The organism is Streptococcus sp. TATVAM-FAB8 (assembly GCF_046592795.1).
GTDB classification, from domain to species: Bacteria; Bacillota; Bacilli; order Lactobacillales; family Streptococcaceae; genus Streptococcus; species Streptococcus ruminicola.
Map to the genome: position 1 here is coordinate 1 of NZ_JAWVPQ010000012.1, position 50,923 is coordinate 50,923.

The 50,923-nt window shown below is 38.2% G+C and carries 47 protein-coding genes and 2 tRNA genes; 44 read left to right on the forward strand and 5 right to left on the reverse strand.

The window, feature by feature from the left end:
• Positions 1-153 precede the first annotated feature (153 nt).
• The 14 genes from SFC32_RS06885 (at position 154) to SFC32_RS06950 (ending at position 12,680) form a co-directional block, all read left to right on the forward strand.
• Positions 154-420: an ACT domain-containing protein gene (locus tag SFC32_RS06885; RefSeq protein ID WP_039696002.1), complete on the forward strand. Its 267-nt coding sequence runs from the start codon at positions 154-156 to the stop codon at positions 418-420.
• Between the two features lie 11 nt (positions 421-431).
• A complete protein-coding gene (locus SFC32_RS06890) occupies positions 432-1,769 on the forward strand; it encodes a PFL family protein (protein WP_411049901.1) in 1,338 nt (445 codons plus the stop codon).
• 229 nt (positions 1,770-1,998) lie between these two features.
• A complete protein-coding gene (locus SFC32_RS06895) occupies positions 1,999-2,703 on the forward strand; it encodes a histidine phosphatase family protein (RefSeq protein ID WP_074561382.1) in 705 nt (234 codons plus the stop codon).
• On the forward strand, positions 2,687-3,463 hold the full coding sequence (locus tag SFC32_RS06900; protein WP_411049900.1) for a M15 family metallopeptidase: 777 nt from the start codon (positions 2,687-2,689) through the stop codon (positions 3,461-3,463). The genes SFC32_RS06895 and SFC32_RS06900 overlap by 17 nt, the downstream gene beginning before the upstream one ends.
• Entirely contained in the window at positions 3,460-4,050 is a 591-nt protein-coding gene (locus tag SFC32_RS06905; protein ID WP_411049899.1) for a glycoside hydrolase family 73 protein, read from the forward strand. The genes SFC32_RS06900 and SFC32_RS06905 overlap by 4 nt, the downstream gene beginning before the upstream one ends.
• Before the next feature lie 134 nt (positions 4,051-4,184).
• Positions 4,185-5,219, forward strand: coding sequence for a heat-inducible transcriptional repressor HrcA (gene hrcA, locus SFC32_RS06910; protein WP_039696007.1), 1,035 nt, complete (start codon positions 4,185-4,187; stop codon positions 5,217-5,219).
• 45 nt (positions 5,220-5,264) lie between these two features.
• On the forward strand, positions 5,265-5,804 hold the full coding sequence (gene grpE, locus SFC32_RS06915; RefSeq protein WP_039696008.1) for a nucleotide exchange factor GrpE: 540 nt from the start codon (positions 5,265-5,267) through the stop codon (positions 5,802-5,804).
• Between the two features lie 84 nt (positions 5,805-5,888).
• The gene (gene dnaK, locus SFC32_RS06920; RefSeq protein ID WP_157628714.1) at positions 5,889-7,721 is read left to right on the forward strand and encodes a molecular chaperone DnaK; all 1,833 of its coding nucleotides are present in this window, start codon (positions 5,889-5,891) and stop codon (positions 7,719-7,721) included.
• A 316-nt stretch (positions 7,722-8,037) separates the two neighbouring features.
• Positions 8,038-9,177 (forward strand): molecular chaperone DnaJ, encoded by a 1,140-nt coding sequence (gene dnaJ / locus SFC32_RS06925; protein WP_411049898.1) that lies wholly within the window; start codon positions 8,038-8,040, stop codon positions 9,175-9,177.
• Positions 9,178-9,240: 63 nt separating this feature from the next.
• Positions 9,241-10,011, forward strand: a complete 771-nt coding sequence (locus SFC32_RS06930) for an alpha/beta fold hydrolase (protein WP_411049897.1) — start codon at positions 9,241-9,243, stop codon at positions 10,009-10,011.
• Positions 10,012-10,128: 117 nt separating this feature from the next.
• The gene (gene truA / locus SFC32_RS06935) at positions 10,129-10,878 is read left to right on the forward strand and encodes a tRNA pseudouridine(38-40) synthase TruA (RefSeq protein WP_039696011.1); all 750 of its coding nucleotides are present in this window, start codon (positions 10,129-10,131) and stop codon (positions 10,876-10,878) included.
• Positions 10,868-11,635, forward strand: coding sequence for a bifunctional hydroxymethylpyrimidine kinase/phosphomethylpyrimidine kinase (locus SFC32_RS06940; RefSeq protein ID WP_411049896.1), 768 nt, complete (start codon positions 10,868-10,870; stop codon positions 11,633-11,635). Before truA ends, SFC32_RS06940 begins: the two co-directional genes overlap by 11 nt.
• Positions 11,622-12,092: an ECF transporter S component gene (locus SFC32_RS06945; protein ID WP_411049895.1), complete on the forward strand. Its 471-nt coding sequence runs from the start codon at positions 11,622-11,624 to the stop codon at positions 12,090-12,092. The genes SFC32_RS06940 and SFC32_RS06945 overlap by 14 nt, the downstream gene beginning before the upstream one ends.
• Positions 12,093-12,116: 24 nt before the next feature.
• Positions 12,117-12,680, forward strand: a complete 564-nt coding sequence (locus SFC32_RS06950) for a TIGR01440 family protein (protein ID WP_074565210.1) — start codon at positions 12,117-12,119, stop codon at positions 12,678-12,680.
• Between the two features lie 45 nt (positions 12,681-12,725).
• On the opposite strand, the gene SFC32_RS06955 is transcribed toward SFC32_RS06950, so the two are convergent.
• On the reverse strand, positions 12,726-13,568 hold the full coding sequence (locus SFC32_RS06955) for a mechanosensitive ion channel family protein (RefSeq protein ID WP_074565230.1): 843 nt from the start codon (positions 13,566-13,568) through the stop codon (positions 12,726-12,728).
• 203 nt (positions 13,569-13,771) lie between these two features.
• On the opposite strand from SFC32_RS06955, the gene tig reads away from it, so the two are divergent.
• The 16 genes from tig to SFC32_RS07035 all read left to right on the forward strand — a co-directional run bounded on the left by tig (position 13,772) and on the right by SFC32_RS07035 (position 30,495).
• Positions 13,772-15,055, forward strand: a complete 1,284-nt coding sequence (gene tig, locus SFC32_RS06960) for a trigger factor (protein ID WP_006530997.1) — start codon at positions 13,772-13,774, stop codon at positions 15,053-15,055.
• A gap of 194 nt (positions 15,056-15,249) precedes the next feature.
• The gene (gene rpoE / locus SFC32_RS06965; protein ID WP_039696016.1) at positions 15,250-15,822 is read left to right on the forward strand and encodes a DNA-directed RNA polymerase subunit delta; all 573 of its coding nucleotides are present in this window, start codon (positions 15,250-15,252) and stop codon (positions 15,820-15,822) included.
• 277 nt (positions 15,823-16,099) lie between these two features.
• Positions 16,100-17,710 carry a CTP synthase gene (locus tag SFC32_RS06970; protein WP_039696017.1) on the forward strand — a complete coding sequence of 537 codons (1,611 nt, stop codon included), beginning with the start codon at positions 16,100-16,102 and terminating at the stop codon, positions 17,708-17,710.
• Between the two features lie 127 nt (positions 17,711-17,837).
• Complete coding sequence (locus SFC32_RS06975) at positions 17,838-18,767, forward strand: alpha/beta hydrolase (protein ID WP_411049894.1); 930 nt, start codon at positions 17,838-17,840, stop codon at positions 18,765-18,767.
• Positions 18,768-18,826: 59 nt separating this feature from the next.
• A tRNA-Leu gene (locus SFC32_RS06980) sits at positions 18,827-18,912 on the forward strand.
• 224 nt (positions 18,913-19,136) lie between these two features.
• Entirely contained in the window at positions 19,137-20,018 is an 882-nt protein-coding gene (locus tag SFC32_RS06985; protein ID WP_024344752.1) for a class II fructose-bisphosphate aldolase, read from the forward strand.
• A gap of 124 nt (positions 20,019-20,142) precedes the next feature.
• Positions 20,143-20,215, forward strand: a tRNA-Thr gene (locus SFC32_RS06990).
• Between the two features lie 205 nt (positions 20,216-20,420).
• The gene (gene rpmB, locus SFC32_RS06995) at positions 20,421-20,609 is read left to right on the forward strand and encodes a 50S ribosomal protein L28 (protein ID WP_021141651.1); all 189 of its coding nucleotides are present in this window, start codon (positions 20,421-20,423) and stop codon (positions 20,607-20,609) included.
• A gap of 115 nt (positions 20,610-20,724) precedes the next feature.
• Positions 20,725-21,090: an Asp23/Gls24 family envelope stress response protein gene (locus SFC32_RS07000; protein ID WP_003063261.1), complete on the forward strand. Its 366-nt coding sequence runs from the start codon at positions 20,725-20,727 to the stop codon at positions 21,088-21,090.
• Positions 21,090-22,760, forward strand: a complete 1,671-nt coding sequence (locus SFC32_RS07005; protein ID WP_411049893.1) for a DAK2 domain-containing protein — start codon at positions 21,090-21,092, stop codon at positions 22,758-22,760. The genes SFC32_RS07000 and SFC32_RS07005 overlap by 1 nt, the downstream gene beginning before the upstream one ends.
• Before the next feature lie 206 nt (positions 22,761-22,966).
• A complete protein-coding gene (gene ilvD, locus SFC32_RS07010) occupies positions 22,967-24,688 on the forward strand; it encodes a dihydroxy-acid dehydratase (RefSeq protein WP_039696019.1) in 1,722 nt (573 codons plus the stop codon).
• A gap of 135 nt (positions 24,689-24,823) precedes the next feature.
• Entirely contained in the window at positions 24,824-26,527 is a 1,704-nt protein-coding gene (locus SFC32_RS07015; protein WP_074603787.1) for an acetolactate synthase large subunit, read from the forward strand.
• Positions 26,520-27,005 carry an acetolactate synthase small subunit gene (gene ilvN / locus SFC32_RS07020; RefSeq protein ID WP_074565204.1) on the forward strand — a complete coding sequence of 162 codons (486 nt, stop codon included), beginning with the start codon at positions 26,520-26,522 and terminating at the stop codon, positions 27,003-27,005. The genes SFC32_RS07015 and ilvN overlap by 8 nt, the downstream gene beginning before the upstream one ends.
• Positions 27,006-27,072: 67 nt before the next feature.
• Positions 27,073-28,095: a ketol-acid reductoisomerase gene (gene ilvC, locus SFC32_RS07025; protein WP_006530986.1), complete on the forward strand. Its 1,023-nt coding sequence runs from the start codon at positions 27,073-27,075 to the stop codon at positions 28,093-28,095.
• 106 nt (positions 28,096-28,201) lie between these two features.
• Positions 28,202-29,452: a threonine ammonia-lyase IlvA gene (ilvA, locus tag SFC32_RS07030; RefSeq protein WP_411049892.1), complete on the forward strand. Its 1,251-nt coding sequence runs from the start codon at positions 28,202-28,204 to the stop codon at positions 29,450-29,452.
• A gap of 158 nt (positions 29,453-29,610) precedes the next feature.
• The gene (locus SFC32_RS07035) at positions 29,611-30,495 is read left to right on the forward strand and encodes an SPFH domain-containing protein (RefSeq protein ID WP_074965545.1); all 885 of its coding nucleotides are present in this window, start codon (positions 29,611-29,613) and stop codon (positions 30,493-30,495) included.
• An 88-nt stretch (positions 30,496-30,583) separates the two neighbouring features.
• Here the strand turns inward: SFC32_RS07035 and SFC32_RS07040 are convergent, their stop codons facing one another.
• The 3 genes from SFC32_RS07040 to SFC32_RS07050 all read right to left on the reverse strand — a co-directional run bounded on the left by SFC32_RS07040 (position 30,584) and on the right by SFC32_RS07050 (position 33,168).
• Positions 30,584-30,703 carry a putative metal homeostasis protein gene (locus tag SFC32_RS07040; RefSeq protein ID WP_093816040.1) on the reverse strand — a complete coding sequence of 40 codons (120 nt, stop codon included), beginning with the start codon at positions 30,701-30,703 and terminating at the stop codon, positions 30,584-30,586.
• A 153-nt stretch (positions 30,704-30,856) separates the two neighbouring features.
• A complete protein-coding gene (locus tag SFC32_RS07045; protein WP_039696023.1) occupies positions 30,857-31,597 on the reverse strand; it encodes an amino acid ABC transporter ATP-binding protein in 741 nt (246 codons plus the stop codon).
• Positions 31,597-33,168: an ABC transporter permease subunit gene (locus SFC32_RS07050; RefSeq protein WP_039696024.1), complete on the reverse strand. Its 1,572-nt coding sequence runs from the start codon at positions 33,166-33,168 to the stop codon at positions 31,597-31,599. Before SFC32_RS07050 ends, SFC32_RS07045 begins: the two co-directional genes overlap by 1 nt.
• 136 nt (positions 33,169-33,304) lie before the next feature.
• Between SFC32_RS07050 and SFC32_RS07055 the strand changes: the two genes are divergently transcribed.
• The 9 genes from SFC32_RS07055 (at position 33,305) to sufB (ending at position 43,429) form a co-directional block, all read left to right on the forward strand.
• Positions 33,305-35,197, forward strand: a complete 1,893-nt coding sequence (locus SFC32_RS07055; protein WP_411050082.1) for a DUF2207 family protein — start codon at positions 33,305-33,307, stop codon at positions 35,195-35,197.
• Between the two features lie 51 nt (positions 35,198-35,248).
• Positions 35,249-36,088 carry an undecaprenyl-diphosphate phosphatase gene (locus SFC32_RS07060; RefSeq protein ID WP_039696026.1) on the forward strand — a complete coding sequence of 280 codons (840 nt, stop codon included), beginning with the start codon at positions 35,249-35,251 and terminating at the stop codon, positions 36,086-36,088.
• A gap of 103 nt (positions 36,089-36,191) precedes the next feature.
• Entirely contained in the window at positions 36,192-36,953 is a 762-nt protein-coding gene (mecA, locus tag SFC32_RS07065; protein ID WP_074603782.1) for an adaptor protein MecA, read from the forward strand.
• A gap of 1 nt (position 36,954) precedes the next feature.
• Entirely contained in the window at positions 36,955-38,118 is a 1,164-nt protein-coding gene (locus tag SFC32_RS07070; RefSeq protein WP_074561363.1) for a glycosyltransferase family 4 protein, read from the forward strand.
• A gap of 113 nt (positions 38,119-38,231) precedes the next feature.
• Positions 38,232-39,002 carry a Fe-S cluster assembly ATPase SufC gene (gene sufC, locus SFC32_RS07075; RefSeq protein WP_074565193.1) on the forward strand — a complete coding sequence of 257 codons (771 nt, stop codon included), beginning with the start codon at positions 38,232-38,234 and terminating at the stop codon, positions 39,000-39,002.
• Between the two features lie 74 nt (positions 39,003-39,076).
• Positions 39,077-40,339 carry a Fe-S cluster assembly protein SufD gene (gene sufD / locus SFC32_RS07080; RefSeq protein WP_411050081.1) on the forward strand — a complete coding sequence of 421 codons (1,263 nt, stop codon included), beginning with the start codon at positions 39,077-39,079 and terminating at the stop codon, positions 40,337-40,339.
• Between the two features lies 1 nt (position 40,340).
• Positions 40,341-41,573, forward strand: coding sequence for a cysteine desulfurase (locus tag SFC32_RS07085; protein ID WP_411050080.1), 1,233 nt, complete (start codon positions 40,341-40,343; stop codon positions 41,571-41,573).
• Positions 41,560-42,006, forward strand: coding sequence for a Fe-S cluster assembly sulfur transfer protein SufU (gene sufU, locus SFC32_RS07090; protein ID WP_039696032.1), 447 nt, complete (start codon positions 41,560-41,562; stop codon positions 42,004-42,006). Before SFC32_RS07085 ends, sufU begins: the two co-directional genes overlap by 14 nt.
• Before the next feature lie 4 nt (positions 42,007-42,010).
• The gene (gene sufB / locus SFC32_RS07095; RefSeq protein ID WP_074482843.1) at positions 42,011-43,429 is read left to right on the forward strand and encodes a Fe-S cluster assembly protein SufB; all 1,419 of its coding nucleotides are present in this window, start codon (positions 42,011-42,013) and stop codon (positions 43,427-43,429) included.
• A 77-nt stretch (positions 43,430-43,506) separates the two neighbouring features.
• Here sufB and pbp3 read toward each other — a convergent pair whose 3' ends face one another.
• The gene (pbp3, locus tag SFC32_RS07100; protein ID WP_411050079.1) at positions 43,507-44,739 is read right to left on the reverse strand and encodes a D-alanyl-D-alanine carboxypeptidase PBP3; all 1,233 of its coding nucleotides are present in this window, start codon (positions 44,737-44,739) and stop codon (positions 43,507-43,509) included.
• Positions 44,740-44,938: 199 nt separating this feature from the next.
• Between pbp3 and SFC32_RS07105 the strand changes: the two genes are divergently transcribed.
• From SFC32_RS07105 to SFC32_RS07125, 5 genes are all read left to right on the forward strand, one after another.
• On the forward strand, positions 44,939-46,594 hold the full coding sequence (locus SFC32_RS07105; protein ID WP_411050078.1) for a peptide ABC transporter substrate-binding protein: 1,656 nt from the start codon (positions 44,939-44,941) through the stop codon (positions 46,592-46,594).
• Positions 46,595-46,705: 111 nt separating this feature from the next.
• Positions 46,706-47,620, forward strand: coding sequence for an ABC transporter permease (locus SFC32_RS07110; RefSeq protein WP_411050077.1), 915 nt, complete (start codon positions 46,706-46,708; stop codon positions 47,618-47,620).
• 11 nt (positions 47,621-47,631) lie between these two features.
• Positions 47,632-48,663 (forward strand): ABC transporter permease, encoded by a 1,032-nt coding sequence (locus SFC32_RS07115; protein ID WP_074565183.1) that lies wholly within the window; start codon positions 47,632-47,634, stop codon positions 48,661-48,663.
• 11 nt (positions 48,664-48,674) lie between these two features.
• Positions 48,675-49,721: an ABC transporter ATP-binding protein gene (locus SFC32_RS07120; protein ID WP_205396394.1), complete on the forward strand. Its 1,047-nt coding sequence runs from the start codon at positions 48,675-48,677 to the stop codon at positions 49,719-49,721.
• Complete coding sequence (locus SFC32_RS07125; RefSeq protein WP_074565179.1) at positions 49,721-50,653, forward strand: ABC transporter ATP-binding protein; 933 nt, start codon at positions 49,721-49,723, stop codon at positions 50,651-50,653. Before SFC32_RS07120 ends, SFC32_RS07125 begins: the two co-directional genes overlap by 1 nt.
• Positions 50,654-50,923: the final 270 nt, after the last annotated feature.

Below are 50,923 nucleotides of genomic sequence, written 5' to 3' on the forward strand. Positions count from 1 at the left end.
CCGGAAGAAAAATCCAATTTTAGACATAAAACATGAATATTTGTTTTAAATATTCTAAAATAATTCGTTATTAGCGAATTATTTTGCTAATTAAATGGAATTTTTCAGAAAATTGTGGTAAAATTGAACAAATATTAGTTTTGGAGGCTTCTCATGAAAGCAATTATTACTGTTGTCGGAAAAGATAAAGCAGGTATTGTAGCAGGTGTTTCAGCAAAAATTGCTGAGTTTGGTTTGAATATTGATGATATTTCTCAAACTGTTTTGGATGATTTTTTCACAATGATGGCTGTTGTTTCATCTGATGAAAAACAAGATTTCACAAAATTACGCTCTGAATTTGAAGCTTATGGGGACACACTTAACGTCAAAATTAACATTCAAAGCGCAGCGATTTTTGACGCTATGTACAATATTTAAGGAGGCTAGCTGTGGATATTAGACAAGTTACTGAAACAATTGCAATGATTGAAGAGCAAAATTTCGATGTTCGTACTATTACTATGGGGATTTCTCTTCTTGATTGTATCGATCCTGATATTAACAAAGCTGCTGATAAAATTTATAAAAAAGTAGTCGAAAAAGCTGGTTCTCTTGTTGAAGTTGGAGATGAAATTGCTGCTGAGCTTGGTATTCCGATTGTCAATAAACGTGTGTCTGTGACACCAATTTCAATCATCGGTGCTGCAACTGATGCGACAGATTATCTTCCACTTGCACATGCTTTAGATAAAGCTGCACATAAAATTGGTATTGATTTCATCGGTGGTTTTTCTGCATTGGTTCAAAAAGGTTACCAAAAAGGCGATGAAATTTTGATTAATTCAATTCCTCGTGCACTTTCTGAGACTGAAAAAGTATGTTCATCAGTAAATATTGGTTCAACAAAATCTGGTATCAATATGACTGCCGTTGCTGACATGGGACGTGTGATTAAAGAAACTGCTCAATTGTCTGATTTAGGCGCCGCGAAATTAGTTGTGTTTGCCAATGCGGTTGAGGATAATCCTTTCATGGCTGGTGCTTTCCATGGTGTTGGTGAAGCGGATGTTGTCATTAATGTCGGTGTTTCTGGTCCTGGTGTTGTCAAACGTGCTCTTGAAAAAGTTCGCGGTGAAAGTTTCGATGTTGTTGCAGAAACTGTTAAGAAAACAGCCTTCAAAATTACTCGTATCGGTCAATTAGTTGGTCAAATGGCTAGTGAACGTTTAGGGGTTAAATTTGGTATTGTTGACCTTTCACTTGCTCCTACACCAGCTGTTGGGGATTCTGTCGCTCGTGTTCTTGAAGAAATGGGACTTGAAGCAGTTGGTACTCACGGTACAACTGCAGCACTTGCGCTTTTGAATGACCAAGTTAAAAAAGGTGGAATCATGGCTTGTAACCAAGTCGGTGGTCTATCAGGTGCTTTTATTCCAGTTTCTGAAGATGAAGGAATGATTGCTGCTGTTCAAAATGGTTCTCTTAATTTAGAAAAACTTGAAGCTATGACAGCTATCTGTTCAGTTGGTTTGGATATGATTGCTATTCCTGAGGATACTCCGCACGAAACAATTGCTGCTATGATTGCTGATGAAGCTGCTATTGGTGTTATTAATCAAAAAACAACAGCTGTTCGTATCATTCCTAAAGGTAAAGAAGGCGATATGATTGAATTTGGTGGACTTCTTGGTGCTGCACCAGTGATGCGTGTTAACCATAATTCGTCTGCTGATTTCATTCACCGTGGAGGTCAAATTCCTGCGCCTGTCCATAGCTTTAAAAACTAATCTGTTAATCATTTTTAGTCATAAAATATCTAGGGTGAAAGTAATTTTTGCCCTAGATTTTTGTTTGAAATCCTTCTTTAAAAACTTGTCTTTTTCCTAATTAAGATTGTGTTTTGGACGAAGGAGCAAAGCGAAAAATATGTTATAATAAAGTGGCATTAAAGTCTTAAATTACTATTTATTTTGTTATCACTATTTCTGTTTGTTTCTAGTTTATAGGAGGAAGCCAATGGTAAAAACAAGGTTGTATATTGCTCGTCATGGTAAGACAATGTTTAACACAATCGGTCGTGCACAGGGTTGGAGTGATACTCCGTTGACTGCTGAGGGTGAACGTGGTATTCAGGAACTTGGTGTTGGCTTAAAGGCTGCGGGTTTGACATTTAAGGAAGCTTTTTCAAGTGATAGTGGGCGGACTTTGCAAACAATGGAAATTATATTGCGAGAATGTCAGCAAGAGGATATTCCTTACACGCGTGATAAACGTATTCGTGAGTGGTGCTTTGGTAGTCTAGATGGAGGATATGACGGTGAGCTCTTCAACGGTGTTCTTCCTCGAGTTTTTGATAAGGATATGACAAAGCTGTCTTACGAAGAATTAGCCAAGGGCATTTACAAAGTTGATACCGCTGGTTGGGCTGAGACTTGGGAAGAGCTAAGTAGCCGGATTTTAGAAGGATTTACTGCTATTGCTAAAAAGATTGAAGCATCAGGTGGTGGCAATGCCATTGTTGTGAGTCATGGTATGACTATTGGTACGTTTTTGTGGTTAATTGACCCTACGACCCCAAGAGGTCTTGGACTAGATAATGGTAGTGTAACAGTTGTTAGTTTTGAGAATGGCAAATTTATTATTGAATCGATTGGAGATGTTAGTTATCGTCTCAAAGGTCGACAATTATTAGAAGAAAGAAAAGATGAGAAAAAAGCGTAGTTTACCAACCTTAATATTAGGGTTATTAGTTATTATCATTTTTATTGTTGGAATTTTTGTTTTCGTTCAAGGAAATCGATTGACTTTAAAGGGAAATGCAAGAAATGCTTCTACTTCGGTGAGTCAAAATTCATCAGCTAAGTCCCCTTCAGTAGCTGCTAAGAAAAAAGTAGCGAATTTACCTGATGTTTCAACCAAAGATTGGCAATTGGTCTTGGTAAATCGTGACCACATCACGCCAGAAATGAATCCGGATTTGACGCAAATTGATAATATTACGGTTGATTCACGTATTGCTGATGATGCTCGTAATTTCTTGGCTGCAGCGCAAGCTATTGACGCTAGTGAACACTTGATTTCTGGTTACCGAAGCGTTGCGTACCAGGAAGAATTGTTTAATTCATATGTATCGCAGGAAATGGCTGCTGACCCAAGTTTGACACAGTCTGCGGCAGAAGATTTGGTTAAGACGTATTCACAACCGGCTGGGGCTAGTGAACACCAAACTGGTTTAGCCATGGATATGAGTACTGTTAATTACCTCAATCAAAGTGATGTTGATGTTGTGGAAAAAGTAAAAGCTATTGCACCTGAATATGGATTTGTTCTTCGTTTTCCAAAAGGAAAAAGTGAGTCAACAGGAGTTGATTATGAAGATTGGCACTTCCGTTATGTTGGTAAAGAATCAGCAAAATACATGACTGATAATAATCTTAGCCTTGAAGAATACATTGCTTTGTTGAAGGAGAATAAACGATGAAATCTCGATTCTCTTTTGTTCAATTTCTTGTATTTTTGGCTGTTTTGGTTCTAGGTATTTTTTCACCGCTGTATGCTCACCGAGCAACACCTAGTGCAAATAAAACAGAAAAAGTTTCCTATAATAAGTCGGAATTTTTTGCTGACATTGCACCAACGGTTCAAGAAGTGGCAGAAGCTTATGGCGTGCGTCCGTCATTGGTGATGGCACAAGCAGCGTTAGAATCTGATTATGGTCAAAATTTGCTAGCTGTGAAATATCATAATCTCTTTGCTGTTTCTGCGCAGCCAGGAAATAAACCTGTGACTTTGAAATACAAACGTTATTTTGTCAATGAGTGGCAAACTGAAATTGGCCAATTTGCTGTTTATAAATCTTGGGATGATGCTATTTACGATTATTTTGATTTGCTGAAATCAGGTAAAATTCGTAATAGCGAAGGTGCTTATGACGTTATGGTTTCTAACAAAGGGTACAAGAAACCAGCACAAGCACTGCAAGATATGGGCTTTAGTTCAGACCCCAATTATGCGAGTAAATTGATTGCTATTATTGAAGAAAATGACTTAACAACATATGATAAATAAGGAATTAGCACTCTAGTAAAAAGAGTGCTAATTTTTTATGCTTTTTCCTTGACACTGCTTTTTAGAGGAGTATAATAGAACTATAAATTAGCAGTCGAGGTAAATGAGTGCTAAAAGTTGAAAGGGGCGAGGTTATGATTACACAACGTCAAAGTGAAATTCTGAATTTAATCGTTGAATTGTTTACACAGACGCATGAACCTATTGGCTCTAAAACTTTGCAAGCAACTATCGATTCAAGTAGTGCTACCATTCGTAATGACATGGCTAAACTTGAAAAGCTAGGGTTGCTTGAGAAAGCTCACACGTCTAGTGGACGGATGCCAAGTGCTGCTGGATTTAAGTACTTTGTTGAGCATTCATTGAGTCTTGATAGTATCGATGAACGTGATATTTACCAAGTGGTTAAGGCTTTTGATTTTGAAGCTTTTAAGCTTGATGATATTTTACAAAAGGCAAGTCAAGTCTTGGCTGATATGACTGGTTATACATCAGTGATTTTGGATGTTGAACCAGCCCGCCAGAAATTAACTGCCTTTGATATTGTTCAACTATCAAGTCATGACGCTTTAGCTGTTTTAACTTTGGATGAATCTAAGCCAGCAACTATTCAATTTGCCATTCCGAAAAACTTTATGTTGAAAGATTTGGTGACTTTGAAAGAAATCGTTGATGAACGTTTGCTTGGTCGCACGGTGATGGATATCCATTATAAGTTACGAACAGAAATTCCACAGGTTTTGCAAAAGTATTTCACAGTGACAGATAATGTTTTGGATTTGTTTGATTATATTTTTGCAGAATTGTTCAGAGAATTGGTTTTCGTAGCTGGTAAAGTTAATTCGCTTGATTATGCTGATTTGGAAACTTACCGTTTCTTGGATAATGACCAACGAGTGGCGGTTGCGCTTCGCTCTTCAATGAAAGAAGATGAAATTGCCAATGTTCAGGTTGCAGATAGTCAAGAGCCAGCTTTAGCAAATGTGACTGTTTTAACACATAAGTTTCTGATTCCTTATCGTGGATTTGGGCTCCTTAGCTTGATTGGTCCCATTGATATGGATTATCGCCGAAGCGTTAGCTTGGTTAATGTTATCGGGCGAGTTTTAGCGATGAAACTTGGTGATTACTACCGATACCTTAATAGTAATCACTACGAGGTCAACTAAGTTTAGTAATTGAATTAAATTGATAAAAAGATAGGGAGGGACACAGTGTCAGAAGAAATTAAAAACGAAGAACTTCAAGAAGAAGTTGAAGCCACTGATGTTGTGACTGAAGAAAAAGTAGAAGAGCAGCCTCAAGAAGATGCTCAAAACGAAGAATTGCAAAAAGCACTTGAGCGTGCTGAAGATTTTGAAAACAAATACCTTCGTGCTCATGCTGAAATGCAAAATATTCAACGTCGTGCTAACGAAGAACGTCAACAATTGCAAAAATACCGTTCACAAGATTTAGCAAAAGCTATTTTACCAAGTTTGGATAACTTGGAACGAGCTCTTGCTGTTGAAGGTTTGACTGACGATGTAAAAAAAGGTCTTGAAATGACACGCGATAGCCTAGTTCGTGCACTTAATGAAGAAGGTGTTGAAGAAGTGGTTGTTGAAAACTTTGACCACAACTTGCACATGGCAGTTCAAACACTTCCAGCGGATGATGAACATCCAGTGGATAGCATTGCACAAGTTCTTCAAAAAGGTTATAAACTTCATGAACGCTTGTTGCGTCCTGCAATGGTTGTTGTTTACAACTAAATGCAAATGACCTGACCGCAATGTCATTAAACTATAACAGAAAGTATAAAAAAGATAAATTCATATAAAAAAGAGGGGTAGAACATGTCTAAAATTATTGGTATTGACTTAGGTACAACAAACTCAGCTGTTGCAGTTCTTGAAGGAACTGAATCAAAAATTATCGCAAATCCAGAAGGTAACCGTACAACTCCATCAGTTGTTTCATTCAAAAATGGTGAAATCATTGTTGGTGATGCTGCAAAACGTCAAGCAGTAACTAACCCAGATACAGTAATCTCTATCAAATCTAAAATGGGTACTTCTGAAAAAGTATCTGCAAACGGTAAAGAATACACTCCACAAGAAATCTCAGCAATGATTCTTCAATACCTTAAAGGTTACGCTGAAGATTACCTTGGTGAAAAAGTAACAAAAGCTGTTATCACAGTTCCTGCATACTTCAACGATGCTCAACGTCAAGCAACTAAAGACGCTGGTAAAATCGCTGGTCTTGAAGTAGAACGTATCGTTAACGAACCAACTGCAGCTGCACTTGCTTATGGTCTTGATAAAACTGATAAAGATGAAAAAATCTTGGTATTTGACCTTGGTGGTGGTACATTCGACGTATCTATCCTTGAACTTGGTGATGGTGTCTTTGACGTACTTGCTACAGCAGGTGATAACAAACTTGGTGGTGACGACTTCGACCAAAAAATTATTGATTGGTTAGTTGCTGACTTCAAGAACGAAAACGGAATTGACCTTAGCCAAGATAAAATGGCCCTTCAACGTTTGAAAGATGCTGCTGAAAAAGCTAAAAAAGATCTTTCAGGTGTTACTCAAACACAAATCTCACTTCCATTCATCACTGCAGGAGCTGCTGGACCTCTTCACTTGGAAACAAGCCTTTCACGTGCTAAATTCGATGATTTGACTCGTGACCTTGTTGAACGTACTAAAACTCCAGTTCGTCAAGCTCTTTCAGATGCAGGTCTTTCAATCTCTGAAATCGACGAAGTTATCCTTGTCGGTGGTTCAACTCGTATCCCTGCCGTTGTAGAAGCTGTTAAAGCTGAAACTGGCAAAGAACCAAACAAATCAGTTAACCCTGATGAAGTAGTTGCTATGGGTGCTGCTATCCAAGGTGGTGTTATCACTGGTGATGTTAAAGACGTCGTACTTCTTGACGTTACTCCATTGTCACTTGGTATCGAAACAATGGGTGGTGTATTTACAAAACTTATCGACCGTAACACTACTATCCCAACTTCTAAATCACAAGTCTTCTCAACAGCTGCTGATAACCAACCAGCTGTAGATATCCATGTTCTTCAAGGTGAACGTCCAATGGCTGCTGATAACAAAACTCTTGGTCGTTTCCAATTGACTGATATCCCAGCTGCACCTCGTGGTATCCCTCAAATCGAAGTAACATTTGATATTGATAAAAACGGTATCGTATCTGTTAAAGCTAAAGACCTTGGTACTCAAAAAGAACAACACATCGTTATCCAATCTAACTCAGGTTTGACTGATGAAGAAATTGAAAAAATGATGAAAGATGCAGAAGCTAACGCAGAAGCTGATGCTAAACGTAAAGAAGAAGTTGATCTTCGTAACGAAGTTGACCAAGCTATCTTTGCAACAGAAAAAACAATCAAAGAAACTGAAGGTAAAGGCTTCGATACAGAACGCGATGCTGCACAATCAGCTCTTGATGAATTGAAAGCTGCTCAAGAAGCTAACAATCTTGAAGATATGAAAGCTAAACTTGAAGCTCTTAACGAAAAAGCTCAAGCTCTTGCAGTTAAAATGTACGAACAAGCTGCCGCAGCACAACAAGCAGCACAAGGTGCTGAAGGTGCTCAATCAGCTGATTCATCAAACAACAATGGTGATGACGTTGTTGACGGTGAATTCACTGAAAAATAATTGAGTCTTCTAAACAGATTTACATTGGGTTTGAAACTCAGTATGTTGAAAATATAAATCTAAATGCAGAGGTTGCAACCCAGCCTCTGCTTTTGGGTAGATAGCATAAGTAGATAGCGACCGCAAGTCGCTTGAATGAACAAGTCTTTTATGACGAGAGTCAGATACGCTTGTTTCTAGAAAAACCTTCTAATCAAATAGAAAGGAAAAGTGTTCAGAAATGAACGCGAGCCATGGCTGGTGTCAAAAGGGAGGTGTAAACATCTTTTGTTCAATCTCTTATTTTGACGATGTCTAACGGCTTAATATCATAATTATGAACAATACAGAATTTTACGATCGTTTGGGTGTTTCTAAAGACGCTTCGCAAGCTGAAATTAAAAAAGCTTACCGCAAAATGTCTAAAAAGTATCACCCAGATATTAATAAAGAACCTGGTGCAGAAGAAAAATATAAGGAAGTTCAAGAAGCCTATGAAACTTTAGGTGATGAACAAAAACGTGCGGCTTATGACCAATATGGTCCTGCTGGTGCCAACGGTGGCTTCGGTGGTGGAGCTGGCGGCTTTGGCGGTTTTGATGGAGCTGGATTCGGTGGATTTGAAGATATCTTTTCAAGCTTCTTTGGTGGAGGCGGCGGAATGCGTAATCCAAACGCACCTCGTCAAGGGGATGACCTTCAATACCGTGTCAATTTGACATTCGAAGAAGCTATCTTTGGTGTTGAAAAAGAAGTAGCTTACAACCGAGAATCAACATGTTCAACTTGTCATGGCTCAGGTGCTAAACCAGGAACTAGCCCTGTAACATGTAGTCGTTGTCATGGTTCAGGTGTGATTAATGTTGATACACAAACACCACTTGGTATGATGCGTCGTCAAGTGACATGTGATGTCTGTCACGGTACAGGTAAAGAAATTAAAGAACCATGTCACACATGTCATGGAACAGGACACGAAAAGAAAACACATAAAGTGTCTGTTAAAATTCCGGCTGGTGTTGAAACTGGTCAACAAATTCGCTTGCAAGGACAAGGTGAGGCTGGCTTTAACGGCGGTCCTTATGGTGACCTCTTCGTTATCATCAATGTTTTGCCAAGCAATAAATTTGAACGTAAAGGTTCAACAATTTACTACACAATGAACATCAGTTTTGTTCAAGCTGCGCTCGGTGATACTGTTGAGGTGCCAACGGTTCATGGTGATGTTGAAATGACTATCCCAGCTGGAACTCAAACTGGTAAAACGTTCCGACTTCGCGGTAAAGGTGCTCCTAAATTGCGTGGTGGTGGTCAAGGTGACCAACACGTTACGGTTAATATTGTGACACCGACAAAACTTAACGATGCACAAGTTGAAGCACTTAAACAATTTGCGCAAGCTGGTGGCGATAAAGTTGGAAATCCTAAGAAAAAAGGTTTCTTCAACAAAGTTAAAGACGCCTTTGATGGTGAATAATTGAAAACTAAAAAGAGATTGGAATCTATTTTCCGATCTCTTTTTTTTATAGAAGGGGAGATTATGAAAGAATACTTTATTGACGACCAAAATGCTTATATGCGCTATCAAGATTTTTCAGGTGACGGTAGTCCGATTTTATTTATACATGGTTTAGGTTGTGCGGGCTCTTTTGATTACGGTGAAGTTGTTTCGCAGGAATGCTTAAAAAATCATCGCTGTTTGCTTGTTGATTTATTGGGAGCAGGGTACAGTGATAAGCCAGAAAGATTTGGCTATCGTATCAGTTCACATGTTACGTACTTGAAGGATTTTATTGAGACATTGAATTTAGCAAATCTGACAGTTTTTGGGCATAGCTTAGGTGGACCAATTGCTATTGAATTAGCCAGTATTTGCTCAGACAGAGTAGAAAAGTTAATTCTAAGTGAACCTAATTTAGATCCGAGTACTTTTGGAAGCTCGAGTTTTGAAATTGCAAGCTTTTCAGAAAAAGAATTCATTGATTTCGGATTTTGTAAAGTATTAGCAGAAAGCAAAAATTCAGGTAATAGTATGTGGGCAGTAACTTTGGCACAGTGGTCACCTTATGCAGTTCATCGAATGTCTGTCAATGCTGTTCAGGGTGGAAAAACATCTTGGCGCCAGATGTTATATGATTTGAATTTACCTAAAACAGTGATTTTTGGAAGAAAATCATTGCCAGATAATGACTATACAAGTTTAGCAGAGGCAGGCGTGTCTTTGAGAGTTGTTGAGGATGCAGGGCACTCGATGGCTTGGGAGAATCCTTCTGGGCTTGCTCAAGCAATTGTGGCTGGTTTGAAAGATTAATAGTATGCAGAGGTTGGAGTCTATTTTCCAATCTCTGTTTTTATGTTAAAATCTGTACGGGGACAGTCTGTTCTAAATTTTCTGGAAAGTCCTCTAGGAAGATGATAAAATACACACATGGTAAGATATAAAGCAACAATTTCATATGATGGTAGGCTTTTTGCCGGTTTTCAGCGTCAGCCGAGTGAGCGTTCGGTTCAGGAAGAGCTTGAAAAGACCTTACAGAGGCTAAATAGTGGTCAGCCTGTTAAAGTTCACGGTGCTGGTCGTACAGATTCTGGGGTTCATGCTTATGGGCAAGTGGTTCACTTTGATTTGCCACAGGCGCGTGATGTGGAGAAATTGCGTTTTGGTTTGGATACGCAGTCACCAGAAGATATTGATGTGGTGAAGGTTGAACAAGTCAGTGACGACTTTCATTCACGTTATAATAAGCATAGTAAAACTTATGAATTTTTAGTTGATGCAGGGCGTCCTAAGAATCCGATGATGCGCCATTATGCGACACATTATCCTTATCCACTGGATTTAGCTTTGATGCAAGAGGCTATTCAGGATTTGGTAGGAACTCATGATTTTACAGGTTTTACAGCTTCAGGTACATCTGTTGAAAATAAAGTTCGCACGATTACACGAGCAACGGTTGATATTGACGAAAAAACAGGCTTCTTTGTCTTTACCTTCAGTGGAAATGGTTTTCTTTATAAACAAGTCCGCAATATGGTGGGGACTTTACTGAAAATTGGAAATGGTCGTATGCCAGTTAGTCAGATTAAGACGGTGTTAGCGTCTAAAAATCGTGATTTGGCTGGACCTACGGCAGCAGGTAATGGGCTTTATTTGAAGGAGATTATTTATGACGAATAAGTACATTTTGGCAATTTCTGGCAATGATATTTTTAGTGGTGGTGGGCTTTATGCTGATTTAGCAACCTACACAACTAATCATTTGCATGGCTTTTTAGCAGTGACTTGTTTAACAGCTTTGACAGACAAAGGTTTTGAAGTTTTTGCGACAGATGACGAGGTGTTTGATCATCAATTAAACAGCTTAAAAGATGTTCCTTTTTCAGGAATTAAATTAGGTTTGTTGCCTAATGTTAGACTGGCTGATAAGGCGCTTGAATTTGTTAAAGAGCATAAAGAAATTCCGATTGTACTTGATCCGGTTTTAGTTTGTAAAGAAAAACATGATGTGGAAGTTTCGGCTTTGCGTGACGAGCTTTTGAAATTTTTCCCTTATGTGACTATTATTACTCCTAATTTGGTTGAGGCGGAGCTATTGACTCAAATGACTATCAAGACTTTGGACGATATGAAAGCAGCTGCTAAACGTTTAGTTGACTTGGGTGCTAAACATGTGGTCATCAAAGGCGGTAATCGATTGAGCAAAGAGCAAGCCATTGATGTCTTTTATGATGGCAAAGATTATGAAGTGTTTGAAACAGCTGTGCTTGATAGCAATAATATTGGTGCAGGTTGTACCTTTGCGTCAAGTATTGCGAGTCAATTGGTCCTTGGAAAATCAGCTAAGGAAGCTGTTGCGGTATCAAAAAAGTTTGTTTACCAAGCTATCCGCCATTCAGATAAATATGGAGTGAAACAAAATTATGACGAAAAATAAGACACGCGATTTAACGGTAATGGCGGTTTTGGCGGCGCTTTGCGTTGTGCTTGCCTATATACACATTCCAACGCCAACAGGTTATTTAACCCTTCTTGATGTTGGGATTTATTTCACAGCTTTCTATTTAGGGCCTAAGTCAGGAGCTGTTGTGGGTGGTTTATCAGGCTTTTTGATTGACCTTTTGTTGGCTTATCCACAGTATATGTTTCATAGTTTGATTGCCCACGGTGCACAAGGATTTTTTGCTGGTTGGACAGAGAAAAAACGTATTTTGGGATTAGTTCTTGCAAGTATTTCAATGGTTGCTTGGTACTTCTTAGCGGCATTACTTTTAGGATATGGTTGGGGTGCTGCTTGGGCTAGTATTCCAGGAAACTTACTCCAAAATATTTTTGGCATGTTTGCAGGTTATTTGATTTTTCTATCGTTTGAAAAAGGAATTAACAAAAAATAGATTAGTAAACCAGGGAGGCATAAGATGGATTTAGAAGCATTAGCAAAGGAAACACGAGCAATTGTTGTTGATATTGTGGAACGCTCAGCCATTAAAAAAGGACAAATTTTTGTCCTTGGGTTATCATCTAGCGAAGTAGCAGGTGGCTTGATTGGAAAAAATAGCAGCGCAGAAATTGGTGAAGTGATTGTAAAAACCATTCTCGATGAACTTAATGAGCGCGGTATTTATCTAGCTGTTCAGGGATGTGAACATTTGAATCGTGCTTTGACAGTTGAACGTGAATTAGCTGAAAAGAAAGATTTAGAAATCGTCAATGTTATTCCAAATTTGCACGCTGGTGGTAGTGGTCAAGTGGCTGCTTTTAAATTCATGAGCGACCCGGTTGAAGTGGAAGAAATTGTGGCACACGCAGGGCTTGATATCGGTGATACTTTTATAGGTATGCATGTCAAGCGCGTGCAAGTTCCTCTTGTTCCAGTTCAACGTGAACTTGGAGGCGCTCACGTCACAGCGCTTGCTAGCCGACCAAAACTTATCGGTGGTGCGCGTGCGACTTACACAGCAGACCCAATCCGTAAATTTTAAACAATTATAAAAAGGCTGAAGTGCTGAACTTCAACCTTTTTTTGCTTATTTAGAAAGTGTCGGATTAGCATACATTGTTGGCAAATGAATATCGTTTTCCAAGAGGGCTTCTTGGTAAAGGCGATAGAAGTTTGAGTAAATGTAGCTTTGCTTACCGTTTTGAACGAAGATATCAATTCGGAAAACAAGTTGAGCAGTGCTATTAGTACGTGGGCCAAGAATTGTCGGACTACCAACGATTTCAGGGAAACTTGGTAATTGTTCTTGGTTAACGGTTTTGATGATATTAGCTACTTTCTCAAGGTCAGTGTGAGCGTAGATTGGAATATCAATCTGAACACGCATATCACCACGAGATTTATTTGAAACAACAGTGATATTACGGTTAGGAATGAAATGCAAGGTTCCGTCAAAACCACGAATTTGTGTTGTACGGATACCAACGCTTGAGATGTTTCCTTCGACAGCTCCGATAACAACTGAGTCACCGACTTCGAATTGATTTTCAAGCAAGATGAAGAAACCATTGACGACATCAGTCAAGAAACCTTGTGCCCCAAGACCAAGGGCAACCCCAGCAAGTCCAGCACCTGCAAGAAGACTTGAAACAGGAACACCTAGAATGCTTAACACCCAGTAGATAAAGAAAAAGTAGAGGGTGTAATTCATAATATTGTGGAGCAGTTTCGTGATGGTTTTTTGACGTGCTTCAGTTTGACGTGAGAGTGCAATTGATTTTGCAACAGCATGTGTAAAAATGAAATTAACAACTCTTTTAGCAATGAGAAAAAGCACAAGAAGCAGGATAAGAGACACTGTTTTTGAGATAAGATCAATCGCAATCTCTTCTACCTGAAGTTGTTCGATATATTTTGAAATAATGTTCATACCCATAGTTTATTAAAAAAATACTTTGCAAGCAAGTTTTTATTAATTTGATTTGTTGACACAAAGTAATAATAGCCAAAACTGCTGAAATGATAAGAAAAAACTTAGCCTCTAAAACCCTTGATATAACACTATTCTTTGACAAAAAAGCCTGAAATATGTTAAACTAAACTGTATATAAAATTTTAAGGAGAAATGACTTCATGTCTGTATCATTTGAAAACAAAGCTACTAACCGTGGCGTGATTACATTCACAATCGGTCAAGATAAAATCAAACCAGCTCTTGATCAAGCATTCAACAAAGTTAAGAAAAATTTGAACGCACCTGGCTTCCGTAAAGGTCACATGCCACGTGCCGTATTTAACCAACAATTTGGTGAAGAAGCACTTTACGAAGATGCATTGAACGCACTTCTTCCAGCAGCTTACCAAGCAGCAGTTGCAGAACTTAGCCTTGATGTTGTTGCTCAACCAAAAATTGACATCCAATCAATGGAAAAAGGTCAAGAATGGACTTTGACTGCTGAAGTTGTTACAAAACCAGAAGTTAAACTTGGTGACTACAAAAACCTTGAAGTATCAGTAGAAGCTTCTAAAGAAGTAACTGACGCTGAAGTTGACGAAAAAGTTGAACGCGAACGCAACAACCTTGCTGAACTTATCGTTAAAGAAGGTGCAGCAGAACTTGGTGATACAGTTGTTATCGACTTTGTAGGTTCAGTTGACGGTGTTGAATTTGACGGTGGTAAAGGTGAAAACTTCTCACTTGAACTTGGTTCAGGTCAATTCATCCCTGGTTTCGAAGACCAATTAGTTGGTGCTAAAGCTGGTGAAACTGTAGAAGTTAACGTAACATTCCCAGAACAATACCAAGCTGAAGACCTTGCTGGTAAAGATGCTAAATTCGTTACAACTGTACACGAAGTTAAAGCTAAAGAAGTTCCAGCTCTTGACGACGAACTTGCTAAAGACATCGACGAAGAAGTTGAAACTCTTGACGAATTGAAAGCTAAATACCGTAAAGAACTTGAATCAGCTAAAGAAATCGCATTTGACGACGCTGTAGAAGGTGCTGCTCTTGAATTGGCTGTTGCTAACGCTGAAATCGTTGAATTGCCAGAGGAAATGGTTCACGACGAAGTTCACCGCGCTATGAACGAATTCATGGGTAACATGCAACGTCAAGGTATCTCTCCAGAAATGTACTTCCAATTGACTGGTACAACTGAAGAAGACCTTCACAAACAATACGAAGCTGACGCTGACAAACGTGTTAAAACTAACCTTGTTATCGAAGCTATCGCTAAAGCAGAAGGATTCGAAGCTTCTGACGAAGAAATCGAAAAAGAAATCAACGACCTTGCTTCAGAATACAACATGGAAGTTGAACAAGTTCGTAACCTTCTTTCAGCAGACATGCTTAAACACGACATCGCTATGAAGAAAGCTGTTGAAGTGGTAACAAGCACTGCAAAAGTAAAATAATTTATCCTTAGATAAATAGTTATAAAGTCAGGTAATCGATAGATTACTTGGCTTTTTATGCCCTTTCTCAGAAATTCTTATAAATCTTTTGACGAATTGACAAAATTAGCGTAAAATAGAGAGTAACGAAAATTAAGATAATAGGGTTATTGTGGCTGTTTGCTCACATCCTAAGATTAATAAGGAGAATTACCTTGGAATTAGAAGTATTTGCTGGACAAGAAAAAAGCGAACTTTCAATGATTGAAGTTGCACGTGCTATTCTGGAAGAACGTGGACGCGATCATGAAATGTATTTCAGCGATCTTGTAAATGAGATCCAAAACTACCTCGAAAAATCAGACGCAGAAATTCGTGAAGCTTTACCATATTTTTACTCTGCATTAAACGTTGATGGAAGCTTTATTCCACTTGGCGACAACAAATGGGGACTTCGTTCATGGTATGCTATCGACGAAATCGACGAAGAAATCATTACACTTGAAGAAGATGAAAATGGAGCACCAAAACGTAAACGCAAACGTGTAAATGCCTTTATGGATGGTGACGAAGATGCCATCGATTATTCAGATGATGATCCAGAAGATGACGATTACTCTGCAAAATCTTCTGATATGGAATACGATGACGAAAATCCAGATGATGAAAAATCTGAAGTTGAATCATACGATTCAGAAATCAACGAGATCATTCCAGATGATGATTTGGATGAAGAAGTTGATATCAACGAAGAAGATGATGAAGATGACGATTTGGACGAAGAATAATTAGTTTAAGTGTCTAAATTTAATTTAAAAAACTAATTCATATCATTTGACAAAAGTCTCAGGATAGTTTATAGTATTATTCGGGCACCTCTTTTTTAGAGGTCGGAGAAAAGCTCCCTAACTTTTTAGGGAGCTATTTTTGTTTTCCTAAAAGTAAATGGCCATTTGCTTTTTTTCATTTATCGAATAAATTTGCTAATTATTTGATATTCTTTCGCTTTCAATTTTCAAGCACTTATCGTTTGCTATCATTTTTATTTTAAAGGAGTTTTATTTAATGACTAAGTATATTTTTGTTACTGGTGGTGTTGTTTCTTCTATCGGTAAGGGAATCGTTGCTGCAAGTCTTGGTCGTCTTTTGAAAAATCGTGGTCTTAAAGTGACTATCCAAAAATTTGACCCATACATCAACATTGACCCAGGTACAATGAGTCCTTATCAACACGGTGAAGTTTATGTAACAGACGATGGTGCGGAAACTGACCTTGACCTTGGTCACTACGAACGTTTCATCGATATCAACCTTAACAAATATTCAAACGTTACAACTGGTAAAATCTACAGCGAAGTTCTTCGTAAAGAACGTAAAGGTGAATACCTTGGTGCAACTGTCCAAGTTATTCCACACATCACTGACGCTTTGAAAGAAAAAATCAAACGCGCTGCTACAACAACTGACTCTGATGTTATCATCACTGAAGTTGGTGGTACAGTTGGTGATATCGAAAGTCTTCCATTCCTTGAAGCTCTTCGTCAAATGAAAGCTGATGTTGGTGCGGATAACGTTATGTACATCCACACAACTCTTCTTCCATACCTTAAAGCTGCTGGTGAAATGAAAACTAAACCAACACAACACTCAGTTAAAGAATTACGTGGGCTTGGTATTCAACCAAACATGTTGGTTATCCGTACTGAAAAACCAGCTGGTCAAGGCATTAAAAATAAATTGGCACAATTCTGTGACGTTGCTCCAGAAGCTGTTATTGAGTCACTTGATGTGGATCACATTTACCAAATTCCACTTAACATGCAAGCTCAAAACATGGACCAAATCGTTTGTGATCACTTGAAACTTGATGTACCAAAAGCTGATATGTCAGAATGGTCAGCAATGGTTGATAAGATCATGAACCTTAAAAAATCAACTAAAATTGCTCTTGTTGGTAAATATGTTGAATTGCCAGATGCATACCTTTCAGTTGTTGAAGCACTTAAACACTCAGGTTACGTTAACGATGCAGCAATTGACCTTAAATGGGTTAACGCTAACGACTTGACTGCTGATAACGTTGAAGAAATGCTTGGTGATGCTGATGGTATCATCGTTCCTGGTGGATTCGGTCAACGTGGTACAGAAGGTAAAATCGAAGCTATCCGTTATGCGCGTGAAAAAGATGTGCCAATGCTAGGTATCTGTCTTGGTATGCAATTGACATGTGTGGAATTTGCTCGCCACGTCTTGAACATGGAAGGGGCAAACTCTGCTGAGCTTGATCCAGACACTAAATACCCAATCATCGACATCATGCGTGACCAAATCGACATCGAAGACATGGGTGGAACACTTCGTCTTGGACTTTACCCATGTAAATTGAAACCAGGTTCACGTGCAGCGCAAGCTTACAACAACCAAGAAGTTGTTCAACGCCGTCACCGTCACCGTTACGAATTTAACACTAAATTCCGTGAACAATTTGAAGCTGCTGGTTTCGTCTTCTCAGGTGTGTCACCAGATAACCGCTTGATGGAAGTTGTTGAATTGCCAGAGAAAAAATTCTTCGTGGCTGCTCAATATCACCCAGAACTTCAAAGCCGTCCAAACCGTCCAGAAGAGCTTTACACAGCGTTTGTGACTGCGGCAATTGAAAATAAAAACAGTAAATAATAGTAGAAATACGTAATGATAAACACCTTTTTAAGCCTTTCTAAGGTTTAGAAGGTGTTTTTTTATGTAATGGTATTGTTACATAGGAAGTCTTCACATTTTGATAAAAAATAGTATAATAGTGAGCATGAGAAAAATGAGAATAAGGAAACGTAGTATTTTGTTATGGATGATTGCTCTAGTGTTTATAGCAAGTGTCGGGGCAAGTTTTTATTTCTTTCATGTTGCCCAGGTTCGTGAAGATAAATCGTTTATTAACAATAAACCACGTCCCAAAGATAGTAGTTTATATGCCTATGAACAAAGTTTTGATCAGTTAAGTAAAGAAACACGTTGGATGACTAATCAAGGCCTTAAACAGGACGCTTGGTATGTTCCTGCAGCGGCTGAAACAAATAAAACAGCTATCGTTGTTCACGGTTTTACAAGTGAAAAAGAAGACATGAAGCCTTATGCTTGGATGTTCCATAAACTTGGATATAATGTTCTGATGCCAGATAACATGTCTCATGGTGATAGTCAGGGACAAATTATTGGTTATGGTTGGAATGATCGCCTAAACATCGTAAAATGGGCTCAACTATTAGCAGAAGAAAATTCGGATTGTCAAATCACTTTATTTGGTGTTTCGATGGGTGGAGCTACCGTCATGATGGCTTCAGGTGAAGAGACACTACCAAAACAAGTGGTTAATATTGTTGAAGATTGTGGTTATAGCAGCGTTTGGGATGAATTAAAATATCAAGCCAAAGCTATGTATAACTTACCAGCTTTCCCGATTCTTTATGAAGTGTCTGCAGTATCGAAAGTTCGAGCAGGTTTCTCTTACGGACAAGCCAGCTGTGTGAAACAATTAAAAAACAATATGCGCCCAATTCTTTTTATCCATGGAAGCGAAGATAAGTTCGTTCCAACAAGTATGGTTTATAAAAATTATCGTGCAACCAATAGTGAGAAAGACCTTTATATAGCTAAGGGTGCAGCGCATGCCAAATCTTTTGAAAGTGATCCTAAAACATACATTGAAAAAATTTCAGCTTTTTTGCAAAAAAATTGAAAAATAGTGTTGACAGAAATGTGAATGGCTGATATAATTATTTATGTTGTTAAGGAACAGCGGAAATGGCGGAATTGGCAGACGCGCAGGACTAAGGATCCTGTGATCGCTTTAGATCGTGAGGGTTCAAGTCCCTCTTTCCGCAGAGTGACAAGCCAGAGAGTGCTTGTCTTTTTTTGTGCTCAGAGGTCATTGAGTGAAAACAGAAATGAAAGAAGTGAGAAAGTTTGAAAAGACTTTCCTTTTTACACTGCTTTTTTCACAGAAAATTAACCAAATTGTAAGTAACGCTAGCAATCTTATTTATTTTGTGATAGAATGTACATATAAAAAGGGTATATCCCAAAAAATAAATAGGAGGCCTATATAATGGCAATCGTTTCAGCGGAAAAATTTATCAAAGCTGCCCGTGAAAACGGATATGCGGTTGGTGGATTTAACACAAACAACCTTGAATGGACTCAAGCAATCTTGCGTGCAGCAGAAGCTAAAAAAGCTCCAATTCTTATCCAAACTTCTATGGGTGCTGCAAAATACATGGGTGGTTACAAACTTTGTAAAACACTTATCGAAAACCTTGTAGAATCAATGGGTATCACTGTACCAGTTGCTATTCACCTTGACCACGGTCACTTTGAAGATGCATTGGAATGTATCGAAGTTGGTTACACTTCAGTTATGTTCGACGGTTCACACCTTCCACTTGAAGAAAACCTTGAAAAAGCTAAAGAAGTTGTAGCTAAAGCTCACGCTAAAGGCGTTTCAGTTGAAGCTGAAGTTGGTACTATCGGTGGTGAAGAAGACGGTATCGTTGGTGGCGGTGAATTGGCACCAATCGAAGATGCTAAAGCTATGGTTGCTACAGGAATCGACTTCCTTGCAGCAGGTATCGGTAACATCCACGGTCCTTACCCAGCTAACTGGCAAGGTCTTCACCTTGACCACCTTGAAAAATTGACTGCTGCTGTTCCAGGATTCCCAATCGTATTGCACGGTGGTTCAGGTATCCCTGATGATCAAATCAAAGCAGCTATCAAACTTGGTGTAGCTAAAGTTAACGTTAACACTGAATGCCAAATCGCATTCGCTAAAGCTACTCGTAAATTTGTTGCTGAATACGAAGCAAACGAAGAAGAATACGATAAGAAAAAACTCTTCGACCCACGTAAATTCTTGAAACCAGGTTTCGAAGCTATTACTGAAGCTGTTGAAGAACGTATCGACGTATTTGGTTCAGCTAACAAAGCTTAATCAGACTTCGTTTCGTTAAAAAAACTTCCCTTTTGGGAAGTTTTTTTATGCTTTTAAAAGTTTTTTGAGTAAACTTAGCTCTTTTGTTGACAATTATCTAGTGAGTGCTATAATGAACCTGTTAGCCGATTTAGCTCAGTCGGTAGAGCAACGCACTCGTAACGCGTAGGTCGTAGGTTCAATTCCTGCAATCGGCAGAAGAGGTAAAAAGCCCTAATTTTAGGGCTTTTTATGTTGTGATATTTTTGAGAGTTTAAACAGTTTCAGAAAATAGAAGGGTATTTTCTAAAAGTTTTTTAATGATTATTGGTTAAAAAGCTTGCTAAAATAGGCCCAATATGTTATCATTTTATGGTATGTGGTGTAAAACACCTATAATCTAAGTAGGAGGACGCAGATAAAATGGCTAAAGTTTGTTATTTCACAGGTCGTAAGACTGTATCAGGAAACAACCGTTCACACTCAATGAACAAAACTAAACGTGCAGTTAAACCAAATCTTCAAAAAGTTACTATTCTTGTAGATGGAAAACCTAAAAAAGTTTGGGCATCAGCTCGTGCGCTTAAATCTGGTAAAGTTGAACGCGTATAAAATAAAAGCCGAAAGGCTTTTTTCTTTGTTTTGTAGCCGTTAATTTTCCATAATTTTTTACAATACGGCTAATATATGGTAAAATAAACTGATAAAAACTTTTGAGGTAGTAAATATGACTGTGAAAATTAATACAAAAGATGGCCAAATTGAGTTATCTGACGACGTAATTGCAACTGTTGTTGGTGGTTCAGCAACAGAAATTTTTGGTGTTGTTGGTATGGCAAGTAAAAGTGCTCTTAAGGATAATTTTCAAGCGCTTCTGCGTAAAGAAAACTACGCAAAAGGTGTTGTTGTCAAATCAACAGAAAGTGGTATTTCAGTCGATGTTTACACTGTGATGTCATACGGTGTGAAAATTTCTGAAGTATCTAAGAACATTCAGGAACGTGTCAAGTTCAACCTCGAAAATCAACTTGGCCTTTCAGCAGACATGGTGAATGTTTACGTACAAAATATTAAAGTTGTAGGAGAAGATTAGTGTCAAATATTACAACAAGTTTATTCCAAGAAATGGTTCAAGCTGCTAGCACCCGTCTTGGAAATCAAGCAGAATATGTAAACTCCCTTAATGTTTTCCCTGTACCAGATGGTGATACAGGAACAAACATGGGAATGACAATTGAAAATGGTGCCAAAGAAGTTGCAGACAAACCTGCATCTACTGTTGGAGAAGTTGGACAAATCCTTTCAAAAGGTCTTTTGATGGGTGCACGTGGTAACTCAGGGGTTATTACATCTCAATTATTCCGTGGATTCGGTCAAGCAATCAAAGATAAAGAAGAATTGACTGGTAAAGACCTTGCACATGCCTTCCAATCAGGTGTTGAAGTTGCTTACAAAGCTGTTATGAAACCTGTTGAAGGTACTATTTTGACTGTTTCTCGTGGTGCTGCAACTGCTGCGCTTAAAAAAGCTGAAGAAACTGATGATGCTGTTGAAGTTATGCGTTCTGCACTTGATGGTGCAAAAGGCGCTTTGGCTAAAACACCAGAAATGCTTCCTGTTTTGAAAGAAGTTGGTGTTGTCGATTCAGGTGGTCAAGGTTTGGTCTTCATCTATGAAGGTTTCCTTGCTGCTTTGACTGGTGAATATATCGCTTCTGAAGATTTCAAAGCAACTCCAGCTGTTATGACAGAAATGATTAACGCTGAACACCACAAATCTGTAGCTGAACACGTTGCAACTGAAGATATCAAGTACGGTTACTGTACTGAAATCATGGTTGCTCTAAAACAAGGTCCTACTTACGTTAAAGAATTTAACTACGATGAGTTCCAAGGCTTTTTGAGTGGTTTAGGTGATTCACTTATTCTTGTTAACGACGATGAAATTGCTAAAGTTCACGTCCACACAGAAGACCCAGGATTGGTCCTTCAAGAAGGTCTTAAATACGGTGCTCTTAAAAAAGTTAAAGTTGATAACATGCGTAACCAGCACGATGCTGTTCTTGAAAAAGATCAAGCTCAATCAGCAGCTGCTAGCCAAGAAGCAAAAGATTTCGCAATCGTTGCGGTATGTGCTGGTGATGGATTAGCTGACATCTTCAAATCACAAGGTGTTGACTACGTTATCTCAGGTGGCCAAACAATGAACCCATCTACAGAAGACATCTTGAAAGCTATTGATGCTGTTAACGCTAAAAATGTTATCATCTTGCCAAATAACAAAAACATCTTCATGGCTGCTCAATCAGCAGCAGAAGTGTCTGAAGTTCCAGCTGCAGTTGTTGAAACACGTACTGTACCTCAAGGATTTACAAGCTTGTTAGCCTTCAATCCAACTCAATCATTGGAAGAAAACGTTGAAGCTATGACTGCAAGCCTTTCAGATGTTGTTAGTGGTAGCGTAACACTTGCTGTTCGTGATACTTCAATTGATGGTCTTGAAATCCACCAAGATGACAACCTAGGTATGGTTGATGGTAAAATCGTGGTTTCAAACCCAGACATGACAACTACTTTGAAAGAAACATTCGCTAAAATGATTGACGAAGATAGCGAAATTATCACTATCTACGTTGGTGAAGATGGAAGTCAAGAATTGGCTGAAGAAATGGCTGATTACCTAGAATCAACTTACGAAGATGTAGAAGTTGAAATTCACGAAGGTAAACAACCAGTTTATCCATACTTGATGAGTGTTGAATAATTTCTTATTTAATATAAAAGATAGAAGAAAGCATTTCGGTGCTTTCTTTTTTTGTGTAAAAAATTTTCTTTTCTCCATAAAAGGCGTCAATTCAATATCCAATAGAAAGAAAATTGTTAACTAACAAAATTTTCTGAAAATTGTCTTGACTTTATTTTTTAAAGTGTTAACATGGTGTGTAAGATTTAATTGATAGGAGAAAACAGATGAGAAGTGACATGATTAAGGTAGGTGTGGATAAAGCACCAGCCCGTGGTCTTCTTTATGCAACCGGGCAAGTAAAATCTGCTAAAGACATGCAAAAACCATTTATCGCAATTTGTAATTCTTACATTGATATTGTTCCTGGACATGTTCATTTGCGTGAATTAGCAGATGTCGCCAAGGAAGCTATCCGTGAAATGGGTGGTATTCCTTTTGAATTCAATACCATTGGGGTAGACGACGGAATTGCTATGGGGCATATTGGGATGCGTTATAGCCTTCCATCTCGTGAAATCATTGCGGATGCTGCTGAAACAGTCATTAATGCGCACTGGTTTGACGGTGTTTTCTATATTCCTAACTGTGACAAAATTACACCGGGTATGATTTTAGCTGCACTTCGTACCAATGTTCCTGCAGTCTTTTGTTCAGGTGGTCCGATGAAGGGCGGTATTGATATGACAGGTCACCAAGCAACCTTGTCAAGCCTTTTTGAAGCTGTCGGAACTTATCAAGCTGGTGATATGTCTAAGAAAGAATTGGATTATTTGGAACAAAATGCTTGTCCAACATGTGGTTCTTGTGCGGGTATGTTTACAGCTAATTCAATGAACTCTCTTATGGAAGTGCTAGGCCTTGCTCTTCCTGGAAATGGTACGGTTCTTGCGGTATCTGATCAACGTCGTGAATTGGTTCGTCAAGCAGCCAAACATTTGATGGACAATGTTAAAAATAACTTACGTCCAAGAGATATCATCACTAAAGAAGCTATTGATGATGCTTTTGCTCTTGATATGGCTATGGGTGGTTCTACCAATACCGTTCTTCATACGCTTGCTATCGCACGTGAAGCGGGTATCGATTATAATTTAACAGATATCAATGAAATTGCTAAGAAGACGCCATATTTGTCTAAAATTGCACCATCAAGTGTTTATACTATGCACGATGTCCAAGAAGCAGGTGGTATCTCAGCTATTATTAATCAATTGATTAAAAAAGGTACTATCAAGGGTGATCGTATTACAGTTACTGGTAAGACTTTGAAAGAAAATGTAGCTGGTGCAGAAATTAAGAATGAAGAAATCATTCACCCGATTGAACATCCAATTTCTCCAGTAGGTGGTTTGTCAGTTCTTTACGGTAATATCGCACAAGACGGAGCTGTTATTAAAGTTGGTGGTGTTGACCCTTCTGTTAAAACATTCCGTGGTAAAGCGATTTGCTGTGATTCACAAGATGAAGCACTTGAATTGATTGACAATGGTACTGTTAAAAAAGGCCATGTTGTTGTTATTCGTTACGAAGGTCCTCAAGGTGGTCCAGGTATGCCAGAAATGCTCGCACCAACTTCTAAAATCGTTGGACGTGGGCTTGGTAAAGATGTTGCCTTGATTACTGATGGTCGTTTCTCAGGGGCTACTCGTGGGATTGCTATTGGTCACGTGTCACCAGAAGCTGCAGAAGGTGGTAACATTGCCCTTATTGAAGATGGCGATGAAATTTATATTGATTTAACAAATCGAACAATTGATTTGCTTGTGGATGATGCCACATTAGAAGAACGTCGCAAACATTTGAAACCATTTAAATCAAAAATTTCAAGCGGTTGGTTACGTCGTTACACAGCTTTTGCGTCATCAGCAAACTTTGGTGGTTCAATGATGACTCAAGAAGAGTTTGAAGAACGTAAAGCAGAACGTGAAAAACAAGAAAATAAATAAGGCAGATTAAATATTTTTGGAAGTGTTCAAAATATTTGTTCACTTTCTCTTGCTTTATTTTTTTTAAATGTTATTATAGTAACAAGCTGTTAGAATTTTTAGATAATTCGGAATTTACATGAAAAGGAGGACTTTGTGAAACAGATTAGATTAAAAGAATCCAAGAATGGATCGGAATTATTATTGGAAACCTTGGCTAGTCTGGGGATTGATACGATTTTTGGCTACCCAGGTGGAGCCGTTCTGCCACTGTATGATGCGATTTATAACTTTGATGGTATTCGTCATATTTTGGCTCGTCATGAGCAAGGTGCCCTTCATGAAGCCGAAGGTTATGCTAAATCAACTGGTAAACTTGGTGTTGCTATTGTAACAAGTGGACCTGGTGCAACGAACGCCATTACTGGTATTGCAGATGGTATGAGTGATAGTGTTCCAATGCTTATCTTTACCGGTCAAGTCGGAATGTCTGGTATTGGTAAAGATGCTTTCCAAGAAGCTGATATTATCGGTATCACAATGCCAATCACGAAATACAATTATCAAATTCGTGATGTTGCAGATGTGCCACGCATTGTGACAGAAGCTGTTCATATTGCAACAACAGGTCGACCTGGTCCAGTTGTTATTGACCTTCCAAAAAATATTTCGGCTGCTAAAACAACAGTTTATAATGATCCTACTGTTGATCTTCCAAGTTACCAACCAACCTTGGAACCAAATGCTTTGCAGGTCAAGAAAATTTTGACTCAGTTGAAAAAGGCAAAACGTCCGCTGATTATCGCTGGTGGTGGTGTCAACTACTCAGGTGCTTCTAAGGAGTTAATTGCTTTTGCAGAACGCTATAACATTCCTGTTGTTTCAACCTTACTGAGTTTGGGTGTTATGCCAATTAGTCATCCACTTTCTCTGGGGATGGGTGGCATGCATGGTTCATATGCGTCAAATATGGCTTTGACACAATGTGACTTTATGATTAACTTCGGGTCGCGTTTTGCAGATCGTTTGACTGGTAATCCAGCTACTTTTGCTAAAAAAGCAGTGGTTGCTCATGTGGATATTGATCCTGCGGAAATCGGAAAAGTCGTCAAGACACAAATTCCAATCGTTGGTGATGCCAAGCGTACATTACAGATTCTTCTGGAAGAAGATGAAGTTAAAACACGTCACGATGATTGGACTGAATCAGTTCTTGCTAATAAAGCTAAAGCGCCGTTTAGTTATGACTTTGATGAAACAGTTATCAAACCACAACATGCCATTGCTACAATTGGTAAAGTAACAGATGGCGATGCTATCGTGGTTACAGACGTCGGACAACACCAAATGTGGGCAGCTCAATTTTATCCATATAAAAATGAGCGTCAATTGATTACATCTGGTGGTCTTGGAACAATGGGATTCGGAATTCCAGCTGCTATCGGTGCTAAGTTAGCGAATCCAGATAAAGAAGTTATTCTCTTTGTCGGTGATGGTGGTTTCCAAATGACAAACCAAGAGTTAGCATTGCTAAATGGTTATGGTGTTCCGATTAAAGTGGTTCTGATTAACAACCACTCACTTGGTATGGTTCGTCAATGGCAAGAATCTTTCTACGATGAACATCGCAGTGAGTCAACTTTTGATGATGAGCCAAACTTCCAAATGATGGCAGAAGCCTACGGCATTGCTCACCACAAATTTACTGATCCGAAAACATTGGAAGAAGACTTGAAAGTTATCACTGAGAATAAACCAATGTTGATTGAGGTTGCGATTTCTAATCGTGAACATGTTTATCCAATGGTTCCATCAGGTAAATCAAATAGTGAAATGTTGGGGGTGAAGTTTAATGCGTAGAATGTTGACAGCAAAGCTTCAAAATTCAACAGGTGTTCTTAATCGTTTCACAGGCGTCCTCTCACGCCGACAGGTTAACATTGAGTCTATTTCCGTTGGACAAACAATGGAAGACAATGTCTCTCGAATTACGATTATTATCGATGTTGAGAGTTTGGAAGAAGTTGAACAAATCATCAAACAATTGAACCGTTTGATTGATGTGCTTCGCGTTCGTGATATTACGGATATTCCACACTTGGAACGTGAAGTGATTTTAGTTAAATTGACAGCACCAACAAGCAAACGTGCCGAGATTTTAGCGGTTATTCAACCGTTTCGTGCAAGTGTTGTTGACGTAGCACCAAAATCAATTACTATTCAGGTAACTGGTGATGGTGATAAAATCGATGCTTTGCTTCGTGTTGTCAAACCTTATGGTATTCAGAATCTTGCCCGCACAGGTGCGACAGGATTCTCAAGAGATTTTTCTTGTTAAACAATTAATTTAGTTAACAGTTGCCTGGCCAGGCAGTTAAAATAAAAATAGAAAAGAGATATTTATTATGGCAGTAACAATGGAATACGAAAAAGACGTAAAAGTAGCAGCTCTTGATGGTAAAAAAATTGCCGTTATTGGTTATGGATCACAAGGTCATGCTCATGCTCAAAACTTGCGTGACTCAGGTCACGATGTTATCATTGGGGTTCGCCATGGTAAATCATTCGATAAAGCAAAAGAAGATGGATTTGATACTTATGAAGTAGCAGAAGCAACAAAACTTGCTGATGTTATCATGGTATTGGCTCCTGATGAAATCCAAGCTAAACTTTATGCTGAAGAAATCGCTCCAAACCTTGAAGCTGGTAACGCTCTTGGATTTGCACATGGTTTCAATATCCGTTTTGGATACATTAAAGCTCCAGAAACAGTAGATGTCTTCATGTGTGCTCCTAAAGGACCAGGTCACCTTGTTCGTCGTACTTACACAGAAGGATTTGGTGTACCAGCACTTTACGCTGTTTACCAAGATGCTACTGGTAATGCTAAAGACATCGCAATGGATTGGTCTAAAGGTATCGGTGCTGCACGTGTTGGACTTCTTGAAACAACATTTAAAGAAGAAACTGAAGAAGACCTCTTTGGTGAACAAGCAGTACTTTGTGGTGGTTTAACTGCTCTTATCGAAGCTGGTTTTGAAGTTCTTACTGAAGCTGGCTATGCTCCAGAATTGGCTTACTTTGAAGTTCTTCATGAAATGAAACTTATCGTTGACCTTATCTATGAAGGTGGATTTAAGAAAATGCGTCAATCAATTTCAAATACAGCTGAATTTGGTGACTACGTATCTGGACCACGTGTTATCACTAAAGATGTTAAAGAAAATATGAAAGCTGTTCTTGCTGATATCCAATCAGGTAAATTTGCTGAAGACTTTGTTAACGACTACCAAGCAGGTCGTCCAAAACTTGAAGCATACCGTAAAGAAGCTGCAGCTCTTGAAATTGAAAAAGTGGGTGCTGAACTTCGTAAAGCAATGCCTTTTGTTAACCAAAACGATGACGATGCATTCAAAATTTATAACTAATTTTTGAAGAAATCCACTTATAAAAGGCCGATGTTTGTCATCGGTTTTTTATCTATTAATCAGCAATTTGTCATATAAAATATTTAGATATTAGAAGAGGTAGTTTATGATCTTAGCTAAGGATGTTGTTGACGCCTATGACGTCTTGAAAGATGTTGTTGAGCGTACACCCCTAGATTTTGACCGCTATTTGTCGGAAAAATATGGTGCAACTGTTTATCTTAAACGTGAAAACATGCAGAAGGTCCGTTCTTTCAAAATTCGTGGAGCCTACTATGCTATTCACCGATTATCAGAGGATGAAAAAAAACGTGGTGTAGTATGTGCTTCAGCTGGTAACCACGCTCAAGGTGTTGCCTTTACGTGTCATGAAATGAAGATTCCAGCAACAATTTTTATGCCAGTAACAACTCCGCAACAAAAAATTGGGCAAGTGAGATTTTTTGGTGGTCCTTATGTGACGATTAAGCTTGTTGGAGATACTTTTGATGCATCAGCTCAAGCAGCACAAGATTTTACAAAATCAGAAGGAATGACTTTTATCGATCCTTTTGATGATGAAAATGTGCAGGCTGGTCAAGGAACGGTAGCTTACGAGATTTATGAACAAGCTCAAGAAGAAGGTGTAAATTTTGATCAAATCTTTGTGCCAGTTGGTGGTGGTGGTTTGATTGCAGGAGTTGCCACATACATTAAGGATGTAGCTCCAGAAATCCAAGTAGTTGGTGTCGAAGCCTCAGGTGCTCGTAGCATGCGTGCTGCTTTTGACAAAGGTCATCCTGTTAAATTGGAAGAAATCGATAAATTCGCTGATGGGATTGCCGTTCAAAAAGTCGGTGAAAAAACCTTTGAAGTTGCTCGTAAACATGTGGATAAATTAGTTGGTGTTGATGAAGGCTTGATTTCTGAAACACTTATCGACATGTATTCAAAACAAGGGATTATTGCTGAGCCTGCAGGAGCTTCTTCAATTGCAGCTCTTGAAGTGATGAAAGATGAGATTAAAGGGAAAACGGTCGTTTGTATCATTTCTGGTGGTAATAATGATATCAATCGTATGCAAGAGATGGAAGAACGTGCCCTTATCTATGATGGAGTGAAACATTACTTTGTGGTTAACTTCCCACAACGTCCAGGTGCCCTACGTGAATTTGTCAACAACATTCTTGGTCCAAACGATGACATTACGCGTTTTGAGTACATTAAACGTGCGAATAAAGGCACAGGCCCTGTTCTCATCGGTATTACCTTGGGTGATAAAAATGACTACAATGATTTTATTGATCGTTTGTCTGGTTTTGATCCTTCATACATCAATTTACACGGGAATGAAAGCCTCTATAATCTATTAGTTTGATGTTAAAATAAACTTCTGTTCTCTCTTAAAATTATTATATTGACAAGCAAGCCTAGTTGAACCTTACAGTTTGACTAGGTTTTTGCTTTATTTTTGCTTGACTTTTTAAAGAAATAAAATATAATTGTATTAAGTTTTAAGTACAAAAGGAGATTTTTATGTTTTTAGTTCTTTTGGCAATTATTGCCTTACTTATTTTGGGTGTTATTGCTAGTACACTTTATGTGGTACGTCAACAAACAGTTGTTATTATTGAACGTTTTGGGAAATATCTAACAACATCTGGTAGTGGGATTCATGTTCGTTTGCCATTTGGTATTGATAAAATTGCTGCGCGAATTCAATTACGTTTGTTGCAATCTGAAATTGTTGTGGAAACTAAGACTAAAGACAATGTTTTTGTGACTTTGAATGTTGCCACGCAATACCGTGTGAATGAACAAAATGTGACAGATGCTTATTACAAACTCATGCGTCCTGAAGCTCAAATCAAATCATACATCGAAGATGCTCTTCGTTCATCTGTTCCAAAATTGACTTTGGATGAATTATTTGAGAAAAAAGATGAAATTGCTCTTGAAGTGCAACACCAAGTGGCTGAAGAAATGTCAACTTACGGCTACATTATTGTTAAAACATTGATTACTAAAGTTGAGCCTGATGCTGAAGTTAAACAATCAATGAATGAAATCAATGCTGCGCAACGTAAACGTGTAGCGGCTCAAGAATTGGCTAATGCGGATAAAATTAAAATTGTAACAGCTGCGGAAGCTGAAGCTGAAAAAGATCGCCTTCATGGTGTTGGTATTGCCCAACAACGTAAAGCGATTGTCGATGGTCTAGCTGAGTCAATTCAAGAATTAAAAGATGCCAATGTCGGCATGACTGAAGAACAAATCATGTCTATTCTATTGACTAACCAATATCTTGATACCTTAAATACATTTGCGGCTAAGGGCAATCAAACATTGTTCTTGCCTAATCATCCAGAAGGTATTGAAGATATTCGCACACAAATTTTGTCATCATTGAAAGCTAAATAGTTAAAACTAAAAAAAGTCCCTATTGCAGACGGAAGGAATTGCAATAGGGACTTTTTGTCTGGCATTTTGTTAGGGATTGAAATAGGAGTTACATGTTTCTTTTATACCGTTTATATTCATGGATTATTTTCAGAGCACGTTTCCGTGTTTTGATATTGGGACTTTTAAGTCTGCGATATGCAGATGCTAAATCATTTTTTTCAGCCATACCAACCTCCTTAAATATAGATTTATTAACGTTAACATGAAGTAGTATAGCACAAATTACTTAACCAGTAAAGTGTTTACTGTGATTTGGCTTAAAATTAGTTTTTGGCACAAAAAAACACCCCTCCAAAAAAGGAAAGGTTGCTTTAAGTAATTATTTCAAGAAACGTTGTAAGAACTCTTTTGTACGTTCTTGTTGTGGGTGTTCGAAGATTTGTTCAGGTGTACCTTCTTCAGCGATAACACCTTTATCCATGAAGATGACACGGTCTGAAACATCTCTTGCGAATTCCATTTCGTGAGTGACGATAATCATTGTTAAACCTGATTTAGCGAGTTCTTGCATTGTTTTAAGAACTTCACCGACCATTTCTGGGTCAAGGGCAGAAGTTGGTTCGTCAAAGAGCATTGCTTCTGGGTTAACCGATAAGGCACGAGCGATTGCCACACGTTGTTTTTGACCACCAGAAAGTTGTTTTGGTTTAGCTTTCCAGTATTGCTCAGTCATACCAACTTTTGTAAGGTTTTCTTTAGCGATTTTTTCAGCTTCGCTTCGAGAACGTTTCAAAACAGTTGTTTGAGCAACAATGGCATTTTCAAGAACGTTTAAGTTTTCAAATAGGTTGAATGATTGGAAAACCATGCCAAGTTTTTCACGGTATTCTGTCAAGTTATAATCTTTTTCAAGAACGTTTTGTCCGTGGAAAAGAATTTCTCCAGCAGTTGGATCTTCTAAAAGATTGATAGAGCGGAGGAATGTTGATTTCCCTGAACCTGATGAACCAATGATAGAAATAACTTCACCTTTATTTACAGAAAGTGAAATATCTTTTAGGACCTCATTTTGTCCATAAGATTTTTTAAGGTGTTTAATTTCAATAATAGGTTGAGACATTATTTCACCTCTTTCGTTTGGTTTTGGTTAGCACCAGTTGTGTAAGTGTCCGCATCGAAACGACGTTCGATAAAGCGCAAGATGCGTGTCACTGTAAAGGTGAGAACAAAGTAGATAATAGCGATAATTGTAAATGTTTGGAAGTATTGATATGTTTGAGTTGCAACGGTATTACCTGAGAAGTAAAGTTCGACAACTGAGATAACATTCAATACTGAAGTATCTTTGATGTTGATGACAAATTCGTTACCAGTTGCTGGCAAGATGTTGCGGACAACTTGTGGAAGAACGATTTTGCGCATTGTTTGACCGTGTGTAAATCCAAGTGCTGTAGCAGCTTCGAATTGACCTTTATCAACAGCAAAGATACCACCGCGAACGATTTCACTCATGTAAGCACCAGTATTGATTGAAACAATAAAGATGGCTGCAAGAGTACGGTCGATTGAAATACCAAAGGCTTGAGCAGTACCGTAGTAGATAACCATTGCTTGTACAATCATCGGTGTACCACGGAAGATTTCGATATAAACGCTAAGTAACCAACCAAATACTTTTTGAAGACCAGCAAGGAATTTATTGGCAGCTTTTGGAGCTGTGCGGTAAACACCAATCAAAAGACCGATAAAGAGACCAACAACTGTACCGATGATAGAGATGAGAAGTGTAACTCCCGCACCACGTAGGAATTGGTTCCAGTTTTTCTCGAAGATTCCCCACATATCAGTGAAGAAATTACTCTTTTGATCTTTTTCAGACTTGTCAGCTGGTTGTTTTTCAATCATGTCATCCATGAGTTGCAAACGGTCATTATCAGAGATGCCAGCTAAAACGGCATTTACTTTAGCAAGTGTGTCAGTGTCATCTTTACGAAGACCAACGGCAATGGCTGTGTCTGCTTTAGATGTCGCAAAACCTTTGCCATCTTCAAAAGCAATCATCTTGAAGTCGCTATTTGCATTTTCAGCAGAGATAGCATCAGGACGTTCAGAAACATAACCATCAATAATACCAGATTCAAGTGCTTGACGCATTTGGTTGAAGTCACCCATAGCAGTTTCTTTTGAAGCGTCTTTGATTTGGTCAATCAAGTTATAAAGGTAGACACCTTGTTGAGATGTTAATTTTGCACCAGCAAAATCTTTAAGTGATGTAGCTTGTGCAAAGTCACCTTTTTTAGAAACAACGATAACTGGGTAGCTTGTATAGTAACTATCTGAGAATGCAATTTCTTTCTTACGTTCAGCAGTAGGACTCATTCCGGCAGCAATCATGTCAATCTTTCCAGAAGTAAGTGCTGGAATTAATCCTGTCCAAGTAGTTTTGACAACGAGGAGTTCCTTGCCTAAGCTATCTGCTATTTTCTTAGCTATTTGGACATCGTATCCGTTAGCATACTGGCTAGTTCCTTCGATAGGAACAGCTCCATTAGAATCATCATCTTGTGTCCAGTTAAATGGGGCATAGGCTGCTTCCATACCGACACGAAGATATTCGTCAGCGTTTGCGCTAGTCATTCCTCCAAAGAGAAGAAGAAGGGCTGCGAAACAACTTAAAAGTAACTTTTTCATTTAAGACTCCTGTCTATTCTTGTACCTTACTATTTTACAGGAAATAGGGTCTGATTTCAACACGATAGACCCAAAAATAGAATATTTATACAATATATTATGATAAAATAGGGATATAAGAAAGGAGTAGGAGATCATGAAAAAATTAAGAATATTTTTACTAGCAATCGCTACTGTTTTAGGATTATCAGTTCCAGTTTTTGCTGATAGCGATGTTGACTATAGTATCAGCAATTATGATGGTGTTTTAGCGATACATGATGATAATGCTGCTGATTTTTATCAGACTATTACTTATCGCTTTGATTCCTCGTACAATGGGCAGGTGGTGACTTTGGGAGAAGCCGGTCACATGCCAGAAGGTTTTTCGGTTAATAATCAACCTGAAGTTTCAGCTGAGGTTAACGGTGTTAGTCGGACGGTTAGACCGGTGGTAAATGACCTTGGTGATGGTTACCAAGTGAAAATCTACAATTCTGGTTCCAGCGGGGACATTGTAACTGTTAAGCTACACTGGAAACTATCGCATTTACTATTTCCTTATCAAGATGTCGCAGAGCTTAATTGGGTACCGATTAGTGACTGGGATGAAACATTGCGCCATGTTACTTTTACAGTCTTAACAGATAAAACAACTGCTAATCGCAAACTTTGGGCTCATAGAGGTTACTTGAAATCGGTAAATGTTGAAAAATTACCTGATGGTTACCGAATTACGGCTGAAAATGTTGATGGAAAGTTAGAGTTGCACGCTTACTGGGATAAAGCTATTTTGACAAATCCTACAACCATCGCAAGTAAACGTAAGGCAGCAATTATCAAGCAAGAAGCTAAAATTGCTCGTAAAAGTCAGTTGCTTAAAGTGGTATTGTTTTACCTTGTGCCAGCTCTTGTTATTATTTTGATTGTTTTGGCTTGGATTTTCTTCTTTACAGGTAAAAAATTGGCTAAGAAATATGAAAAATTTAGTCATGATAGTCGTTCTTATGAAGCGCCAGAAGATTGGTCACCTTTGCTAATCATGCAGTATATCTATGATGTTGATTTGCAAGATACAGATACCAAAGGAAGTCCAATTTCACAAAAATTTAAATTTGAAACTGCCATGCAGGCGACTTTGCTTGATTTGATTGATCGTCATGTGATTACTGCAAGCGATGAGGAATTAACTTGTCATCTGGATAAGCCAATGACAAGTTATGAAGCAGAAGTAATTGATATGGCATTTGGTGGAAAAGAGACCATAAAAATTGAAGACTTGTTTGCAGATTATCGTTTTGATGATGATTTGGTAGATAACTATAAGAAAAAATACAAAGGTCATACTTTAGAAACAAAATTAAACAGTCTTGGTGAAGCTTTCAATGATCGCTATCTTGCTAAACTTGAACAAATTACTGACTTAGTTAATCAAGAAATTTCACAAAAAGCTTTACCAGAAATTCGTGAGAACTTAAGTGATGGTATCGCTAAGAAATTTGAATATGCAAAAGGTCTCCTATTCCTTACCTTGATACCTGTTGGTATTGGGTTAATCTATCTTTTGTTTAATCTAAATCTAGTTTTTCTTGCTTATGGTCTTTTGTTAGCTTTGGTTGTTTTGAGTTTGGTCATTATCATGGTTAAATCTCATTATTACAAAGTTCATGGTATGATAACTGCTGAAGGACAACAACGTATTCAAGCTTGGGTTAGCTTTACTAATATGATGCGAGACATTAACAAATTTGATAAGGTTGATTGGCAAGGTGTTGTCGTCTGGAATCGTATCTTGGTTTATGCGACTCTGTTCGGCTATGCCAAACAAGTTCAAAAATTCCTTAAAATTCATAACATTAAACTTGCTAGCGAATCAGACTTTATGATGAATCCTGAAATTGGCTACCTTATTGGCATGCAAACTCATCGTTTGGGAATGGCTAGTCAAAGTGCTGATTCAGCTGCGCATTTCTCTGTATCATCTGGTAGTTCAGGCTCTAGTGGTGGATTCTCCGGTGGTGGCGGAGGCGGAGGCGGCGGAGCATTTTAAAATGCTTTCAAATCTGCTATAATTGAGGGGATATTAAATTAAGGAGAGCTTATGTTATTTTTCGAACTACTTAAGGCTATCTTTTTAGGGGTAGTTGAGGGAATTACAGAGTGGTTACCTGTTTCAAGTACAGGACACCTGATTTTGGTTCAAGAATTTATTAAATTGAATCAAGATAAAGCGTTTTTGGACATGTTTAACATTGTCATTCAATTGGGAGCTATCCTAGCGGTTATTGTGATTTACTTTAAACGTTTGAATCCATTCCAGCCAGGAAAAACAGCGCGTGAAGTTCAGTTGACATGGCAGCTATGGTTAAAAGTTGTTATTGCATGTATTCCATCAATTTTAATTGCAGTACCTTTTGATGATTGGTTTGAAGCACACTTCAACTACATGATTCCAATCGCAATTGCCTTAATTGTTTACGGGATTGCATTTATCTGGATTGAAAAACGAAATGCTAATATTGAACCTGAAGTGACTGATCTTGCTCGCATGCCTTATTTGACAGCCTTTTGGATTGGATGCTTCCAAGTTCTAAGTATCGTTCCAGGAACAAGTCGTTCAGGAGCAACAATCCTTGGAGCCATCATTGTGGGAACAAGTCGTTCAGTTGCAGCTGACTTCACTTTCTTCCTTGCTATTCCAACTATGTTTGGTTACAGTGGTTTGAAAGCTGTTAAGTTCTTCTTAGACGGAAATGTTCTAAACTTTAGCCAATTCTTGATTTTGATGGTGGCAAGTGTTACTGCTTTCCTTGTCAGTCTATACGTTATCCGCTTCTTGACTGATTATGTTAAGAAACACGATTTCACTATTTTTGGTAAATATCGTATCGTTTTGGGAACAATTCTTATTCTATATAGCATTGCCAAATTTATCTTTTAAAAAAGCCAGCAGCCCTTGTCAGGGCTGCTTTTTGTGACGTAAAAATTGAAAAAATAAGACTTTTCTTGTATAATAAAATGACTACTCGTGCGAGGTATATAGTATGGAAATGAAACAGATTAGCGAGACAACGCTAAAAATAACGATTAGTATGGAAGATTTAGAAGAACGCGGAATGGAGTTGAAAGACTTCTTGATTCCACAAGAAAAGACAGAAGAGTTCTTCTATTCAGTAATGGATGAATTGGATTTACCAGATAATTTCAAAGACAGCGGCATGCTTAGCTTCCGTGTGACACCACGTAAAGACCGCATTGATGTCTTTGTTACCAAATCTGAAATCAATAAAGATATAAACTTTGAAGATTTAGCAGCTTTTGATGATGTTTCAAACATGTCACCTGAGGAATTTTTCAAGACTTTAGAGCAGACAATGTTGTCTAAAGGCGACACGGAAGCTCACGAAAAATTAGGTAAGATTGAAGAAATGATGGAAGGTGCTGTTGAAGATGTTCTGACAGAACATGCCCAACAAGCTGAGACTGAACCGGAAGAAGATGTGAATCCATCAGATTATGTTCACTATGTCTTGGATTTTCCAAGCTTAGAAGCTACTGTTGCTTTTGCTAAGGCTATTGATTTTCCAGTTGAAGCTTCAGAACTTTATAAGATGGATGGGGCTTACTACATGACAGTTCTCATTGATTTGCAAAATCACCCATCTTATTATGCAAATTTGATGTATGCCCGTATGTTAGAATACGCTGGCGCTGGTACAAAAACTCGTGCTTATTTACAAGAGCATGCGGTTGAATTATTGACGGATGATGCCGTCGAAAAATTAAAAATGATTGAGTTGGTATAGTATGGCACCCTTTACAATTGAATATGTTTTAGTTTTAATTGGCGCGTTTTTATTATCACTTTTCTTGACGCCAATTGTTCGTTTTATTGCTTTTCGTGTTGGTGCCGTTGACAATCCAAATGCTCGTCGTGTTAATGAAGTCCCAATGCCAAGTAGTGGTGGTTTGGCGATTTTCTTAGCCTTTTTGATGTCATCTTTAATTTTCATGCCAATGGTTTTGAAACAGCCGATTTGGACGATTTCTTATTTTGATTATATTTTGCCAGTTGTTATTGGTGGATTTATCATTACAGCGACTGGTTTTATCGATGATATTTATGAATTGAAGCCAAAAACAAAAATGGCAGGGATTATTTTAGGAGCTGTCATTGTTTGGGCCTTTACGGATTTCCGTTTTGATAGTTTTAAAATTCCTTTCGGCGGACCATTATTGCAATTCAATTCAGTAGTCACTTTCTTTTTGACGGTTTTTTGGATTATTTCAATTACAAACGCCATGAATTTGATTGATGGCTTAGATGGTCTGGTGAGTGGTGTTTCTATCATTAGCTTGATTACAATGGCTTTGGTATCTTATTTCTTCTTGCCACAGACCGACTTTTACTTGACTTTGACAATCTTATTATTGATTGCTTGTATTGCAGGATTTTTCCCTTATAATTACAATCCAGCTATTATATACTTGGGAGATACCGGAGCCCTTTTCATAGGATTTATGATTGGTGTCCTATCTCTTCAAGGGTTGAAAAATTCGACTGCTGTTGCGGTGGTGACACCAGTTATTATTCTTGGTGTTCCGATTTTGGATACAACTGTTGCGATTATTCGCCGTAAATTATCAGGGCGTCCAGCGACAGAAGCAGACAAGATGCATTTGCATCACCGTTTGTTAGCTATGGGGTTTACACACCGTGGAGCTGTTTTGGTCGTTTATGGAATTGCGATTCTTTTCTCACTTATCGCACTCTTGCTAAATGTTTCAAGCCGTTTAGGTGGTGTCCTTTTGATGATTGGTTTAGCCTTTGCTCTAGAAGTCTTTATTGAAGGACTTGAAATTTGGGGCGTTGGTCGAACACCACTTTTCGATACCCTTAAATTTATCGGAAATAGCGATTATCGCCAAGCGACAATGTTAAAATGGAAAAATCGCAAAAATAATAAGTAAATGGAAAGCCTATTATGGCTTTTTTTTGATATAATGATTAGTAACCCTATAGAACTGCGGTAATTTTCAGAAAAAAGTTACTGCCGCATTTGATAAATTGGAGGAACGTACACATGTCTGTACTTGAAATAAAAGATCTTCATGTTTCAATTGAAGATAAAGAAATTCTTAAGGGTGTCAATTTAACCCTTAAGACTGGAGAGATTGCTGCGATTATGGGTCCTAATGGAACTGGTAAATCAACGCTTTCAGCTGCTATCATGGGTAATCCAAATTACGAGGTTACTCAGGGTGAAATTTTGCTAGATGGTGAGAACATTCTTGACCTTGAAGTCGATGAACGCGCTCGCCTTGGTTTATTCCTTGCCATGCAATACCCATCTGAAATTCCAGGTATTACAAATGCTGAATTTATTCGTGCAGCTATGAATGCTGGAAAAGAAGATGACGAAAAAATTTCTGTTATGGATTTTATCACAAAATTGGATGAAAAGATGGAATTTCTTGGCATGAAAGAAGAAATGGCAGAACGTTACCTTAACGAAGGTTTCTCAGGTGGTGAGAAAAAACGTAATGAAATTCTTCAATTGTTGATGCTTGAACCTAAATTTGCTCTTCTTGATGAAATCGATTCAGGTCTTGATATCGATGCTTTGAAAGTTGTTTCAAAAGGTGTTAACGCTATGCGTGGAAATGACTTTGGAGCAATGATTATCACTCACTATCAACGACTTCTTAACTACATCACACCAGATGTTGTTCATATTATGATGGATGGTCGTGTTGTTCTTACAGGTGGTGCAGAACTTGCTGCTCGTCTTGAAAAAGAAGGTTATGCGAAAATTGCCGAAGAACTTGGAATTAAATACGAAGAAGAAGTGTAATTGATGATGTCAAGTCTACTATTATAGTAGATGATACTCGTATGTTGGATATAAAAAGGAGTAAACATCAAATTATGACGAAAGAATCAGTTTTAAATTTTTCACAAGCAAAAGCAGAACCTTTGTGGTTGCAAGAGCGACGCTTAGCTGCTTTTGATCATATAGATAAATTGCCATTACCAGAAGTCAACCGTGTAAAATTTCACCGTTGGAACTTGGGTGATGGAAGTATTTCAGAGGATATGGCTTTGGCTAATGTCCCTGATTTTACAGCACTTGGAGATAATCCAAAACTTGTTCAGGTTGGAACACAAACTGTCCTTGAACAATTACCTGTTGACTTGATGTCAAAAGGTGTTATTTTTACAGATTTTTATAGCGCTTTGGAAGAAATTCCAGAAGTGATTGAAAAATATTTTGGTAAAGCGCGTGGTGACTTGGAAGACAAGTTAGCTGCTTATCATACAGCTTACTTTAACAGTGCTGCTGTGCTTTATGTTCCAGATAATGTGGACATTGAGGAACCAATCGAAGGTCTCTTTTTCCAAGATAAGGCTAGTGATGTTCCATTTAATAAACACGTCCTTATTATTGTAGGAAAAAATAGTCACATCAGTTATCTAGAACGTTTTGAATCAATCGGTGAAGGCGATGCTAAAGCAACAGCAAACATTTCTGTTGAAGTTATTGCTTTAGATGGCAGTCAAGTGAAGTTTTCTGCTATCGACCGTCTTGGAAATAACGTGACAACTTATATTAGCCGTCGTGCTCATCATGGTAAAGATGCTGTGGTGGACTGGGCAATCGGCATCATGAATGAAGGCAATGTGATTGCTGATTTTGATTCAGACTTGTACGGAGATGGTAGCCAAGCTAATCTTAAAGTGGTTGCCGCTTCATCTGGTCGTCAAGTTCAAGGTGTGGATACGCGCGTGACAAACTACGGTTGCCATTCAGTCGGACACATTTTACAACACGGTGTCATTCTTGAACGCGGAACATTGACTTTTAATGGTGTTGGTCACATTGTAAAAGGTGCTAAGGGAGCGGATGCTCAACAAGAAAGTCGTGTTCTGATGCTTTCAGACAAAGCCCGTTCTGATGCCAATCCAATCTTATTGATTGATGAAAATGATGTGACAGCTGGTCACGCCGCTTCAATCGGACAAGTTGACCCAGAAGATATGTATTATCTCATGAGTCGTGGTATTGACAAGGAAACAGCAGAACGCCTAGTTATTCGTGGTTTCTTAGGTACTGTTATCACTGAAATTCCTGTCAAAGAAGTGCGTGATGAAATGATTGCTGTGCTTGACAGTAAGTTGGAGCAACGCTAATATGGCAAAATTAGACGCTCATAAAATCGCTCAAGACTTTTGCATCCTTGACCAAGTTATCAATGATGAACCTCTGGTTTATCTAGACAATGCGGCAACAACTCAGAAACCACAAAAAGTACTTGATGCGCTCAATCAGTATTATCATACTATCAATGCCAATGTTCACCGCGGTGTTCATACCCTTGCTGAACGTGCAACAGCTGCTTATGAAGCCAGTCGTGAAAAAGCACGTCAGTTCATTAATGCTAAGTCAACAAAAGAAGTGTTATTTACACGTGGAACAACAACTGGACTTAACTGGGTTGCGCAGTTTGCCCAAGATGTTCTTCAAAAAGACGATGAAGTGCTTATTTCGGTTTTAGAACATCATGCGAATGTCGTTCCTTGGCAACAAGTTTGCCATAAGACTGGTGCAAAATTGGTTTATGTTTATTTAAAAGATGGTCAACTAGATATGGAAGATTTGCGTAGCAAGCTTTCAAGCAAAACAAAATTTGTAAGCATTGCTCATGTTTCAAATGTTCTAGGCTCAGTGCAACCTGTTAAAGAAATTGCCAAATTAGCTCATGAAGTTGGTGCTTATATGGTGGTTGACGGTGCACAGTCTGCTCCTCATATGGCAATCGACGTTCAAGATTTGGATTGTGATTTCTTTGCTTTCTCAGGACATAAAATGCTTGGACCAACAGGCATTGGTGTGCTTTATGGTAAAGAAGAATTGCTCAATCAAATGTCACCAGTTGAGTTTGGTGGGGAAATGATCGACTTCGTTTACGAACAAGAAGCCACTTGGACAGAATTGCCTTGGAAATTCGAAGCCGGGACACCAAATATTGCTGGTGCTATTGCTTTAGGCGCGGCTATTGAGTATTTGGATGATCTTGGTTTAGATAATGTTCATGCGCATGAGCAAGAACTGGTTGATTATGTTTTACCTAAACTACAAGCCATCGAAGGAGTAACAGTTTACGGTCCACAAGATCCTAGTCAGCACATGGGAGTCATTTCATTTAATATTGATGGATTGCACCCACATGATGTAGCGACAGCTCTTGATTATGAAGGGGTTGCTGTTCGAGCAGGACATCACTGTGCACAACCTCTACTTCATTACTTAGGAATTCATTCAGCAGTGCGCGCAAGTTTTTATATCTATAATACGAAAGAAGATTGTGATAAACTAATAGAAGCAATTCTTAAAACAAAGGAGTTTTTCAATGGCACTTTCTAGATTAGATAGTCTTTATATGGCAGTTGTTTCAGATCACTCAAAAAATCCACATCATCACGGAAAACTCGAAGATGTTGATCAAGTTAATCTTAATAATCCCACTTGTGGTGATGTGATTTCATTATCAGTGAAATTTGATGGTGATCGCATTTCTGATATCGCTTTTGCTGGTGACGGTTGTACAATCTCTACAGCTTCATCAAGCATGATGACTGATGCTGTTGTTGGCAAGACGAAAGAAGAAGCTCTTGAACTAGCTGAGATTTTTTCAAAAATGGTTCAAGGTGAAAAAGACGATGCCCAAAAAAGATTAGGTGAGGCAAGTTTTTTGGCAGGAGTTTCAAAATTTCCACAACGTATTAAATGTTCAACTCTTGCCTGGAATGCCCTGAAAAAAGCTATTGAAAATGATAGTAAAAATACAGAAAGGTAATTAGATGCCTGAAAAAAACGAAAAAGTAACACCAAAACCAATTGATATTGGTGAGTATCAATATGGCTTCCATGATGACGTGACACCAGTCTTTTCAACAGGAAAAGGAATCAGTGAAGATGTTGTTCGTGAATTATCTGCTGAAAAAGGTGAGCCAGAATGGATGCTGGAATTTCGCTTGAAATCATTGGAAATTTTTAATAAAATGCCAATGCAAGATTGGGGACCAGATTTGTCAGATATTGATTTTGATGAGATTACTTACTATCAAAAAGCATCTGATAAACCTGCCCGCTCATGGGATGATGTTCCAGATAAAATCAAAGAAACGTTTGAACGCATCGGTATTCCAGAAGCCGAACGAGCTTATCTCGCTGGTGCTTCAGCTCAGTATGAATCTGAAGTGGTTTACCACAACATGAAAGATGAGTATGATAAGCTAGGAATCGTGTTCACCGATACAGATTCTGCTTTGAAAGAATACCCAGAGCTTTTCAAAAAATATTTCTCTAAATTAGTCCCACCAACAGACAACAAGTTAGCTGCTTTAAACTCAGCTTTCTGGTCAGGTGGTACCTTCATTTACGTTCCAAAAGGTGTCAAAGTTGACATTCCTTTGCAAACTTATTTCCGTATCAACAACGAAGCGATGGGACAATTTGAACGTACTTTGATTATTGTTGATGAAGGGGCAAGCGTTCACTATGTAGAAGGCTGTACCGCACCAAACTATTCATCAGCAAGTCTTCACGCAGCCATTGTTGAGATTTTTGCTCTTGAAGGTAGTTATATGCGTTATTCTACTATTCAGAACTGGTCAGATAATGTCTATAACTTGGTAACTAAACGTGCTACAGCTAAGAAAAATGCTACAGTGGAATGGATTGATGGTAACCTCGGTGCCAAAACAACAATGAAGTATCCATCTGTTTATCTTGATGGCGAAGGTGCGCGTGGGACAATGCTCTCAATTGCCTTTGCTAATAAAGGACAACACCAAGATACTGGTGCCAAGATGATTCACAATGCGCCACATACCTCATCATCAATTGTTTCAAAATCAATTGCTAAAGGTGGCGGAAAAGTTGACTATCGTGGTCAAGTGACTTTTAATAAAAATTCTAAAAAATCAGTTAGTCACATTGAATGTGATACGATTTTGATGGATGACATTTCAAGTTCTGATACCATTCCATTTAACGAAATTCACAATTCACAAGTTGCGCTTGAACATGAAGCGAAAGTTTCAAAAATCTCAGAAGAACAACTCTATTATCTTATGAGTCGTGGTCTTTCTGAACAAGAAGCAACAGAGATGATTGTCATGGGATTTGTAGAACCATTTACAAAAGAACTCCCAATGGAATATGCTGTTGAACTTAATCGTTTGATTAGTTATGAAATGGAAGGTTCTGTTGGATAACTTAAAAGAGACAAGTTTTTAAACTTGTCTCTTTTTTCTATATATAGTATATATAGTAGGAAAAGAAATAGTAGTTTTTATAGTTTTTCGTTAACGTAAGTGACGAAGTGGTTCCACCAGACTTTAAGAAAAATGCTTTTTTTTACTTCTTTCTTAGCAAGTGCTGGTACGCTTGGCTTAGATTCTAGATAGCCAGTTCCGACGATTTGTTTATCATCATAAATGAAAGAACCAACTTTATCACCTTTATTAATAGTAGCTTCGTATCCTTTAGATTTTGTTGAGAATGTTGCTGAAATGTCAGTGCCAATACGATGAACAACTTTTAACTCTTGAGAAGCAACAGCGGGTACAGATTTTTCTTTACCATCTTTTACCTTGGCTTTGCTATTTTTAGTTGACTCACCAGCATCAACAAGAGTAGTCATTTCATAATGCGATTTAACATATTCAAGAAGATCATTCGTAGCTTTAAATCGGGCAAATTCATCTTCTTGCCAATTATCTGCATTCATAACAACAGAGATAATGCGCATGCCGTTTTCTGTAGAAGTCGCAACAAATGAAGCACCAGCAAGTTCAGTTGTACCGGTTTTTAGACCATCAACACCATCACGTTCGTAAGGCATTCCTTTGAGCATGTAATTATAAGTGTTCATTGTAGAACCATCAAAGTCAGCAGTTGTTTGGTTACTAATTTTAAGCACATCTGGGTACTCGGTGATTAAGTGTTGGGCAATGATGGCAACATCACGAGCACTTAGGGTATTTTCATCAGTTGAACTAGAACCTGGGTAAATGTTATCACCTAGGTAACTATTGTTAAGACCAGAAGCATTAAATAATTTAGCATCATTGATTCCCCATTCTTGGAGTTGAGTTTGCATCATATCAACAAACTTACTTTCGGTACCGCCGATTTTTTCTGCAAGGGCAATCGCAGCACTATTAGCACTAGCTACCATGGCAGCATTAACTAATTGCTCCACAGTATATTCGCGTGCTTCCATAGGAACGTTACTAGCATCCGAATTAGCTGTTAAATCATAAGCATAATCAGATATAGGAACTTTAGTATCCCAACTTAGATTCCCTTTGTCGATTTCTTTGTAAGTTAAGTAAACCGTTAATATTTTTGTCATTGAAGCAATACCATCAGGTGTAGTTGCATCTTTTTCATATAATACTTTACCAGTAGAAGCTTCAACAGCGATAGCGTGTTTAGCTGCTACATCAAAGGTATCATCAGCAGCAACTTTGTTTCCAATGAAGGCCAAGAGTAGGGCCAAAACAGCAAAAACTTTCTTCATTGTTCCATCCTTTGTTAAAAAATTAGATAATATGATTATATCATATTAATCGCTTACTTTCAGTGTGTCAGAAAATCTGACAAAAAATTCAGAAAAAACTATTCTCTTCAGAAAAAACTATTTTCTTTAAGGAAACTTTATGATATAATTTTATTTGTCAAATAATATAATTTAGAGAGAACAACTAGGAGGGCGTCACATGTCACTAAACGGTAAAACATGGAAACGCGTCGGTCTTGGGGCTGTAGCCTTAGTCTCAACAGCTGTTTTGGCAGCTTGTGGAGGTAAAAGCTCATCAACTTCTTCAAAAACTGATGAGATCAATTGGTACACTCCGACTGAAATTAGCACTTTGGACATTTCGAAAGTTACAGATACTTATTCTTCAATTGCTATCGGTAACTCAGGTAGTAACTTACTTCGTCGTAACGAAGACGGTGAATTAAAACCTGATTTGGCTGAGAAAGTAGAAGTATCTGAAGATGGTTTAACATACACTGCCACATTACGTGATGGTCTTAAATGGTCTGACGGTAGTGATTTAACGGCAGATGACTTTGTTTATACATGGCAACGTATTGTTGATCCAGCGACTGCTTCAGAGTATGCTTACCTTGCATCAGATGCGCATGTTTTAAATGCTGCAGAAGTTATCAATGGTACTAAGAGCGTTGATGAATTGGGAGTTAAAGCAGATGGTAATAAAGTAATCTTTACATTATCTAGTCCATCTCCACAATTTATGAGTCTTTTGACATTTGCTAACTTCGTTCCTCAAAACAAAGCTTTTGTGGAAAAAGCAGGAAGTGACTACGCTACAACTTCTGAAAAAGCACTTTATTCAGGTCCATATACAGTTAAAAATTGGAATGGTTCTAATGGTTCATTCACACTTGTGAAAAACAAATACTATTGGGACGCTAAAAATGTTAAATTGAAGAAAGTTAACGTCCAAGCTGTTAAAAAACCTGATACTGCCGTGCAAATGTACAAAGATGGTGAGCTTGATACAGCAAACATCTCTGGTACAGAAGCAATTTATAAAGCAAATAAAAGCAGCAAAGATGTTGTGGATGCTCCAGAAGCAACATCTGCATACCTCGTTTACAACGAAACAGGTTCTGTTAAAGCTTTAGCTAATACTAAGATTCGTCAAGCGCTTAACCTTGCAACAAATCGTGAAGGTGTTGTTAAAGCAGCTATCGATACTGGTTCAAAAGCAGCAACAGCTCTTGTTCCAACAGGACTTGAAACCTTAGAAGATGGTACTGATTTATCTAAATACGTATCACAAGATTACACTTATGATGCCAAACAAGCAGCAAAACTTTTCAAAGAAGGTCTTGCTGAAATCGGTGAAAAATCAGTTAAATTGACAATTACAGCTGATTCTGATACACCAGTTGCCAAAGCGTCAGTAGACTACATCAAACAAACATGGGAAGATGTTCTTCCAGGATTAAAAGTAGAAGAAAAATTCGTAACATTCAAACAACGATTGCAAGATTCTAAAACACAAAACTTTGATGTTGTTCTATCACTTTGGGGTGGTGACTATCCAGAAGGATCTACATTCTATGGATTGTTTACATCTGATTCAGCCTACAACTACGGTAAGTTTAGCGATGCGACATATGATGCAGCCTACCAAAAAGCATTGACTACAGATGCTTTGGATCCAGTAGCTGCTGCAGATGATTATAAAGCTGCTGAAAAAGCACTTTATGATAATGCACACTATAACCCACTTTACTTCCGTAACACAAAAGCACTTCAAAATCCATCAATCAAAGGTCTTGTTCGTAACTCAACTGGTTTGCAAGTTGACTTTACATATGCCTATAAAGACAAATAATCTTTAATAAGTATGAATAATGGGCAAGAATTGGTTGCGGCCAATTCTTGCTTTTGTTGACAGGTAAAACTTTTCCCCTGCCAACAAAAGCAAATAAGAGAAGGAAATATTATGGTAAAATACATTCTTAAACGTGTTGCTATTCTTCTTGTAACACTCTGGGTAGTTGTTACCCTGTCGTTTTTCCTCATGCAAGTTATGCCTGGGACACCTTACAATAACCCAAAATTAACTGATGAGATGATTGCTTTAATGAACAAACAATATGGGTTGGATAAACCAGTTTGGCAACAATATCTTACATATCTATGGAATATTCTCCATGGTGATTTTGGTACAAGTTACCAATCAATTAATCAACCAGTAGGACGCTTGATTTCTCAACGTTTAGGCGTTTCGATCCAACTTGGTGTTCAAGCATTGATTGTAGGTCTTCTTGCAGGTATTGCTGTCGGTGCTGCATCAGCACGTAATAAAAATAACTGGATTGATGGAGTACTTAGTGTCATCTCTACACTTGGTATTTCAGTACCATCATTCATTATCGGTCTTTTCTTATTGGTTACTCTTGGTTTCAAATGGAGCTTGTTCCCACTTGCAGGATGGGGTTCATTTGAACAAACAATCATGCCATCTATTGCCTTAGCAATCCCAGTCTTTGCTCAAGTAACACGTTTCTTCCGTGGACAAATGATTGAAACATTGAGTTCTGATTACATTCAATTAGCAACTGCTAAAGGTTTGAATAAACGTCAAGTGACACGTAAACACGCGTACCGTAACTCAATGATTCCAGTTTTGACTTTGGTTGGTCCTATGGCAGCAAACTTGCTAACAGGTTCAGCTTTGATTGAACAAATTTTCTCAATTCCAGGAATTGGTCAACAATTTGTAACATCAATCCCAGCTAAAGACTATCCAGTAATTATGGGAACAACAATCGTTTATGCAATGATGTTGATGGTTGCTATCTTGGTAACAGATATTGCAACAAGTATTGTTGACCCACGTGTACGCTTGCAATAAGGAGACTATTCATGGCAGAAAAAACAAGAGAATTTAAGCTTGTTGGTGTTGGTTCAGCCAGCTCACAAGAAAAAATTGAAAAGCCTGCTCTTTCTTTTATGCAAGATGCATGGCGCCGTTTGAAGAAAAATAAATTAGCTGTTATTTCAATGTGGTTCTTGGGAATTTTACTTGTATTCTCAATGATTTCAGTAGTTTTGGTACCACGTGATGACGCTAATGCTTTCAATACAAAAGAAGTTACAACTTACCGTAACCTTCCACCAAAACTTAGTGACAACCTTCCATTCTGGAACGGTAAAATTACTTATTCTGGTAATACAGAAGCTAACGATGCTTATGCAGACCAAGGTGTTCCAGAAGGTAAAAAATTTATCCTTGGTACTGATAACCTAGGTCGTAGTGTTGCCAAACGTATCATCGTAGGTGTTCGTATCTCACTTCTTATTGCTATCGTTGCAACATTGATTGACCTTTTGATTGGGGTAACTTATGGTTTGATTTCAGGTTATGTTGGCGGACGTGTCGACATGGTTATGCAACGTATTATCGAAGTTATTTCATCAATTCCTAACTTGGTTATCGTTACAATGCTTGGTCTTTTGCTTGGTAATGGTGTTACATCAATCATTATTTCAATTGCTATCGTTGGATGGACATCAATGGCTCGTCAAGTACGTAACTTAACACTTTCTTACCGTGAACAAGAGTTTGTTCTTGCCGCTCGTTCATTAGGTGAAAGTGCTCCTAAAATCGCGTTTAAACACATCCTTCCAAATATTTCAGGGATTATTATTGTTCAAATCATGATGACAGTTCCAAGTGCCATCATGTACGAAGCTGTGCTTTCAGCTATTAACCTTGGGGTAAAACCACCAACAGCATCACTTGGTTCATTGATTACTGATGCTCAAGAATACTTACAATACTACCCTTATCAAGTAACTCTACCAGCCCTTGCTTTGGTATTAATCTCACTTGCTTTCATCTTGTTAGGTGATGGTCTTCGTGATGCATTTGATCCAAAATCTGGTGATCGTTAGGAGGAAAAAATATGAGTGAAGAAACAATTTTACAAGTTAAAAACCTCCATGTAGATTTCCAAACCTACGCTGGAGAAATCAAAGCCATTCGTGACGTCAACTTTGACTTGAAGAAAGGTGAAACACTTGCTATCGTAGGTGAATCTGGATCAGGTAAATCTGTAACGACTAAAACTTTGATGGGCCTATCTGCTTCAAATGCTACAATTACAGGTGACATCGACTTTAAAGGTAAAAAACTTACAGAATTAAAAGAAGACGAGTGGATTAAAGTTCGTGGAAATGAAATTGCGATGATTTTCCAAGATCCAATGACAAGTCTTGACCCAACAATGAAAATTGGTCAACAAATCGCTGAACCAATTATGATTCACGAAAAAGTTTCAAAACAAGAAGCTTGGAATCGTGCACTAGATTTGATGAAAAATGTTGGTATTCCAAATGCGGAAGAGCACATCAATGATTATCCACACCAATGGTCAGGTGGTATGCGCCAACGTGCAGTTATTGCAATTGCACTTGCTGCTAACCCAGATGTTTTGATTGCTGATGAACCAACAACTGCCTTGGATGTTACTATTCAAGCGCAAATCCTTAGTCTAATGAAGAAAATTCAAAAAGAACGTGGCTCATCAATCATCTTTATCACTCACGACCTTGGTGTCGTTGCTGGTATGGCTGACCGCGTGGCAGTTATGTACGCTGGTAAGGTTATTGAATATGGAACAGTAGATGAAGTCTTCTACAACCCACAACACCCATACACATGGGGATTGTTGAACTCAATGCCAACAACTGATACAGAAGCTGGTAGCTTGCAATCAATCCCAGGTACACCACCAGATCTTCTTAATCCACCAAAAGGTGATGCTTTTGCACCACGTAATGAATTTGCTTTGGATATCGATTACGAAGAAGAACCACCAATGTTTAAAGTTAGTGACACACACTATGCTGCAACTTGGTTGTTAGACGAACGTGCACCTAAAGTAACACCACCATTACCAATTCAAAAACGTTGGGCAAAATGGAAAGAACTTGAAGGGAGAAAAGCTTAATGACTGAAAATAGAAAAAAGCTTGTTGAACTTAAAAATGTCTCTTTGACTTTCAACGAAGGCAAAAAGAATGAAGTAAAAGCCATCAACAACGTCAGCTTCGATATCTATGAAGGTGAAGTCTTTGGTTTAGTTGGTGAATCAGGTTCTGGTAAAACAACTGTTGGACGTGCTATCTTAAAACTTTACGATATTAGTGATGGTGAAATCGACTTTAATGGAGAAACAGTTTCTAACCTTAAAGGTAAAGAACTACATGAATTCCGTAAAAATGTGCAAATGATTTTCCAAGACCCACAAGCAAGTCTTAATGGACGTATGAAAATCCGTGATATCGTTGCTGAGGGTCTTGATATTCACAAACTCGTTAATAGTAAAGAAGAACGTGACGAAAAAGTTCAAGAATTACTTTCACTAGTAGGATTGAACAAGGATCACATGACTCGTTACCCACACGAATTCTCAGGTGGTCAACGTCAACGTATTGGTATTGCACGTGCACTTGCTGTACAACCAAAATTCATCATTGCTGATGAACCAATTTCTGCGCTTGACGTGTCTATTCAAGCACAAGTAGTTAACTTGATGCAAAAACTTCAACGCGAAAAAGGCTTGACTTATCTCTTCATCGCTCACGATTTGTCAATGGTCAAATACATTTCAGATCGTATTGGTGTAATGCACTGGGGTAAAATGCTTGAAATTGGAACATCTGAAGATGTTTACAATAACCCAATCCACCCATACACTAAGAGCTTGTTGTCTGCAATTCCAGAACCAGATCCAGAATCTGAACGTGAACGTGTGCACCAAGTTTATGACCCAAGTGCAGAACTTGATGGTCAAGAACGTGAAATGCGTGAAATTACACCAGGTCACTTTGTACTTTCTACAGAAGCTGAAGCTGAAGAATATAAAAAAGCATTATCATAATCAAAAAGGGGGCATAGTACCCTCTTTTTTGTGTTTAAAAGCAAATAAAAGTCATTTTAATTGCTTTTGAAGAGAATAAGTATTAGAATAGACACGTAGTCAATTTGCTGCTGCGATAACCGATTTTAGAGGGTTCTGATGGCAAGTTGAAAAAAACTGAAAAAAGTTTCATAAAAGCGTTGACACGCTGTAGTAAATTTAGTATACTAATATAGCTGTTGTTCGAGAGGGCGACGGTAACAAATTTGAAAAGAACTTGAAAATTTCTTG

Coding starts and splice junctions, on each gene's coding strand:
- SFC32_RS06885 (WP_039696002.1), top strand. CDS start 154: ATGAAAGCAATTATTACTGTTGTCGGAAAAGATAAAGCAGGTATTGTA.
- SFC32_RS06895 (WP_074561382.1), top strand. CDS start 1,999: ATGGTAAAAACAAGGTTGTATATTGCTCGTCATGGTAAGACAATGTTT.
- SFC32_RS06900 (WP_411049900.1), top strand. CDS start 2,687: ATGAGAAAAAAGCGTAGTTTACCAACCTTAATATTAGGGTTATTAGTT.
- SFC32_RS06905 (WP_411049899.1), top strand. CDS start 3,460: ATGAAATCTCGATTCTCTTTTGTTCAATTTCTTGTATTTTTGGCTGTT.
- hrcA (WP_039696007.1), top strand. CDS start 4,185: ATGATTACACAACGTCAAAGTGAAATTCTGAATTTAATCGTTGAATTG.
- dnaK (WP_157628714.1), top strand. CDS start 5,889: ATGTCTAAAATTATTGGTATTGACTTAGGTACAACAAACTCAGCTGTT.
- dnaJ (WP_411049898.1), top strand. CDS start 8,038: ATGAACAATACAGAATTTTACGATCGTTTGGGTGTTTCTAAAGACGCT.
- SFC32_RS06930 (WP_411049897.1), top strand. CDS start 9,241: ATGAAAGAATACTTTATTGACGACCAAAATGCTTATATGCGCTATCAA.
- truA (WP_039696011.1), top strand. CDS start 10,129: ATGGTAAGATATAAAGCAACAATTTCATATGATGGTAGGCTTTTTGCC.
- SFC32_RS06940 (WP_411049896.1), top strand. CDS start 10,868: ATGACGAATAAGTACATTTTGGCAATTTCTGGCAATGATATTTTTAGT.
- SFC32_RS06945 (WP_411049895.1), top strand. CDS start 11,622: ATGACGAAAAATAAGACACGCGATTTAACGGTAATGGCGGTTTTGGCG.
- SFC32_RS06950 (WP_074565210.1), top strand. CDS start 12,117: ATGGATTTAGAAGCATTAGCAAAGGAAACACGAGCAATTGTTGTTGAT.
- SFC32_RS06955 (WP_074565230.1), bottom strand. CDS start 13,568: ATGAACATTATTTCAAAATATATCGAACAACTTCAGGTAGAAGAGATT.
- tig (WP_006530997.1), top strand. CDS start 13,772: ATGTCTGTATCATTTGAAAACAAAGCTACTAACCGTGGCGTGATTACA.
- SFC32_RS06970 (WP_039696017.1), top strand. CDS start 16,100: ATGACTAAGTATATTTTTGTTACTGGTGGTGTTGTTTCTTCTATCGGT.
- SFC32_RS06975 (WP_411049894.1), top strand. CDS start 17,838: ATGAGAAAAATGAGAATAAGGAAACGTAGTATTTTGTTATGGATGATT.
- SFC32_RS06985 (WP_024344752.1), top strand. CDS start 19,137: ATGGCAATCGTTTCAGCGGAAAAATTTATCAAAGCTGCCCGTGAAAAC.
- rpmB (WP_021141651.1), top strand. CDS start 20,421: ATGGCTAAAGTTTGTTATTTCACAGGTCGTAAGACTGTATCAGGAAAC.
- SFC32_RS07000 (WP_003063261.1), top strand. CDS start 20,725: ATGACTGTGAAAATTAATACAAAAGATGGCCAAATTGAGTTATCTGAC.
- ilvD (WP_039696019.1), top strand. CDS start 22,967: ATGAGAAGTGACATGATTAAGGTAGGTGTGGATAAAGCACCAGCCCGT.
- ilvN (WP_074565204.1), top strand. CDS start 26,520: ATGCGTAGAATGTTGACAGCAAAGCTTCAAAATTCAACAGGTGTTCTT.
- ilvC (WP_006530986.1), top strand. CDS start 27,073: ATGGCAGTAACAATGGAATACGAAAAAGACGTAAAAGTAGCAGCTCTT.
- ilvA (WP_411049892.1), top strand. CDS start 28,202: ATGATCTTAGCTAAGGATGTTGTTGACGCCTATGACGTCTTGAAAGAT.
- SFC32_RS07035 (WP_074965545.1), top strand. CDS start 29,611: ATGTTTTTAGTTCTTTTGGCAATTATTGCCTTACTTATTTTGGGTGTT.
- SFC32_RS07040 (WP_093816040.1), bottom strand. CDS start 30,703: ATGGCTGAAAAAAATGATTTAGCATCTGCATATCGCAGACTTAAAAGT.
- SFC32_RS07045 (WP_039696023.1), bottom strand. CDS start 31,597: ATGTCTCAACCTATTATTGAAATTAAACACCTTAAAAAATCTTATGGA.
- SFC32_RS07050 (WP_039696024.1), bottom strand. CDS start 33,168: ATGAAAAAGTTACTTTTAAGTTGTTTCGCAGCCCTTCTTCTTCTCTTT.
- SFC32_RS07055 (WP_411050082.1), top strand. CDS start 33,305: ATGAAAAAATTAAGAATATTTTTACTAGCAATCGCTACTGTTTTAGGA.
- SFC32_RS07060 (WP_039696026.1), top strand. CDS start 35,249: ATGTTATTTTTCGAACTACTTAAGGCTATCTTTTTAGGGGTAGTTGAG.
- mecA (WP_074603782.1), top strand. CDS start 36,192: ATGGAAATGAAACAGATTAGCGAGACAACGCTAAAAATAACGATTAGT.
- SFC32_RS07070 (WP_074561363.1), top strand. CDS start 36,955: ATGGCACCCTTTACAATTGAATATGTTTTAGTTTTAATTGGCGCGTTT.
- sufC (WP_074565193.1), top strand. CDS start 38,232: ATGTCTGTACTTGAAATAAAAGATCTTCATGTTTCAATTGAAGATAAA.
- sufD (WP_411050081.1), top strand. CDS start 39,077: ATGACGAAAGAATCAGTTTTAAATTTTTCACAAGCAAAAGCAGAACCT.
- SFC32_RS07085 (WP_411050080.1), top strand. CDS start 40,341: ATGGCAAAATTAGACGCTCATAAAATCGCTCAAGACTTTTGCATCCTT.
- sufU (WP_039696032.1), top strand. CDS start 41,560: ATGGCACTTTCTAGATTAGATAGTCTTTATATGGCAGTTGTTTCAGAT.
- sufB (WP_074482843.1), top strand. CDS start 42,011: ATGCCTGAAAAAAACGAAAAAGTAACACCAAAACCAATTGATATTGGT.
- pbp3 (WP_411050079.1), bottom strand. CDS start 44,739: ATGAAGAAAGTTTTTGCTGTTTTGGCCCTACTCTTGGCCTTCATTGGA.
- SFC32_RS07105 (WP_411050078.1), top strand. CDS start 44,939: ATGTCACTAAACGGTAAAACATGGAAACGCGTCGGTCTTGGGGCTGTA.
- SFC32_RS07110 (WP_411050077.1), top strand. CDS start 46,706: ATGGTAAAATACATTCTTAAACGTGTTGCTATTCTTCTTGTAACACTC.
- SFC32_RS07115 (WP_074565183.1), top strand. CDS start 47,632: ATGGCAGAAAAAACAAGAGAATTTAAGCTTGTTGGTGTTGGTTCAGCC.
- SFC32_RS07120 (WP_205396394.1), top strand. CDS start 48,675: ATGAGTGAAGAAACAATTTTACAAGTTAAAAACCTCCATGTAGATTTC.
- SFC32_RS07125 (WP_074565179.1), top strand. CDS start 49,721: ATGACTGAAAATAGAAAAAAGCTTGTTGAACTTAAAAATGTCTCTTTG.